General features: G+C 77.4%; 42 protein-coding genes (1 of these 42 only partly in view). 29 read left to right on the top strand and 13 right to left on the bottom strand.

Going from position 1 to position 43910, the window contains the following annotated elements:
- Positions 1-38 precede the first annotated feature (38 nt).
- Complete coding sequence (locus ACI79F_RS15905) at positions 39-971, bottom strand: DUF2382 domain-containing protein (protein ID WP_456547581.1); 933 nt, start codon at positions 969-971, stop codon at positions 39-41.
- 167 nt (positions 972-1138) lie between these two features.
- Between ACI79F_RS15905 and ACI79F_RS15900 the strand changes: the two genes are divergently transcribed.
- Positions 1139-2782, top strand: a complete 1644-nt coding sequence (locus tag ACI79F_RS15900) for a CYTH and CHAD domain-containing protein (protein WP_456547580.1) — start codon at positions 1139-1141, stop codon at positions 2780-2782.
- 96 nt (positions 2783-2878) lie between these two features.
- Entirely contained in the window at positions 2879-4159 is a 1281-nt protein-coding gene (locus tag ACI79F_RS15895; RefSeq protein ID WP_456547579.1) for a metallophosphoesterase, read from the top strand.
- Here the strand turns inward: ACI79F_RS15895 and ACI79F_RS15890 are convergent.
- Positions 4156-4746: a TetR/AcrR family transcriptional regulator gene (locus tag ACI79F_RS15890; RefSeq protein WP_456547578.1), complete on the bottom strand. Its 591-nt coding sequence runs from the start codon at positions 4744-4746 to the stop codon at positions 4156-4158. The genes ACI79F_RS15895 and ACI79F_RS15890 overlap by 4 nt on opposite strands.
- Positions 4747-4890: 144 nt before the next feature.
- Here ACI79F_RS15890 and ACI79F_RS15885 point away from each other — a divergent pair, with 144 nt between their 5' ends.
- From ACI79F_RS15885 to ACI79F_RS15875, 3 genes are all read left to right on the top strand, one after another.
- Positions 4891-5697, top strand: a complete 807-nt coding sequence (locus tag ACI79F_RS15885; protein WP_456547577.1) for a GntR family transcriptional regulator — start codon at positions 4891-4893, stop codon at positions 5695-5697.
- Positions 5694-6161, top strand: coding sequence for an SRPBCC family protein (locus ACI79F_RS15880; RefSeq protein ID WP_456547576.1), 468 nt, complete (start codon positions 5694-5696; stop codon positions 6159-6161). Before ACI79F_RS15885 ends, ACI79F_RS15880 begins: the two co-directional genes overlap by 4 nt.
- Positions 6162-6330: 169 nt before the next feature.
- Positions 6331-6612 carry a GlsB/YeaQ/YmgE family stress response membrane protein gene (locus ACI79F_RS15875; protein ID WP_456547575.1) on the top strand — a complete coding sequence of 94 codons (282 nt, stop codon included), beginning with the start codon at positions 6331-6333 and terminating at the stop codon, positions 6610-6612.
- A 21-nt stretch (positions 6613-6633) separates the two neighbouring features.
- Here ACI79F_RS15875 and ACI79F_RS15870 read toward each other — a convergent pair whose 3' ends face one another.
- Positions 6634-7284, bottom strand: coding sequence for an MBL fold metallo-hydrolase (locus ACI79F_RS15870; protein ID WP_456547574.1), 651 nt, complete (start codon positions 7282-7284; stop codon positions 6634-6636).
- 139 nt (positions 7285-7423) lie between these two features.
- Here ACI79F_RS15870 and ACI79F_RS15865 point away from each other — a divergent pair, with 139 nt between their 5' ends.
- The 3 genes from ACI79F_RS15865 to ACI79F_RS15855 all read left to right on the top strand — a co-directional run bounded on the left by ACI79F_RS15865 (position 7424) and on the right by ACI79F_RS15855 (position 9347).
- Entirely contained in the window at positions 7424-7654 is a 231-nt protein-coding gene (locus ACI79F_RS15865; protein ID WP_456547573.1) for a hypothetical protein, read from the top strand.
- 116 nt (positions 7655-7770) lie between these two features.
- The gene (locus ACI79F_RS15860; RefSeq protein WP_456547572.1) at positions 7771-8178 is read left to right on the top strand and encodes a YciI family protein; all 408 of its coding nucleotides are present in this window, start codon (positions 7771-7773) and stop codon (positions 8176-8178) included.
- Positions 8175-9347, top strand: a complete 1173-nt coding sequence (locus ACI79F_RS15855; protein WP_456547571.1) for an RNA polymerase sigma factor — start codon at positions 8175-8177, stop codon at positions 9345-9347. The genes ACI79F_RS15860 and ACI79F_RS15855 overlap by 4 nt, the downstream gene beginning before the upstream one ends.
- A 10-nt stretch (positions 9348-9357) precedes the next feature.
- On the opposite strand, the gene ACI79F_RS15850 is transcribed toward ACI79F_RS15855, so the two are convergent.
- Together ACI79F_RS15850 and ACI79F_RS15845 are read right to left on the bottom strand one after the other, a co-directional pair.
- Positions 9358-11934, bottom strand: a complete 2577-nt coding sequence (locus ACI79F_RS15850; RefSeq protein WP_456547570.1) for a LuxR C-terminal-related transcriptional regulator — start codon at positions 11932-11934, stop codon at positions 9358-9360.
- The gene (locus ACI79F_RS15845) at positions 11931-13856 is read right to left on the bottom strand and encodes an Hsp70 family protein (RefSeq protein WP_456547569.1); all 1926 of its coding nucleotides are present in this window, start codon (positions 13854-13856) and stop codon (positions 11931-11933) included. Before ACI79F_RS15845 ends, ACI79F_RS15850 begins: the two co-directional genes overlap by 4 nt.
- Positions 13857-14140: 284 nt before the next feature.
- Between ACI79F_RS15845 and ACI79F_RS15840 the strand changes: the two genes are divergently transcribed.
- The 3 genes from ACI79F_RS15840 (at position 14141) to ACI79F_RS15830 (ending at position 18986) form a co-directional block, all read left to right on the top strand.
- Positions 14141-15379: an IniB N-terminal domain-containing protein gene (locus ACI79F_RS15840; RefSeq protein WP_456547568.1), complete on the top strand. Its 1239-nt coding sequence runs from the start codon at positions 14141-14143 to the stop codon at positions 15377-15379.
- A 140-nt stretch (positions 15380-15519) separates the two neighbouring features.
- Positions 15520-17343, top strand: coding sequence for a dynamin family protein (locus tag ACI79F_RS15835; RefSeq protein ID WP_456547567.1), 1824 nt, complete (start codon positions 15520-15522; stop codon positions 17341-17343).
- Positions 17340-18986: a dynamin family protein gene (locus tag ACI79F_RS15830; protein WP_456547566.1), complete on the top strand. Its 1647-nt coding sequence runs from the start codon at positions 17340-17342 to the stop codon at positions 18984-18986. The genes ACI79F_RS15835 and ACI79F_RS15830 overlap by 4 nt, the downstream gene beginning before the upstream one ends.
- A gap of 603 nt (positions 18987-19589) precedes the next feature.
- On the opposite strand, the gene ACI79F_RS15825 is transcribed toward ACI79F_RS15830, so the two are convergent.
- The 3 genes from ACI79F_RS15825 to ACI79F_RS15815 form a co-directional block, all read right to left on the bottom strand.
- Positions 19590-20366: an enoyl-CoA hydratase-related protein gene (locus ACI79F_RS15825; RefSeq protein WP_456547565.1), complete on the bottom strand. Its 777-nt coding sequence runs from the start codon at positions 20364-20366 to the stop codon at positions 19590-19592.
- Between the two features lie 143 nt (positions 20367-20509).
- Complete coding sequence (locus ACI79F_RS15820) at positions 20510-21052, bottom strand: glutathione peroxidase (protein ID WP_456545493.1); 543 nt, start codon at positions 21050-21052, stop codon at positions 20510-20512.
- Complete coding sequence (locus ACI79F_RS15815) at positions 21049-21615, bottom strand: N-acetyltransferase family protein (RefSeq protein WP_456545492.1); 567 nt, start codon at positions 21613-21615, stop codon at positions 21049-21051. Before ACI79F_RS15815 ends, ACI79F_RS15820 begins: the two co-directional genes overlap by 4 nt.
- 114 nt (positions 21616-21729) lie before the next feature.
- Between ACI79F_RS15815 and ACI79F_RS15810 the strand changes: the two genes are divergently transcribed.
- The 9 genes from ACI79F_RS15810 (at position 21730) to ACI79F_RS15770 (ending at position 31122) form a co-directional block, all read left to right on the top strand.
- Positions 21730-22953: an inositol-3-phosphate synthase gene (locus tag ACI79F_RS15810; RefSeq protein ID WP_456545491.1), complete on the top strand. Its 1224-nt coding sequence runs from the start codon at positions 21730-21732 to the stop codon at positions 22951-22953.
- 8 nt (positions 22954-22961) lie between these two features.
- Positions 22962-23858 carry a hypothetical protein gene (locus ACI79F_RS15805; protein ID WP_456545490.1) on the top strand — a complete coding sequence of 299 codons (897 nt, stop codon included), beginning with the start codon at positions 22962-22964 and terminating at the stop codon, positions 23856-23858.
- The gene (locus ACI79F_RS15800) at positions 23855-24889 is read left to right on the top strand and encodes a methyltransferase domain-containing protein (protein ID WP_456545489.1); all 1035 of its coding nucleotides are present in this window, start codon (positions 23855-23857) and stop codon (positions 24887-24889) included. Before ACI79F_RS15805 ends, ACI79F_RS15800 begins: the two co-directional genes overlap by 4 nt.
- 76 nt (positions 24890-24965) lie before the next feature.
- Complete coding sequence (locus ACI79F_RS15795; protein WP_456545488.1) at positions 24966-26027, top strand: Gfo/Idh/MocA family protein; 1062 nt, start codon at positions 24966-24968, stop codon at positions 26025-26027.
- A complete protein-coding gene (locus ACI79F_RS15790) occupies positions 26024-26902 on the top strand; it encodes an MBL fold metallo-hydrolase (protein ID WP_456545487.1) in 879 nt (292 codons plus the stop codon). Before ACI79F_RS15795 ends, ACI79F_RS15790 begins: the two co-directional genes overlap by 4 nt.
- Before the next feature lie 8 nt (positions 26903-26910).
- Entirely contained in the window at positions 26911-28362 is a 1452-nt protein-coding gene (locus tag ACI79F_RS15785; RefSeq protein WP_456545486.1) for a YcaO-like family protein, read from the top strand.
- The gene (locus ACI79F_RS15780; protein WP_456545485.1) at positions 28359-29219 is read left to right on the top strand and encodes a sugar phosphate isomerase/epimerase family protein; all 861 of its coding nucleotides are present in this window, start codon (positions 28359-28361) and stop codon (positions 29217-29219) included. The genes ACI79F_RS15785 and ACI79F_RS15780 overlap by 4 nt, the downstream gene beginning before the upstream one ends.
- Complete coding sequence (locus ACI79F_RS15775) at positions 29216-30424, top strand: glycosyltransferase family 4 protein (RefSeq protein WP_456545484.1); 1209 nt, start codon at positions 29216-29218, stop codon at positions 30422-30424. The genes ACI79F_RS15780 and ACI79F_RS15775 overlap by 4 nt, the downstream gene beginning before the upstream one ends.
- Positions 30421-31122, top strand: coding sequence for a PIG-L family deacetylase (locus ACI79F_RS15770; protein WP_456545483.1), 702 nt, complete (start codon positions 30421-30423; stop codon positions 31120-31122). The genes ACI79F_RS15775 and ACI79F_RS15770 overlap by 4 nt, the downstream gene beginning before the upstream one ends.
- Before the next feature lie 104 nt (positions 31123-31226).
- Here ACI79F_RS15770 and ACI79F_RS15765 read toward each other — a convergent pair whose 3' ends face one another.
- Together ACI79F_RS15765 and ACI79F_RS15760 are read right to left on the bottom strand one after the other, a co-directional pair.
- Positions 31227-32021: an ABC transporter permease gene (locus tag ACI79F_RS15765; RefSeq protein ID WP_456545482.1), complete on the bottom strand. Its 795-nt coding sequence runs from the start codon at positions 32019-32021 to the stop codon at positions 31227-31229.
- Positions 32018-32986 carry an ATP-binding cassette domain-containing protein gene (locus ACI79F_RS15760; RefSeq protein WP_456545481.1) on the bottom strand — a complete coding sequence of 323 codons (969 nt, stop codon included), beginning with the start codon at positions 32984-32986 and terminating at the stop codon, positions 32018-32020. Before ACI79F_RS15760 ends, ACI79F_RS15765 begins: the two co-directional genes overlap by 4 nt.
- Positions 32987-33074: 88 nt before the next feature.
- Between ACI79F_RS15760 and ACI79F_RS15755 the strand changes: the two genes are divergently transcribed.
- The 5 genes from ACI79F_RS15755 (at position 33075) to ACI79F_RS15735 (ending at position 38260) form a co-directional block, all read left to right on the top strand.
- The gene (locus tag ACI79F_RS15755; protein ID WP_456545480.1) at positions 33075-33848 is read left to right on the top strand and encodes a TetR/AcrR family transcriptional regulator; all 774 of its coding nucleotides are present in this window, start codon (positions 33075-33077) and stop codon (positions 33846-33848) included.
- A 68-nt stretch (positions 33849-33916) separates the two neighbouring features.
- Positions 33917-35404 carry an AlkA N-terminal domain-containing protein gene (locus ACI79F_RS15750; protein WP_456545479.1) on the top strand — a complete coding sequence of 496 codons (1488 nt, stop codon included), beginning with the start codon at positions 33917-33919 and terminating at the stop codon, positions 35402-35404.
- The gene (locus tag ACI79F_RS15745; protein ID WP_456545478.1) at positions 35401-35952 is read left to right on the top strand and encodes a methylated-DNA--[protein]-cysteine S-methyltransferase; all 552 of its coding nucleotides are present in this window, start codon (positions 35401-35403) and stop codon (positions 35950-35952) included. Before ACI79F_RS15750 ends, ACI79F_RS15745 begins: the two co-directional genes overlap by 4 nt.
- Positions 35953-36095: 143 nt before the next feature.
- The gene (locus ACI79F_RS15740; protein ID WP_456545477.1) at positions 36096-37178 is read left to right on the top strand and encodes a DNA recombination protein RmuC; all 1083 of its coding nucleotides are present in this window, start codon (positions 36096-36098) and stop codon (positions 37176-37178) included.
- 527 nt (positions 37179-37705) lie between these two features.
- Positions 37706-38260 carry a DUF6542 domain-containing protein gene (locus ACI79F_RS15735; RefSeq protein ID WP_456545476.1) on the top strand — a complete coding sequence of 185 codons (555 nt, stop codon included), beginning with the start codon at positions 37706-37708 and terminating at the stop codon, positions 38258-38260.
- A 66-nt stretch (positions 38261-38326) separates the two neighbouring features.
- Here the strand turns inward: ACI79F_RS15735 and ACI79F_RS15730 are convergent, their stop codons facing one another.
- Positions 38327-39283 carry a 4-hydroxy-3-methylbut-2-enyl diphosphate reductase gene (locus ACI79F_RS15730; RefSeq protein WP_456545475.1) on the bottom strand — a complete coding sequence of 319 codons (957 nt, stop codon included), beginning with the start codon at positions 39281-39283 and terminating at the stop codon, positions 38327-38329.
- Between the two features lie 136 nt (positions 39284-39419).
- On the opposite strand from ACI79F_RS15730, the gene ACI79F_RS15725 reads away from it, so the two are divergent.
- Genes ACI79F_RS15725 through ACI79F_RS15715 form a run of 3 tightly spaced genes read left to right on the top strand, consistent with a single transcriptional unit; the run spans position 39420 to position 42063 of the window.
- Entirely contained in the window at positions 39420-40580 is a 1161-nt protein-coding gene (locus tag ACI79F_RS15725) for a lipid droplet-associated protein (protein WP_456545474.1), read from the top strand.
- 44 nt (positions 40581-40624) lie between these two features.
- Positions 40625-41845, top strand: a complete 1221-nt coding sequence (gene xseA / locus ACI79F_RS15720) for an exodeoxyribonuclease VII large subunit (protein ID WP_456545473.1) — start codon at positions 40625-40627, stop codon at positions 41843-41845.
- Positions 41842-42063 carry an exodeoxyribonuclease VII small subunit gene (locus ACI79F_RS15715; protein ID WP_456545472.1) on the top strand — a complete coding sequence of 74 codons (222 nt, stop codon included), beginning with the start codon at positions 41842-41844 and terminating at the stop codon, positions 42061-42063. Before xseA ends, ACI79F_RS15715 begins: the two co-directional genes overlap by 4 nt.
- Here the strand turns inward: ACI79F_RS15715 and ACI79F_RS15710 are convergent, their stop codons facing one another.
- Together ACI79F_RS15710 and ACI79F_RS15705 are read right to left on the bottom strand one after the other, a co-directional pair.
- Positions 42064-42324 carry a hypothetical protein gene (locus ACI79F_RS15710; RefSeq protein ID WP_456545471.1) on the bottom strand — a complete coding sequence of 87 codons (261 nt, stop codon included), beginning with the start codon at positions 42322-42324 and terminating at the stop codon, positions 42064-42066.
- A gap of 201 nt (positions 42325-42525) precedes the next feature.
- Complete coding sequence (locus ACI79F_RS15705) at positions 42526-43137, bottom strand: DUF4245 domain-containing protein (RefSeq protein ID WP_456545470.1); 612 nt, start codon at positions 43135-43137, stop codon at positions 42526-42528.
- A gap of 141 nt (positions 43138-43278) precedes the next feature.
- On the opposite strand from ACI79F_RS15705, the gene glpX reads away from it, so the two are divergent.
- A protein-coding gene (glpX, locus tag ACI79F_RS15700; RefSeq protein ID WP_456545469.1) for a class II fructose-bisphosphatase crosses the window boundary here: on the top strand, positions 43279-43910 show its 5' portion. Its footprint extends 433 nt past the window's final position; the window shows 632 of its 1065 coding nt (coding positions 1-632); it begins with the start codon at positions 43279-43281; its stop codon lies beyond the right edge, outside the window.

The raw sequence follows: 43910 nt of genomic DNA, 5'->3' as shown, positions 1-43910 counted from the left end.
GTGCGGGAGCGCAGGTCTCCTGCGCTCCCGCACTCCGGTCAGCTGCGGGCGGGGGAGCCGCTCTCGTCGACGACGATCCGCTCGCGCTGCACCCGCTCGGTGACCTGCTCGGTGCCGGTGACCGCCTCGGTGCGCAGCCGCACCCGCTCGACGGGCACGACCTCGACGGTGACGACCGGCCGCTCGGCGTGCAGCACGATCTCCTCGGGCAGGGCGCCGGACACCACGGGGATCGGCGTGGTGGGGGGGCTGCCCGCCTCGTGCGCGGGCGGCTCGAGCGTCTCGCCGGGGCCGGGGTCGGGCGCGTCGACCGGCACCTCCTCCAGCCGGAACTCCTCCCGCCGGATCGGGACGGTGATCTGCACCTCCTCGGTGACCACGTACTTGACCAGCCGCACCCGCGTGGCGGCCACCCGCTCGGTGCCGACCTCCAGCCGCTCCTCGCTGCGGATCATCGCGCCGTCGCCGGCGGAGCCGGTCGGGGACGCCGCGGCAGCCACGGGGACCGCCGGCCGGTCGGGAGCCGCGGCGGGCTGGGCGGGAGGCGGCGGGGGCGGCGGGGGAGCGGCGGCCACGACCGGCGTCTCCGCGGTGTCCGGCTCCGCCGCCGGCAGGGTCCCCGGGTCGGTGCGCGGCGCGGTGTCCGGGGTCGCCGGCAGCGCGGTGTCCAGGCCGTAGTGGCGGCGCAGCTCCGCCTCGTCGGAGGGGTCGAGGTGGTCCCCGGTCAGGTGCGGCGCGGACCGGACGGCGTCCTTGGTCACGTGCAGGCGCAGACCGCCGTCGACGTAGACGGCGTCCACCGCGGGCACGATCGAGTGGCGGGTGCCGAACAGCCCCGTGGTGACCGCCGCCCACGTCGGCGCGCCGGTGCGGTCGTCGACGAAGAAGTGCTCGACGGTGCCGATCTTGTCGCCGTCCGGGCCGTAGGCCGGGCTGCCGATGGCCGCCGAGACCTCGCGCTCGCTCAGCATGGGTGGGCTCCCCTCACGCGGACCGTCCCGCCGACGGTGCTCTGCGGGCAGCGTGCCCATCCACCGGTGCGGGCGAACATCGCGACGGGGACACCGTGGACCCGAGTGGCCTACCGTTTCCGGAGATCGGTGGTCAGCTCCGGCCGCCCCGGCGAGGAGGCAGCGCAGTGGACGGGCACGTCGAGATCGAACGCAAGCTCGAGCCGGGCCCGGGGTTCGGCCTCCCCGACCTCACCGCCGTCGACGGCGTCGCGGCCGTCGGCGAGCCGGTCGAGCACCACCTGTCGGCCACCTACTTCGACACCGCCGACCTGCGCCTGCTGCGGTCCCGGGTCACGCTGCGCCGCCGGACCGGGGGCACCGACGCGGGCTGGCACCTGAAGCTGCCCGCCGGCGGCGCCGCCCGCCGCGAGAACCACCACCCGCTCGGCCCGCGCCGCGCCGTGCCGCCCAAGGCGGTCCTCGAGCCGGTCCTCGGCCTGGTCCGCACCGCCCCGGTGACGGCCGTGGCCACCCTGGAGACGACGCGGGTGGTGACGACGGTCCTCGCCGACGACGGGCGGGTGCTCGCCGAGGTCGCCGACGACACGGTGCGGGGCACCGCCGCCGCGCCGAGCCCCGGCGAGCCGGCCACGGTGACCGCGTGGCGGGAGCTCGAGGTCGAGCTGGTGGACGGCGACGAGTCGCTGCTCGGTGCGCTCGTCGGCGCCCTCGTCGACGCCGGCGCGGTGCCGTCGGACTCGCCGTCCAAGCTGGCCCGGGTGCTCGCCGACCGGCTGCCCCCGGCCCCGGCCCCGACCCCGACCGCTGACGGGCAGCCGGAGGACGCGGCCGGCAAGGACGCGGCCGGCAAGGGGGCGGGCAAGAAGGGCCGGAAGGGCAGGAAGGGGAAGCGGAAGGGCGACGCCGACGAGGCCGCGCCGCAGACCGCCGCCGACGTCGTCCTCGGCGCCCTCCGCGGCCAGGTCGAGGCGCTGCAGGACGCCGACATGCTGGTGCGCACCGGCCACGAGGACGGCATCCACGACCTGCGGGTCGCCTGCCGTCGCCTGCGCAGCATCCTCGCCGCGTTCCGGCCGGTCCTCGAGCGCACCAGCACCGACCCGCTGCGCGAGGAGCTGCGGTGGGTGGGCACCGCCCTGTCCGCGGCCCGGGACGGCGAGGTCGCCCTGGCCCACCTGCGCGAGCTCGTCGCCGCCCAGCCGGTCGAGCAGGTGCGCGGCCCGGTCGTCGCGCGCCTGCAGACCGCCGCCGTGCAGGACGCCGACGCGGGCCGGCGCAAGGCCCTGCGCACCCTGGGCGACCGCCGCTACCTCGCGGTGCTCGACGCCCTCGACGGTCTGCTCGCCGAGCCCCCGCTGGCCGAGGCCGCGACCGAGCCGGCCGGGCCGGTCCTCGCCCGCGCCGTCCACCGCAGCGGCAAGCGGCTGGCCGAGCGGATCGAGGCGGCCCGCGCGGCCGGCGAGGAGGTGCCGCACGAGGACTCGCCGCTGCACGACGTGCGTAAGGCGGCCAAGCGGGTCCGCTACACCGCCGAGGTCGCCGTCCCCGTGCTCGGGGAGCCGGCCGCGGCGTTGGTGTCCTGCATGAAGGAGGTCCAGGAGCTCCTCGGCGCCGCGCAGGACACCGTGGCCACCCGTGAGCGGTGCCTGAAGCTGGGCGGGGCCGCCGGCGCGGCCGGCGAGCCGACCTGGACGTGGGGCCGGCTGTACGCGCTGGAGGAGGCCCGCGCGGCGGACTCCGCCGCCGCGTTCTGGCGGCTGGAGCCGGACCTGCGTCCGGCGGTGCGGGCCGTGGCGAAGAGCGCCTGAACCCCGACCCACCCGTACCGAGTCCCGAGCGAGCAGAAGGACCCCCGTGCCCCCCACCACTCACCGGCTCGTGGCGGGCCCCTGCACGGGGGCCTCGTGTCCCTGATCGGCCTCCTGGGGTTCGGCACGGTCGTGCTGCTGGCCTCGGCGCTCCTGCACACCTACCTCTGGTCCCGCGTCGTGCGGGCCACCACCCTGCCCGGCCGCACCCGCCGCCGGCTGACCCTGCTGGTCCTCGTGCTGGCCGTGCTCCCGGCCGCGGCGGTGCTGCTGCGCCGCACGCTGCCGCTCGACGCCGCCGCGCCGCTGGACTGGGTCGCCTACCTGTGGCTGGGCACCGCCTTCTACCTGTTCCTGGCGCTGCTCGTGCTCGAGCCGGTGCGCTGGGGCTCCTCCCTGGTCGCGCGGAGTGGGTCCCGGAGGGGGCCGCGACGGGTGGCCGTCGGTGCTCCGCCCGACGGGGAGGCGGCACCCGGACGCGGTGCGATCGCGGAGGACCGCGACGGGCAGAGCCCCGAGACCGCCGCCGACCCGTCCCGCCGGCTGTTCCTCGCCCGCGGGCTCGCGGTCACCGCCGGGGTGGCGGCGCTGGGCACCGCCGGCACCGGGGTCTACCTGGCCAACTCCGCGCCCGTCGTCCGCCGGGTCCCGATCACCCTGCCGCGGCTGGACCCGGCGCTGGACGGCCTGCGCATCGTCACCTTCTCCGACGGCCACCTGTCGGCCACCTACGGCGGGCGGCGGTTCGAGCGGCTGGTCGAGACGGTGAACGCCCAGCGGCCGGACGTCGTCGCCATCGTCGGCGACCTGGTCGACGGCGACGTCGACGAGCTGCGCGAGGAGGCCGCGCCGCTGGCCGACCTGGTCAGCGAGCAGGGCGTCTTCTTCGTCACCGGCAACCACGAGTACTTCGTCGACACCTCGGCGTGGCTGCGGCACCTGCCGACCCTGGGCGTCGACGTGCTGCGCAACGAGCGGGTGGCCCTCCGCCGGGGCGGCGCGAGCGTGGACCTGGCGGGCATCGACGACCGGACGGCGGCCTCCTCGGGGCTGCCCGGCCACGGCGCCGACCTCGACGCCGCGCTGGACGGCCGCGACGACGCCGTCCCGGTCGTGCTGATGGCCCACCAGCCGGTCCAGGTGGAGCAGGCGCGGGCGGCCGGCGTCGACCTGCAGCTGTCCGGGCACACGCACGGCGGCCAGCTGTGGCCGTTCGACTACGCGATCCGGCTGGACCAGCCGGCGGTCGAGGGCCTCTCCCAGCACGGCGACACCCAGCTGTACGTGACCTCCGGCGCCGGGTACTGGGGCCCGCCGATGCGCATCGGGGCGCGGCCCGAGGTGACCGTGGTGGAGCTGCGCGCCCCGTCGTCCTAGACGGGGCCGCCCAGGGAGCGCAGGGTGGTGAGCACCTCCTGCGCCACCTCCACCGGGGACCGCCGGCCACCCTCCTCGGCCCACCGCAGCAGGCTCACGGTGTAGGAGGAGAACAGCGCGAGGACGACCAGCTCGGTCGCCAGCCTGCGGTCCGGCGTCAGCACCGACGGCGGGAGCGACTCGAGCACGATCTCCGCGGTCGCGCGCTCGTACTCGGCCGCCCGCAGCCGCAGGTCGGGGGTGGCGACGACGACGCGCCACCGGTCGAGCATCTCCTGCAGGTCCTGTCCCTGCGGGGCGGCCAGCCAGGCGAGCATCCCCTCGCGGACGATCGCGAACACGGAGCCCTCACCCGGGGGCAGCGCGGCCAGGCTCGCCATCACCGCGGGCCGGTCCGGCAGCGGCAGGACCACGTGCTCCTTGTTGGGGAAGTGCGCGTAGAACGTCGGCACCGACACCCCGGCGGCGGTCGCGATCTCCCCGACGCTCACCTCGTCGTAGCCGCGCTCGAGGAACAGCCGCATGGCCACCTCGTAGATCCGCCGCTTGGTCTCGGCCCGGCGGCGGCTGCGTGGGTCCTGCGACACGGGGCAGAACCTGCCATGGCGATCCCATGATCGGGGGGTGGACGTGCCTCGCCGGTACCGATGCCGGCCCACGTCACACCCCTGGCGGGCAGACGTCCCAGACGACATGACGTCCGGACGTGTCCCTGACGTACCGTCGGGCCCGTGACCAGCGCCGTGTCGGGACCGAAGTACCTGTCGGTCCGGGAGCACCTGCGCCGCCGCGTGTCGGCGCTGCCCGAGCACACCCTGCTCCCCCCGGAGCCGGTGCTGTGCGCCGAGTACGGGGTCAGCCGGATCACCCTGCGGCGGGCCGTCGACGGGCTCGTCGCCGACGGGCACCTCGTCCGCGAGCAGGGGCGAGGCACCTTCGTCACCCGGCCGGCGATCCGGCACGAGTACCGCGAGAGCTTCGTGCACCGCATCGCCGGGTGGAGCTCCGTGATGGCCGAGCAGGGCGCGCAGGTCGGCACGACCGTGCTGACCCAGCGGGTCGTGCCCGTGCCGGTGGCCATCGCCGCGGAGCTCGACCTGGGGGTCGCCGCGGACGTCGTCGAGCTGGTGCGGCTGCGCAGCGTCGACGGCGCGCCCAACCACGTGGCGCACAGCTTCCTGCCCGCCGACCGCTTCCCGCGCGCGGCCGAGGCGGACCTGCACGACGGCTCCCTCTACGAGTTCCTGCGGCGGGAGTACGACGCCGACCTGGCGCACGCCCGCATCGTCGTCGACGTCGGCACCGCCACGCCGGAGGAGGCGGAGCTGCTGCGGATCGTCGCCGGCTCCCCGCTGCTCGTCGTCCGGACGACGGTGCGCGACAGCGGCGGGCACCCGCTGGTGCACAGCTGGTCGCGGCTGCGCCCGGACGTCAGCCGGGTGGAGTTCGAGGTGTCGGTGACCTCCCCCGCCGGGGTCCGGACACCCGGCGCGGACGGCCACGACGACCGGGGACGGGGAACGGGGGAGGCGCGGTGACGACGGCCAGCGGCAGCCGCGTGGTGCCGGAGGGACGGGACGTCGTGTGGCGGGCGCTGGCGGTCCTGGAGCCGCACTGCCCGGTCTGCGACGTCTCCTACGTCGTGGCCGGCGGCGGGCCGCCCGGCAAGGGCACCCGCTTCGTCTGCGTGCCCGGCGTGCTCGCGGAGGGCGAGCAGCCCCGCGCCGGCGCGCCGGAGGGGGAGATCGTGGAGTGGCGGCCCCGCCGGGCGGTGACCACGCGCCTCGAGCTGACCCCCGAGACGTGGACGACGCGCATCGAGCTCGACGACGCCGCGGACGGCGGCACCCGCGTCACGATCACCGTCGACCACGAGCCGCGGCGGAAGAACCGGCTGGTCGACCGCCTGCTGCGCAGCAGCGTGCAGCGCCTGGTGCAGTCCACGGTCGACGGCGAGCTGGCCAAGGTGCCCGAGCACGTCGCCCGCCTCTCCGCGAGGTGACCGGACCGTGACCGCCCGGTCGGGTGATGCCGTGCATCAGCGGGCCCGCCTGCGGGTATGGGGTCGTCACCAGGCGCCCGATCGGGGGTGAGGGCGCCTCCGGTGCACCGGCCTCGGGCACCCGGCGACCGCCGGGAGGGCCCAGCCGGTCGGACTGAAGGAGATCGCTGTGATTGGTCAGATCATCGGGCTCATCGTCGTGGGGCTCATCATCGGCGCCCTCGCCCGCCTGATCACCCCGGGCAAGCAGCACATGAGCATGTTCGCCACCCTCGCCCTCGGTGTCGTCGGCGCCATCATCGGTGGCCTGATCGGTGGCCTGTTCAACGACAGCACCAACCCGTTCGAGCTGAACGTGCTGGGCTTCGTGTTCGCGGTGATCGCCGCCGTCCTGCTCGTCGGGATCGCCGAGCGCATGTCGAGCGGTCGCCGCAGCCGCACGCTGCGCTGACGGACCCGGCCGCCGGGGGACTCAGAGCTCGACCGAGTCCCCCGGCGCCAGCCGGGCGTACGGCGTCGGGGTCCCGGGCCCCCGCTCGCCGAGCAGGCCACCCACCAGCCCCAGCCCGATGTCGTTGAGCAACCCGTCGTGGACGGCGAACGCCTGGTCGGCGCCGACCGCACGGACGTAGTCGATCACCTCCGCCACCTTCGACCAGGGCGCGTGCACCGGCAGCAGCAGGGTCGACACCGGCTCCTCGGGGACCGTCCAGGCGTCCCCCGGGTGGAAGACGGACCCGCCGGCAGCGCCCCCCACGAGGAACCCCACGTTCCCCACCCGCGGGATCTCCGGGTGGATCACCGCGTGCAGCTCCCCGTGCACCGTGACGTCGAACCCCGCGACGGTGACCGCGTCCCCGTCGCCCACCACGTGCACGCGGCTCCCCAGGCCCTCCAGCCGGCCGGCGACCGAGCCGTTCGTCCACACCTCCAGCGCCGGGTCGGCGTCCATCGCCGCCCGCAGCGGCTCCGGTGCGAAGTGGTCCACGTGCTCGTGCGTGATGAGCACCGCGCTGGCCCCGCGCAGGACGCCCGGGTCGGTGAACGCCCCCGGGTCCAGGACGAGCCGCCGGTCGCCGTCGCTCACCACGACGCACGCGTGGCCGTGCTTGGTCAGCTCCATGGCCGGATCTCCATGGCCGCATCCTGCCGCGCCGGACGGCGACCCGCCGGGAGGCCGGACCCGCCGACACCTCACCCCCTGGGGTGAGGCGCGGCCCGCTCCGCTGTGCCCGGCGCCCCGGGCGGCCGACCACTCCGTCATGACCGCCGCCGTCGCCCGCACCGCCACCACCTATGTCGCCGCCCGCAGCCGGGCGCACGGCCCCACCGCCGCCCTCTGGCACGCCGTCGAGGTGCACCGTCACCCCAGCGAGGTCGACGGCGCCTGCGAGCTCACCCTCTGCGGCTCGCTGGCCCGCGTCACCGTCGAGCCGGCCTGGCCGGTCGCCGAGCGGGACGTCTGCGTCTCCTGCGTCGTCCTCTCCCGGTAGCCCGTCCGGCCGCCGCCGGAGATCCTGCGGCGGCCGTGTCGAGAACCGGGGACCGGTTCCGTCTCCCGGGTGTCCGCGACCACGATGGGTCGCACCACACCGAGGGAGACACCCCGATGGCCAAGTACCTGCTGCTCAAGCACTACCGCGGCGCCCCGGCGGCGGTGAACGACGTGTCGATGGAGCACTGGACGCCGGAGGAGGTCACGGCGCACGTCCAGTACATGAACGACTTCGCGGCCAAGCTGCGGGAGCAGGGCGAGTTCGTCGGCGAGCAGGCGCTGGCGCCCACCGGCATGTGGGTCCGGTACGACGGCGAGGGCCGGCCGCCGGTCACCGACGGCCCCTTCGCCGAGACGAAGGACCTCATCGCCGGGTTCATGATCATCGACGTCGACACCCCCGAGCGGGCCGTCGAGCTCGCCGGCGAGCTGTCGGCCGCGCCGGGCAAGGGCGGCGAGCCGATCCACGAGTGGCTGGAGGTCCGGCCGCTCTACGGCGAGCCGCCCCTGATCACCGAGTGAGCACCCCGCTCGACAGCTCCCCGTTCGACGAGGCCCTCCTGCGGGGCCTCGTCCCGGGGGTGCTCGGCGTCCTCGTCCGCCGCGGCGCCGACTTCGCGGCGGCCGAGGACGCCGTCCAGGACGCGCTGCTCGAGGCGCTGCGCGTCTGGCCGGGCGACCCGCCGCGCGATCCGCGCGGCTGGCTGGTCACCGTGGCCTGGCGCCGGTTCCTGGACGCCACCCGGTCCGACGTCGCCCGCCGGCGCCGCGAGGACCGGGTCGAGGAGGAGCCGGCGCCCGGTCCCGTGCCCGGCAGCGACGACACGCTGCAGCTGTACTTCCTGTGCGCCCACCCCGCGCTCCCGCCGTCGTCGGCGGTGGCGCTCACCCTGCGCGCCGTCGGCGGGCTGACCACCCGGCAGATCGCCGCGGCCTACCTGGTGCCCGAGGCCACCATGGCCCAGCGCATCAGCCGGGCCAAGCGCACCGTCTCCGGCGTGCGGCTCGACCGGCCCGGCGACGTCGCCACCGTGCTGCGCGTGCTCTACCTGGTGTTCAACGAGGGCTACTCCGGCGACGTCGACCTCGCGGCCGAGGCGATCCGGCTGACCCGGCAGCTCGCGGCCGCGGTCGACCACCCCGAGGTCGCCGGGCTGCTCGCGCTCATGCTGCTGCACTCGGCCCGCCGCGCCGCCCGCACCGCGCCCGACGGCAGCCTGGTGCCGCTCGCCGAGCAGGACCGCGGTCGGTGGGACACCGCCGCGATCGCGGAGGGCGTGGCGGTGCTGCAGGCGGCGCTGGCCCGCGACCGGCTGGGCGAGTACCAGGCCCAGGCCGCCATCGCGGCGCTGCACGCCGACGCGCGCACGGCCGCCGAGACGGACTGGGTGCAGATCGTGGAGTGGTACGACGAGCTCGTGCGCCTGACCGGCAGTCCGGTCGCCCGCCTGAACCGCGCGGTGGCGGTCGGCGAGGCCGACGGACCCCGCGCCGGCCTGGCCGCGCTGGCGGACCTGGACGCGACGCTGCCCCGGTACACCGCGGTGGCGGCGCACCTGCACGAGCGCGACGGCGACCTGGCGACGGCGGCCCGGCTGTACGCCGAGGCGGCCCGGCAGGCCACCAGCGGCGCGGAGCGCGACCACCTGACGCGCCAGGCCGCCCGGCTGCACGCCGGCCGGGAGGGCTGAGCCGCCCGTCTCAGGCGCCCTCGGCGAGCTCCGCGCGCAACCGGGCCAGCAGGTCCGACCGGGTGCCGGCGCCCAGCCGCTGGCGCATCCGCGACACGTGGTGCTCCACCGTCTTGGCCGAGATGTAGAGCCGGCCGCCGATCTCCCGGTACGTCTGGCCGGCGACGACCAGCCGGGCCACCTCGCGCTCCCGGTCGCTGAGCGCGCCCGTGCCCGGGGCGGCCGGCGCCGCGGCGCCCCGCCCGGCGGGCTCGGCGTCGGTCCCCGCCGGCTCGCACAGCGCCCGGGCACACGCCAGCAGCGCCGACCGTCCCCGCGGGTCGGCCGTGCGGGCCGCGGCGTGGCCGGCCAGCCGCGAGCCGTCCCAGGCCAGCCCGACCCCGCTGAGCCGCTCGCCGGCGGCCACGACCTCGTCGACGTCGACGTCCCCGGCCAGGACGCTCAGCCACGTGCGCCCCGCACGGGCCAGCGTGGCCGCGTACGGGCTGGTGCGGGCCGCGGCGACCAGGGCGGCGGCGTGCGGCCGCAGCCCGGCCGGGTCGTCGGTGAGGATGGCCGCCTGCGCGCCGCTCCAGTGCAGCGACGTCGCCCACAGCTGCGGGTCGCCGAGCCGGGCCAGCAGCGCCCGCGCCTCCGCCAGGTGCGGCCGCAGCCGGTCGACCGCCTCCAGCCGGGCGGCCGCGACGACCAGCTCGCCGAGGGGCAGCAGCGTGAACAGGTCGACCGGGTGGCGGACGACGGACTCCAGCGCCGGCTCCCACGCGCGCAGCAGCGCGGGCGCGTCGCTCGCGCGGCGGGCGACGCCGACCTCCAGGCCGCGGAGGAACACCTCGTCGCGCGGCTCGACGACCGGGACGGCGGCCCGGGCCGCCTCGGCCAGCTCGCGGGCGTGGTCCAGCCGGCCGGCGAGCATCGCCGACCAGGCCAGCAGGATCCGGTGCCGGGGCCGGTGCGGCAGCCCGCCGAGGTCGGCCGTCACCGCCCGCTGCAGCACCGACTCGCCGACCGCCGGCTCGCCGCGGTGCAGGGCCACCAGCGCCGCGAGCGCGGCCGGGGTGTCGGGCAGCAGGGCCGTGCGCCCCATGGGCTCCAGCAGGGCGGCGGCGCGGGTCAGCGTGGACAGCGCGGCCGCGGCGTCGGTGCCCGCGCCCAGGGACTGATGGACGCCCTGGGCCATCAGCTCCTCGGCGACGGCGAGCGTGGTCGCGGCGCCGCCCTCGCGGGGCCGGCCGGCGCCGGCCAGCACGTCGGCGGCCTCCTGCGGGGCGCCGATCTCCAGCAGCGCCAGGGCGGCCGAGCCGGCCCGCTCGCTGCCGGCGAGCCGGTACAGGTCCGCGGCCCGGCCCACCAGCCCGCGCTGCACGAGCACGGTGGCGGTCACCGCCGCCGCCCGCGGGCGGTCGGGGGCGCCCGGGTCCACCAGCGCGGTGTCGGCCAGGCAGAGCGCCCGGTCCAGGTCGCCGGTGAGCACCGCCGCCTGGGCCCGCCGGGCGGCGGTGGCGGTGATCGAGGCGCCGCTGGACTGGGCCTCGCCGAGCAGCTCGTCGGCCAGCGCCGGGTCCGAGCCGAGCGCCGCGTCCCCGTGCCGCTCGAGCAGCGCCGCGGCCCGCGGGTCGCGGACCCCGGCCGCGGCCAGGCCCCGGGCCAGCTGCACCGGCTCCTCCCCGCGGTCGAGCAGCACGCCCAGCAGCCGCCGGCGGCTGCGCCGGGTGACGTCGGGCGGGGTGGTGGCCAGCAGCACCGCCGAGACGAGCGGCACGACCGAGCCGCCGCCGGTGAGCAGGCCGGTGGCGCGGCCGGCGGCCACCAGGTCACCGATCGACGACTCGGGCACGCCGAGGACGGGGGCCAGCACGTCGTCGTCCAGCGGGGCGCCGGCGGCGACGGCGTGCAGCAGGGCGCGGGTCCCCTCGTCCAGGCCCGCCAGGTCGGCGCGGATCCGGTCGACGACGTCCTCGGGCACCGCCAACCGGGGTGGCTGTCCCGGCGACAGGACGCCGGCGCCGCCCCGCCGCGGCCGGCCGCCCAGGGACCGCAGCAGCGGCCCGGCCAGCCCGGGGAGCCCGGCCGTCTGCTCGAGGACGACGTCCACCAGCGCGGACGACACCGCCTCCCCCAGGTGCTCCACCGCCCACTCGCGGACGGTCTCCCGGTCGACCGGGCCGAGCAGGACCAGCTCCCGGTCGCCGCCCAGGTCCTCCAGCAGGTCGCCCAGCGCGGGCGGCCGGGGCCAGGGCCGGAACGCCACCACCGCGCGGGTCCCGGGCTCGCGCACCAGCCGGCGCACCCGGTCGGCGGTCCGGTCGTCGAGCCGGTGCGCGTCGTCGACCAGGAGCAGGCAGCGGCCGCGGGGCGTCGGGACGGCCGCCGAGGCGGTGAGCACCGGGGTGCCGGCCCGGCGGGCGCCCGCGGCGAGCTCCTCCAGCAGGTGGGTCTTCCCGGTGCCGCCCGGGCCGCGCACGGTCAGGTGGCCCTCGCGGGCCGCCGGCGTCCCCAGGGCCCGCAGCCGCTCACGGGGGGCGCCGGCGGCCGGGTCGGCGAGGCTGACGGCCGCCCACGGCGCGGGGGCCCGGTCGTCCGGCGTCATGCCGTCTCCGTCGACACGGGGGTGCCGTCCCCCGCCCCGCCCGGCGCGGGGTCGCCGGCCGGGGGCTCCGGCGCCGGGTCGGGTGCGGGGTCGGGCGCGGGGTCCGTCGCCGGGGGCGGGCCGGTGGCCGGCGGGTCCGGGGTGACCGGCGGCGCGGACGTCTCCGGCGGGGTGGAGGTGCCCGGAGTCGCCGGGGGTGCCGGCGTGCTCGGCTCGGCCGACGGCGGCGGCGCGGCCGGTTCCGGGACGACGGCCGCGGGGGCCGCCACGGGACCCGCCGCGGGCGCCGCCGGGGTGCCGGCCGGTGCCGCGCCCGGCGCGTCGTCGTCCGCGCCGGCGGCGGTGGTGCCCGGGCGGGAGCCGCCGCGGGCGGTGGTGGCGGGGGTGCTGCGGCCGCCGGGCCGGCCGGCCGAGCCGGCCGCCGACGGGCGGCCCGCCGAGTCCGACCGCTCCGACACCGCAGCCGCCGGGGAGATCGGCCCCGCCGCGGCGCCGCCCGCTGCGGCGCCGCCCGGAGCGGCGGGCGCCGGCGGCTGCCCGGTCTCCGCCTCGCCGGTGCCCGGGTCGGCCTCGCCCTCGGCCGCGGCGTCGCCGCCCGCGGGCCGCGACGCGCCGTCCAGGACCGAGGACAGCGCGGGCGGGCCGGCGATCATCGCGACGAGGGCGGTGACGACGACGGCGCCGCGCCGCAGCCGCCGGCCCGTCGTCCCCGGGGCCCGGCCGGCCGCCGGCAGCGGCAGCGGGGGACGGCCCGCGGGCGCCGCCGTCCCCGGCCGCCGCGACCGGCGCGGGCCGGCCGCGGGCGCCGCCGCCTCGCCGGCGGGGGCGTCGTCCTCGGCGTCAGCGGCCACGGGCGCTCCGTCGGCGCCGGCCGCCGCCGTCCCGGGGACGTCGGCGGCGAGCGCCTCCGCGGCGAGCCGGGCGGCGCCGAGCGCGGGGCTGAGCTCCGGGCGGTCGGCGACGACGAGCGGGCGGCCGAAGGTGCCGGAGAGGGCCTCCACCACCCGGGGGACGCGGACGCCGCCCCCGGCGAGGACGACGGCGTCGAGGTCCCCGGGCGCCAGGCCCGCCGCCGCGACGGTGGCGGCGAGCGCCTCGGCCGACGCCTGCACGGGCCCGTCGAGCAGCTCGTCGAGTTCCTCCCGCGTCAGCCGCAGCTCCGTCCCGCCGACGTCCAGCCGGGTGGCGGTGTCGGCGGAGAGCTCCTCCTTGGCCCGGACGCAGCCGGCGCGCAGCCGCTGCGCGGCCCGGCGGTCGGGCACCGGGCCGTCGAGGGAGCGGCGGACGAGGGCCAGGACGAGGTCGTCGAGGTCGCGGCCGCCCCACGGCAGGGGGAGGGGAGGGGGGACCGGGGACTCGAGCTCCCCCTGGGGGCCCGGGGTCACCACGGCGGTGTCGAGGCTCGTCGCGCCGAGGTCGTAGACGGCGACCCGGGCGCCGGCCGGCAGGTCGCCGGCGGCCACGTGGTGGGCGACCGCGGCCACGGCGCCGGAGACGACCGAGAAGCGGGGGACGCCGGCGGCGTCGAGGGCGTCGGCCAGCGCGCGCCGCCGGTGCCCGCCCCAGCCGGGCGGGACGGTGAGGACCGTCCACGCCTCCGGTCCGCCGTGCACCTGCGCGGCCGCGTCCCGGACGTGGGCCACCAGCGCCGCCACGAGCTCCCCGGCCTGCTCGAGGCCGTCCCCGCAGGCCAGCGGGACGGGGCAGCCCAGCCGGGACAGGAGCCCCGTCGGCGCGCCCAGCTCCGGCAGCGCCGCCGTCCCCCCGGATCCCGGGGGCGGCTCGCCCGCCCCGGGCCCTCCGTCGTCGGTCAGCCGGAGCGGCTCGGCGGCCTGCACGCCGCCGTCCGCCACGACGCAGGTGGCGGCGGCGACCGTCCGGTCGCCGACGTCGATCCCCAACCCGTACCCGCCGTTGCGCACGAGGTCCCCCTGCCGTGTCCGACGCCCGCCTTGGCACGGCCCGAGCGCGGACGGAACGTAAGCAGGTCGGCTCGGGGCTGTCTGCCCCTGCGGCCCCGGAGGCCCCGTCAGGCCCCCAGGAAGGGGGCGACACCCCGCATCCCCTAACGCGCAGTCAGCGCCCACCCCCCAATCCAGGGAGGACGGAGGGGGACCCGAGCCCGATGCCCGGGCCGCCCGGGGGCCGGTGGACTGCTCCCGCCAGCCGGCCGACCGCGACCGGCGCAGTCCTCGGGAGTGCCAGCATGACCACGCTCGCCAGCGACATCCTCGACTTCATCCTCGGCCTGTTCGACGACCCGGAGAAGGCCCAGGCCTTCGCCGACGACCCGGAGGCCGAGCTCGCGGCCGCGGGCCTGCCCGGGGTCGCGCCGGCCGAGGTGCACGACCTGATGCCGATGGTCGCCGGCTACGCGCCGGGCGGCTGGCACGGCCGGCCGCACCACGACGACGACCACGGGCACGGCCACGGGGGCAAGCCGGACCACTGCGACGACGACGACGACTACAAGCCGGTCGGCAGGCCCGACCACCACGACGACCACGGGTACGGGCACGGCGGAAAGCCGGACCACTGCGACGACGACGACGACTACAAGCCGGTCGCGAAGCCCGACCACCACGACGACAAGCCCGACCACCACGACCACGGCCACGGGCACGGGCACCACGGTCACCACGGTCCGGTCGCGGGCGCGGAGACCACCGTCATCGCCCACGTGCAGAACATCCAGAACAACATCACCTACGTGAACGTCGAGATCGACGCCTCGCACAGCATCTGGGTCGGCGGCGACGCGCAGGCCATCTTCGGCGACGTGGGCAAGGGCGCCGTCGTCGTGGACGAGGGCGTCTACGTCGGTGACGACAACGAGGGCGCGATCGCCACCGGCGGCGGCATCGCGGTCGACGGCGACATCAAGGACAACAACGTGGCCGTGGGCAACGCCGGCGACGTCGCCCAGGACTCGGTGGTCGTCGAGGACGTCAACCTGGCGCTCGGCGACCAGACCGTGGTCGAGGGCGACGGGAACACGGTCGGCAACACCACCACCACGACCACCAACACGACCACCAACACGACGACCACCACGAACACGACCAACACCACGACGATCAGCGACAGCGGCAACGTCGGCAGCTACAACGGCGGCGACGTGGCCCTGGGCGGCGACGACGCGCAGGTCGGCGACTCCGTGGACGTCGACGTGGACATCGAGGACAGCGCCATCGCCCTCGGCGGGGACGCCAACTCCGGCCACCAGGTGAACTCGCAGAACGACCTCTCGGTCGGCGACGTCACCTACGCCCCGGACTACTCCGAGGACAACGACACGATCAAGGTGGACGACGTGCAGGTCGCCATCGACAACGACCACAGCATCATCGGCGGCGACGACGCCGAGCTCGAGGTCGAGGACCCCTTCGTCGTGGTGATCGAGGACCAGCCCCACCACGCCGCCGTCGAGCCCGCGGCCGGCTGACCACCTCCCCCCGGGAGCGGCGGCGACCCGCCGCTCCCGGGTGTCCCGGACCCGGGTCCGGCCGTCGTGCCGGGCCCGGGTCCCGGCCTGTCCGCGGGACGGGGGATCGGTGATAGGACGGAACCGGACGGGAGGTGACCGTGGTCACGTCGACGGAGCTGATCGACCGCGCCCTGGCGGTGGCCGCGGCGTGCGACCGCCCCGACCTGCAGCGCAGGCTGGGGCTGGTGCGCGAGCGGGTGGCCGCCCCGACGGTGCGGGTGCTGGTGGTGGGCGAGGCGAAGAAGGGCAAGAGCTCGCTGGTCAACGCGCTGGTGGGGGCGCCGGTGTGCGCCGTGGCCGACGACGTCGCCACGGTCGTGCCGGTCGTCGTCCGCGGCGGGACCGAGCCGCGGGCCGAGCTCGTGGTGACGGCGTCCCCGCCGGCCGGGGGCGCGGCGGACGAGGACCGGGTCGAGCGGGTGCCGGTGCCGATCCACACCCTCGCCGCCCGGGTCGGCGCCGGCGCGGCGGAGGTGGAGGGGCTGCTGCGCGCCGAGGTGGAGCTGCCCCGGCAACTGCTGGCGGGCGGCCTGGAGGTCGTCGACACCCCCGGGGTCGGCGGGGTCGGCGCGGCGCAGTCGCTGCTGACCGTGGACCTGCTGCCCAGTGCCGACGCCGTCGTGGTCGTCTCCGACGCCAGCCAGGAGTTCACGGCCCCGGAGATGGACTTCCTCCAGCGCGCGGCGGCCCTGTGCCCGACCGTCGTCTGCGTGCTCACCAAGACCGACGTCGCGCCGGCCTGGCGGACCGTCCTGGAGCTGGACCGCGCCCACCTGGCGGGGCGGGACGTGGACGCGCCGGTCTTCGCCGTCTCCTCGACGCTGGCGGCGCTGGCGTTGACCACCCGCGACGCCGAGCTGCACGAGGAGTCCGGACTCGGCCCGCTCGTCGAGCACCTGCGCCGCGAGGTGGTCGACCGGGCGGGCGACCTGGCGGCGCGCTCGCTGCGGCACGACCTCACCTCCGTGACCGAGCAGCTGCGGCTCGCCGTCCGGGCCGAGCTGACCGCGATCGAGGACCCGGCCGGCCGGGACGACCTGCTGCGCGAGCTGGAGGAGGCCCGGCAGGCCGTCGACGACCTGCGGAAGCGCTCCGCACGGTGGCAGCAGGTGCTCAACGACGGCGTCACCGACCTGATGGCCGACATCGACTACGACCTGCGCGACCGCACCCGCGTGGTGACCCGCGAGGCCGAGGAGGCGATCGACGCCCAGGACCCGGGCCCGGCCTGGCCGCGGATCGCCGGCTGGCTGGACGAGCGCGTCGGGTCGGCGGTCGCCGACAGCTTCGTGTGGGCCGAACAGCGCTCGCAGTGGCTGGCCGAGCGGGTGGTCGAGCAGTTCGCCCGCGACGGCGGGGCGGCCCTGCCCGAGCTGTCGGTGGGCTCGAGCACCGAGGCGCTGGACATGGTGGTCGAGGTCGCGGCGGTCGACAGCGGGGACATGACCCTGCGCGAGCGCATGCTCGTCGGCCTGCGCGGCTCCTACACCGGCGTCCTCATGACGGGCCTGGTGACCAGCCTGGTCGGCCTGGCGATCATCAACCCGCTGTCGCTCGCCGCCGGCGTGCTCATGGGCCGCCGCGCGTACAAGGACGACCAGGCCCAGCGGGTGGCCCGCCGGCAGAGCGAGGCCCGCGCCGTGGTGCGCCGGCACATCGACGAGGTGGTGTTCCAGGTCGGCAAGCAGCTCAAGGACCGGCTCCGGCTCGTCCAGCGCACGCTGCGCGACCTGGTCTCCGACACCGTCGACGAGATGTCCCAGTCGCTGGCCGACGCCGTCCGCGCCGCGCAGCAGTCGGCGAAGGACGCGGCCGGCGAGCGGGACGCCCGCGCCCGGGTGCTGCGGGTGCGGCTGGCCGAGCTGGACCGGCTGGCCGCCGACGTGCGCCGGTCGCTGGGCGAGCCGGTGCCGGCCCGGTGACCGCCCCGACCGACCGGCGTGCCGTGCCCGGGACGACGGACGCCCGCGAGCTCCTCGACGCGGCGCTGGAGGTCTGCGCGGGCGACCCGGATGCGGTCGCGCGGCTGCGGCCCCTGCGGGACCGGCTCGACGGGCCGCTGCGGGTCGCCGTCGTGGGCCGGGTCAAGGCGGGGAAGTCCACGCTGCTCAACGCGCTGGTCGGCCAGCGGATCGCCCCCACCGACGCCGGCGAGTGCACCCGGGTGGTCACGCTCTACCGGCACGGCGCGGTGCCGCGGGTGGTGCTGCACCGGCGGGACGGCGGGCAGCGGCCGCTGCCGGTCCGCCGGGTGGACGGCGGCCTGCAGCTGGACCTGGGCGGCACCGACCCCGACGACGTCGCCTGCCTGGTCGTCGACTGGCCGTCGGCCGCGCTGCTGCCGGCCACGCTGGTCGACACCCCGGGCACCGCGTCGCTGTCGGAGGCCACCAGCGCCCGCACCGACGAGTACCTGGGGGCGGCCGGGCCCGGCGCCGACGCGGTGGTCTTCCTGACCCGCTCCCCGCAGCCGGAGGACCTCGCGGTGCTCCGCGGGCTGCAGGAGGCCGGCGGCGCCGCGGGCGTCACGACGGTCACGGTGCTCTCCCGGGCCGACGAGATCGGCGCGGGCCGCCTGGACGCGCTGGAGTCGGCGGCCGCGGTGGCCCGCCGGCTGGCCGCGGACCCCGCCGTCCGGGCCGTCAGCCCCCTGGTGCTGCCGGTCTCCGGCCTGCTCGCGCTGGCCGGCCGGACGCTGCGGCACGGGGACTTCGTCGCCCTGCGCAGCCTGGCCGCGGCCGATCCGGCCGCCGTCACCGCGATGCTGCTCACCGCCGACCGGTTCTGCCGGCCCGAGGTCGCCGTCGACGTCTCCCGCGACGTCCGGGTGTCGCTCGTCGAGCGGCTCGGGGTGTTCGGCATCCGGCTGGCGGTGATGCTGGTCCGGGCCGGGATCCCCGACGCGGGCACGCTCGCCGACGAGCTGGTCCGGCGCAGCGGGCTGGCCGAGCTGCAGCGGCTGCTGACCGCCCGCTTCGGCGAGCGCGGCGGCGTGCTGCGGACGGCGGCGGCGCTGCGGGCCGTGGAGGACGTGCTCGGCCGCGCGCCGGCGGAGGGGGCGGCCCGGCTGCGGGCGGAGGCGGAGCGGATCCGGCTGGCCACGCCCGAGCTGGCCGAGCTGGAGGTGCTGGCCCGCAGCGGCCCGGACGGACCGTTCCCGCCCGGCCTCCGCGCGGACGCCGAACGGCTGCTCGGCGGGGAGGGCACGACCCCGGCCGCGCGGCTCGGCCTCCCGGCCACCGCCTCCGACGGCGAGCGCACCGCCGCCGCGCGGGCGGCCCTGGCGCGCTGGCGGGAGGCGGCCGACGACCCGCTCGCCGACCGGGCCGCGGCGGATGCGGCGGGCGTGGTGGTGCGCAGCTGCGAGGCGCTGCTCGCCGGGCTCCTCGACCCGGCCGGGTCAGCCGGCCGCGTCGGGGGTGCGGCGGAACCAGGCGCGCGCGGAGCGGCCGAGGAGCAGGAGCGGCGCGAGGAGGACGAGGCCGCCCTGGACGAGGAACGCGACCCGGTCGAGGTCGGCGCCCCCGGCCACCATGTCCTGGGTGATGTCCACCGCGAGCAGTAGCAGCAGGGCGGTCGGCAGCAGCGCCCACCGCGCCCAGCCGGCGCGGCGCAGGATCAGGCCCACCCAGAGCAGCGAGACCAGGACGAGCAGCCCGGTGCTGCCCAGCACGAGCGCGATCGTCGCGCGGACGCCGTCGGCGATCACGTCGGCGGCGGCGGTGGGGTCCGCGTCGGTGGCGCTCGCCGTCAGCTTCGCCTGCAGCGCGTCGGAGTCGCGCAGCGCGGCCGCGGTCCCGACCGCCCCGGCGGCGCAGCCGGCCCACCACAGCCAGGCGGCCAGCCCGACGGTGCGCGGGCGGGCCGGGGCCGGGTCGGCCGGCACGGGCGGCGTCGGCCCGCCGGCCACCTCCGGCCGCACGGGGGGCGGCCGGTCGGCCGCGGCGCCGGCGAGCGTGCGCGGGCGGGGCAGGGGCTGCTCGCCGGTGGGGACCGGCGCCCCGGACGGGCGCGCGCGGGCGACGGCCGGGTCGGGCACGGGCTGCTCCTCCTCGTCGAGGGCGACGTCGGAGCAGCCTCGCAACCCGGAGGGCCCGCGGGCGGCCGGGCCCCGCGTGACCGGCTGCGGCCCCCCGTGTCGGGACGGCGCGCAGCCCGGCCGATGCGGTCAGTGACCGGTGAACAGCGCCGGCCGCTTGGCGAGGAACGCCTCGACCGCCTCGCGGTGGTCGGCGCTGGTGCCCAGCGGCGTCTGCAGCTCCGCCTCCAGGGCCAGGGTCTCCTCCAGCGAGTCGGTCGCCGCCGTCGCCAGCACCGTCTTGACCGCGCGGTAGGCCGCGGTCGGCCCGGCGGCCAGCCGGACGGCGAGCGCGCGAGCCTCCTCGGCGACCTGCTCCGCGGGGACGACACGGTGCACCAGGCCCCACTGCTCGGCGGTCTCGGCCGGGAACGGCTCGGGCAGGAGCAGCAGCTGCGCGGCCCTCGACCCGCCGACGCAGTGCACCAGCCGCGAGGCCAGCGCCGAGTCGCTGGACAGCCCGATGCCGGTGAACGCCGTCGTGAACTTCGAGCCGGCCGCGGCGACCCGCAGGTCCCCGGCAAGCGCGAGGCCGAGACCGGCGCCGGCGCACGCGCCGTTGATGCCGACCACGACCGGCACCCGCAGCGCGGACAGGGCCAGGACGAGCGGGTTGTACTCGTCGGCGACGATCGACAGCGACGTCTCGGCGTCGCCGCGCAGCGACTCCACGTGCTCGGCGAGGTCCTGGCCCACGCAGAACGCCCGGCCGGTGCCGGTCAGCAGCACGGCGCGGACCGACTCGTCGGCGGCCACCTCGGTGACGACGGCGAGCAGATCCTTACGCAGCGCCGAGGTGAGCCCCGGCCGCAGCAGCGTGATGGTCGCGACGCCGTCCGCGTCCTCCCGGGCCACCGTGTCGGCCATCCGTCGTCCTCCCGCGCGTCGTCCCGGCCGCGACCGCCGCGGACCCGGGCGACACCCTGCCACCCGCCGTCCTCCCCTCCCGCAGCGCGTCCTCCCTCACGGTGTGCGGTGAGGGAGGACGCGCTGCGGTGAGGGAGGACGACTCAGGCGGCGAGCGCCGTCTCGATGTCGGCGCGGATCTGCTCGGGGGTCACGCTGGGCTCGTAGCGGCGGACGACCTCGCCGTCCCGGCCGACGAGGAACTTGGTGAAGTTCCACTTCACCTCGTCGGTGCCGATCGCGTCGGGCTTGATCCGGGCGATGTGCTCGTACAGGCCCGGCGCGGACTCCGCGGTGAAGTCGCCGGGGTCGGCGGCCCGCAGGTAGGACCACAGCGGGTGCGCGTCGGGGCCGTTGACGTCGACCTTGGCGAACACCGGGAAGGTGACGCCGTACTGCGTCGAGCAGAACTCCTGGATCTCCTCGTTCGTCCCCGGCTCCTGGCCCATGAACTGGTTGGACGGGAAGCCGAGCACCTCCAGGCCCTTGTCGGCGTAGTCCTCGTACAGCTTCTGCAGGCCCTCGTACTGCGGCGTCAGCCCGCACTTGCTCGCGGTGTTGACGAGCAGCAGCACCTTCCCCGCGTAGTCGCTCAGGCGCGTCTCGGTGCCGTCGGCGGCGGCGACGGTGAAGTCGTGGGTCTTCATGCGAGGTCCTCTCGGGGCACGGGCAGGTTGCTGCCGCAAGCCTTACCAGAACGCGGGGTATTCCCGCCCGGGCGTGGCGGGAGCGCCTTCTCCATCCGCGCCCGGCTCAGCTCCTCCCCGTCGAGGTCCACGGTCTCGACCTCGACCTGCCGGTACCCGTACCGCGCGAAGACCGGCGCGGCCCCCCACGACGCGTGCGTCACCAGGGCCGGCAGCCCGTGCGCGCGGGCGACGTCCTCGACCCCGGCGAGCAGCGCCCGCGCCACCCCGCGCCCGCCGGCCGCCGGCGCCACGAACAGCTGGTCGACCTCGCCGGGCACCAGCCCGTCGACGGCCTCGACGGCGACGGAGGCGAACCCCGCGGGCTCCGCCCCGATCTCCGCGACCAGGACCACGGTCGTCTCGATGTACCGCGCGTGGGCCTCCTCGGTCCGCCGCCGCTGCCACACCGCCCGCTGCGCCGGGGTGTAGTGCCCGGCCGCCGACACCTCGATGGCGGCCCGGCTGATCGCCGCCAGCACCGCGGCGTCCTCCCGCCTCGCGGGGCGGACGACCACGTTCATGCGCCCAGTCTGGCGGGATCGGCCCGGCGCCTCGCCGTCACCCAGCGGGCGGTGGCGAGCTGTGCAACGCTCGGTTGTGCACCACCTTCTACGGCACAACTCGGAGGTTCACCGTTGACTGCTGGAGAGCGTCGGGTCGGGGTCGCCGTCGTCGGCCTGGGAGGAGCGGTCGCCACGACCGCGGTGGCGGGGCTGGAGCTGCTCCGCCAGGGGGCCACGGACCCGGCGGGGCTCCCGCTGGCCGGCCTCGACCTGGGCGGCGTGCCCGTCGGCGAGGCGACCGGGATGGCCGACTACGCCGACCTCGTCCTCGCCGGCTGGGACCTGGACGGGTCGGACCTGTACAAGGCCGCCGAGCAGCACGCCGTCCTCGACGCCCGGCAGCTCGCGCAGGTGGAGCCCGCGCTGTCCCGGATCACGCCCTGGCCGGCGGCCGGCGACGCCGACTTCTGCCGCAACGTCAGCGGCGGCAACGTGCTGCTCGCCGAGACCCGCCGCGCGCAGACCGACGCCGTCCGCGCCGACCTGGCCCGGTTCCGCGCCGAGCGGGCGCTCGACGGCCTGGTGCTGGTCAACCTCGCCTCCACCGAGCGGTGGCCGGACCCCGCCGCGCCCGCGCTCCAGACGGCCGAGGGGTTCGAGGCCGGGCTGGACGCCGACGACCGCTCGATCACCCCCGCGATGGTCTACGCCTACGCCGCGATCAGCGAGGGCGCCGGCTACGTGAACTTCACGCCGTCGCTGGCCGCCGACGTCCCTGCCCTGGTGCAGCTCGCCGAGCGGCGCGGGGTCCCGCTGGCCGGCAAGGACGGCAAGACCGGCCAGACGATGATGAAGACGGTGCTCGCACCGGCCTTCCGCAGCCGCGCGTTGGTCGTCGAGGGCTGGTACTCGACGAACATCCTGGGCAACCGCGACGGCCTGGCGCTCGACGACCCCGACTCGCTCAACAGCAAGCTGCAGACCAAGGGCAGCGTGCTGGACTCGATCCTCGGCTACCCGGTCGAGGACCACGTGGTGCGCATCGACTACTACCGGCCGCGCGGCGACCAGAAGGAGGCCTGGGACGCGATCGACCTGGTCGGCTTCCTCGGCCAGCGGATGCAGGTGAAGGTCGACTTCCAGTGCCGCGACTCGATCCTCGCCGCGCCGCTGGCCATCGAGCTCGCCCGCCTGACCGACCTGGCGCAGCAGCGCGGGGAGGGCGGCGTGCAGCAGCAGCTCGGCTGGTTCTTCAAGGCGCCGATGACGCCCGGCGGCGGCACCCCCGAGCACGCCCTGCACCGGCAGGAGCAGGTGCTGCTCGACTGGCTCGGCGCCGGCGCGACCTCCCGGTGACGGTGGCGGTGGGGCCGCTCCGCGCGCTGGCGCCGCTGCGGCCGCTGCTGGCCGAGATCGGCGACGCGAAGCGGGTGCGGGTCGCGTCCGCGCCCGGGTCGCTGGCCGAGCAGGCGTTCGCCCGCGCCTGGGGCCGGCTGACCGCCGGCGAGGACGCCGCCACGGTGGCCCTGTCGGAGACCGCCGCGGCGGTGGCCCGCGCCCGGCTGGCCGGCATCGACGGCGCGGTGCTCGGGGCCGCCGGGCTGGACGACGCGGAGGCGCGGGCGGTGCTGCGCCGGTCCTTCGACGAGGTCGCCGGTCCCCTGGACGGCGTCCTGCGCGAGCGGCTGCGCGAGGCGCTGCCCACCGCGCTGCCCGCGGTCGACGGCCCGCCGCTCGCCGCCGCGCTCAACCGCCAGCCCCGCGCCGGTGCCACCGCACCCGGCCGCGCCCGCGTGATGGTGGAGCCGCCGGAGAGCCACGGCGACCACTGCCTGACCGTCGCCGTCTACGGGGTGCTGGTCGCCCCGGTCGTGGGCGCCGACCCGGTCGTGCCGTTCCTCGTCGGCCTGGCCCACCACCTGCACAACGTCGTCCTGCCCGACGCGGGGTTCGCCGGGGAGGTGCTGCTCGGCGGGGCGCTGCCCCGGGTGCTGGAGACGCTGGAGGCCGCGCAGCTCGACACGCTCCCGGCCTCGCTGGCCGGGCGGCTGCGCGGCGTGCTGGCGCTGCGGGACGACGCCGCCGCCCCGGAGTCGCAGGCCTTCCACGCCGCCGACGTCCTGGACCGGGTGCTGCAGGTGCACCACCACGCCTGCGCCGGGGCGTTCACCGCCGAGCAGGCGCTGGACGACCTGGAGCTGGTGCACGCCGGGCCGGTGCAGTCCTTCCACCTCGAGGTGCTGGCGGCGGCCGGGCTGTGAGCAGGGCTGGGAACGGCGTGGTGCTCGACGTCCCCGTCGTCGACGGCATCCCGTTCGTCCGCGCCGGCCGCGACGACCTGCGCGCCGAGGTCGCCGGGCTGCTCGCGCACGGCGAGGTCGACCGCGCCCGGGTGGCGCTGCTCGCCGACGCCGACGACTGGTGGACCGAGCCGCCCCCGCCGGCCGAGCAGCTGGCCCGGGTGCCGGCCGCCGCCACGCTGCGCGGGGCGATGACGCTGCTCGGGATGGGCCGGGTGGCCGACTACTTCGCCCACCGCTGGTCCGACCCGACCCACCTGGCGGGCCTTGCCCTGCTCCAGGCGCACTGGCCGGGCGGCCGGCCGGTGGTCGACGTCGCCTGCGGCGTCGGGGCGCACCTGCGGGAGCTGGCGCGGCGCGGCTGCACCGACCTGCTCGGCGTCGACGTCGTCTGGGCCAAGCTCTGGCTGGCGCGGCGCTTCGTCTGCCCGTCGGCGCGCTACGTCTGCGCCGACCTCACCGCCGCCCCCGACCTGGCCGTGCACGCGCCGGCGTTCGTGATGTGCCACGACGCCTTCTACTTCCTGCGCGACAAGCCAGCGGCGGCCGCGGCGATGCGGACGCTGGCCGGGCCGGGCGGCACCGTCGTCGTCGGGCACGCGCACGTCGCCGACCCGCACGGGGAGCCGCTGACGCCGGAGGGCTACGCGGAGGTGCTCGGCGCCGGCCTGCTCTACGACGACGCCGAGCTCACCGCCGCCCTGCTCGCCGGCCGCCCGCCGCGGCCGGCCGCGGCCGCGGACCTGCGCGGCAGCGAGGCGATCGCGCTGGTCGGCGGCGACCCGCTCGGGCCGGGACCCGACCTCGGCGAGCCGCTCGGCCCGCTCAGCCCCAACCCGCTCTACCGGGACGGCGTGCTGACCTGGCCGAGCGCGCGCTACGCCGCCGAGTACGGGCCCCGGTCGGCGTACCTGCCGCCGCGCTGGCCCGACGCGCTCCCCGCCGACGCTGCCCGCCGCCGGCTGCTCGTCGACCTCCCGGAGGCCTGGTGACCCCGCGAGATCTGCACAGTCGTCGCCATCAGGGGCTGATGGCGACGACTGTGCAGATCTCGTCGAGGGGAACGGCGTGAGCGTCGGGTGGGGCGTCGCCGGGTGCGGGTGGGTGGCCCGCGACCACGCGCTGCCGGCGCTGCACGCCACCCCGGGCGCCCGGGTCGTCGCCCTGCACGACCGCGACCGCGCCGCCCTGGCCCGCGTCTCCGGCGACGCCCCGGCCACCGCGGACCTCGACGCCTTCCTCGCCACCCCGGGCCTCGACGCCGTCTACGTCGCGGTGCCCAACGCCGCCCACCGCGCGGTGGTCGAGGCCGCCGCCGCGGCGGGCACGGCGATCCTGTGCGAGAAGCCGCTGGCCGCCGACGTCGCCGACGCCGAGGCGCTGGTCGCCGCCGCCGACCGCGCCGGCGTGCTGCTGGGCACCGCGTTCGACCAACGCTGGCACCCCGCGCACGCGCGGCTGCGCGAGCTGATCCCCGAGCTCGGCACGGTCACCGCCGTCCGGATCGTGTACTGCTGCTGGCTGCCCGCCGACTGGACGCCGGACGGCCGACCGCACGACAACTGGCGGGTCGACCCCGCCCGGGCCGGCGGCGGCGCCGCGATCGACCTGGCGCCGCACGGCCTCGACCTGGCCGGGGTGCTGCTCGGCGAGGACGTCGCCGAGCTCACCGCCACGCTGCAGACCCGGGTGCACGGGTACGGGGTGGACGACGGCGCGCTGCTGTCCGGCCGCACCGCCGGCGGCGTGCTGGTCGACCTGCACGTCGACTACAACACCCCGGACGCGCTGCCCCGCCGCCGCCTCGAGGTGGTGGGGACCCGCGGCCTGGCTGTCGCCGTCGACACGATGGGCCAGACCGCCGGCGGCACGCTGACGCTGTACCGCCCCGAGCCGGTCGACGTCCCGTTCGGGGACCAGGCGCCCTTCGCCGCCCAGTTCGCCGCCTTCACCGCCGCCGTCGCCGGCACCGCCGCGTGGCCCCACCCGGCCGCCCGCGACCTGGCGCTGCACCGCCTGCTCGTCGACGCCCTCCGCACCGCACCCCCCTCCGCGGGCGCTCGTGCCCTGCCCACCACGGCGGGCAGGGCACGAGCGTCCGCCGACCACATCCCGGAGAGGACGCCGTGACCGCGACCAACCCCTACCGCGGCCTGCTGCCCGACCTGCCCGCCTACGCCTGCACCAACTGCGGGCACTGGCAGCGCTGGCCTGCGCCGGGGCCGCTGACCTGCCCGGTGTGCGCCGACGTCCGCAACGCGCTGCCGCAGCACGGCTTCGAGTTCGTGACCGAGAAGCAGGCCGACGAGCTGGTCACCGGGCACTGGCGGCCGGCCCCGGTCCCCGGCGTCACCGGGTTCGGCACCTCGCCGCGGTTCGGGCTGGACAGCGTCGGCTGGGTGATCGAGACCGACGTCGGCCTGGTCGGGTTCGAGTGCGCGCCCCACTACACCGCCGAGATGCTGGCCGAGCTGCGCCGGATGGCCGCGGAGCTGGGCGGGTTCGACGTGCTGGCCGCCAGCCACGTGCACGGCTACGGCGCGCTGTGGCAGCTGCAGCGGGAGCTGGAGCCGCGCGTGGTCAGCGTCGGCGTCCGGGACCTGGAGTGGACCAAGGCCTTCCGGGTCACCTGGCCCGCGGACGACGTCCTGGAGCTCGCCCCCGACCTGACGATGTACCGCACCGGCGGCCACTTCCCCGGGCACGCGGTGCTGCACGACCGCCGCCGCGACGTGCTCTTCTGCGGCGACTCCCTGAAGGTCGACCTCGCCGCCGACGGCACCCCGGTGGCCCTGAGCGCGCACAAGGCGTTCCACGCGCAGATCCCGCTCTCCCACGGCGAGCTGCGCGACTACCTCGGCGTGATCGGCGCCCTCGAGTTCGACACGGTCGCCACGCCGTTCGAGATGGTCCGCGGGGTCACCACCGACCACGTCGTCCACCTGGTGCAGCGGCTGCTGACCGCGCCGCCGGACGCCTCCCCCGTCGCGCTGGACGAGCTGTGACGGCGACCGTGACGAGGCCGTCGCAGCGCTACCGCGACTCCTTCCCCACCCCGGTCGAGGAGTTCGCGATCAGGGGCCTGGACTTCCTCGACGTCCCGCTGCACAGCGCCGTCCTGCCGACCACCCCGCAGCACCCCGGCGGCAGCGGCCTGGGCTACGGCGCCACCCGGGAGGAGGCCCGCACCGGCGCGCTCGGCGAGATGGCGGAGATGGCGCTGTCGGTGCGCGCGCACGAGTCCGCCCCCCGGGTCCAGGCCTCCTTCGCCGAGCTGGCCCGCCGGGAGGGCCGCGACCGGGTCGCCGACCCGCGCACCCTGTGCCTGGAGGCCGGCAGCGCCTACGCCGACGACCGGCCGCTGCAGTGGCTGCCCATGACGCGGCTGCGCGACGGCGAGCGGGTGCTGGTCCCCGCCGAGCTGGTCGCCTCCGCGCCGCAGGACCTGCCCGGCTCCGCGCCTCCCGGCGGCTGGCTGACCACGGTGGTCACCAACGGGCAGGGCGCGGCGTTCGACGCCGAGCGGGCGGTCACCCACGCGCTGCTGGAAGTGCTGCAGCGCGACGGCAACGCGACCGCGTTCCGCGCCATGGACCGCGGCATCGTGCTCGACCTGGCCGGCCTGCGCGACCCCGACGCCCTGGCGCTGATCGACCGGCTCTCCGCCGCCGGCGTCGAGGTGATGGTGAAGCTGGCGAGCACCGCCTTCGGCGTCGTCGACGTGTACGCGGTCGGCTGCTCCCGCGACGGCTCGGAGCCCGTCCCGGTCATGGCGACCGCGTGCGGGGAGGCCGCGCACCCCGACCGGGACACCGCCGTCCGCAAGGCCCTGCACGAGTTCGCCTCCGCCCGCAGCCGCAAGGCGTTCATGCACGGCCCGTACGAGGCGGTGCTGCCGGCGACGCCGCCGGGCTACCTCGACTCGTGGCGCGGCGGGCACCCGCCGGAGCGGCTGGTGGAGGAGAACCGGGCGCTGGAGGCGATGCTCGCCTGGACGCGCATGGGCACCGCCGCGCTCACCGACCTGCTCCGCGACACCGTGCTCGCGCACCGGCAGACCGCGCGGCTGGTCGACCTGCCGCGGTACGACGGGGACGACCTGCACGGACACGTGACCGGCGCGGTGCAGGACGCCGGCTTCGACGTGCTGGTCGAGCTCCAGCCCTCGGCCGGCGAGGCGGTGGCGGCGAAGGTGCTGGTGCCCGGGCTGGAGGTGGAGACGATGTCCTACGGGCGGATCGGCGAGCGTGGCGTGCGCCGGCTGCTCGACCGCGGCGAGCCGCTCGTGGCGGTGGGCGCCGACCCCGGCGGCTGGGCGCGGGTGCACCTGACCGCCGAGGCGGAGGAGCGGCTGGGCGGCCCCGCCTGGTTCGACCGCGCCGGCGCCGACCGGCGGGTGGGCGCGCTGTACCCGCTGTACCGGGAGCCGGGCCGGCACGTCGTCGCAGAGGTGCTCGCGCGATGAGTCTCCGGTACGCGTACAACACCAACGGCCTGACGTCGCACCGGCTCTCCGACGCGCTGCCCTTCCTCGCCGACTGCGGCTACGCGGGGGTGGCGCTGACCCTGGACGTCGTCCACCTGGACCCGTTCGCGCCGGACGCGTTCACCCAGGCCGAGCGTGTGCGGGCCCGGTGCGACGAGCTGGGGCTGGGGGTGGTGGTGGAGACCGGCGCCCGCTATCTGCTCGACCCGCGGGCCAAGCACGAGCCGACGCTGGTGACCGCGTCGGCCGAGGGGCGGGAACGCCGGCTGGCCTACCTCGAGCTGGCCTGCGACCTGGCCGAGGTGCTGGGCGCCGAGGCGGTCAGCTTCTGGGCCGGGGTGCCGCGGCCGGGCGTCGACCGGGGCGAGGCGTGGGGCTGGGTGGTGGACGGCGCCCGGGCGCTGGTCGACAGCTCGGGCGGCCGCGGCTTCGCCCTCGCCGTCGAGCCGGAGCCCGGGATGCTCGTCGAGGACTGCGACGACTGGGCGAGGCTCGCCGCCGAGGTCCCCGGCATCGCGCTGGCGCTGGACACCGGCCACTGCGTCGTCTCCGGCGCGTACGAGCCGCAGGAGGCGGTGGCCGCCTTCGCGCCGCACCTGGGCACCGTGGCCGTGGAGGGGATGCGCCGCGGCCTGCACGACCACCTGCCGCTGGACGAGGGGGACGTCGACCTGCCGGCCGTGCTGCGGGCGCTGCGGGAGGCCGCCTACGACCGGCTGGTCACCCTCGAGCTCTCCCGCGACGGGCACCGCGCGCACGAGATGGTGCCGCGGGCGATGGCGACGCTGCGCGCGGCCGAGGCGGCCGGGCCGGTCCCGGAGAGGGCGCCGGTGTGAGGATCTGCTTCGTCAGCCGCCGCTACTGGCCGGCGGTCAGCGGGATGAGCGTCTACGCGGAGAACCTGCTGCGCGAGCTGGTCGCCCTGGGCCACGAGGTGACGCTGGTCAGCCAGTACCGGGACGACGAGGCCGGCACCCGCGTGTACGGCGGCGGCCCGCCTCCGCCCGGGCGGGTGCCGACCGGCGTCGAGGTGGTGGCGCTGCCCAGCCGCGGCGAGACCGTCGTCCCGGCCGACTGGGAGGGCGACGTCGCCGAGATCGTGCGCACCGTCGTCGGCCTGCACGAGCAGCGGCCGTTCGACGTGCTGCACGCCCAGTACGGCTACCCGCCGGGCCTGGCGGTGCTCGAGGCCTCGCGGCGCACCGGGCTGCCCAGCGTGGTGAGCATCCAGGGCGGCGACGGGCACTGGGTCGGCACCTGCTGCACCACCCACGCCGAGGCGATGCGCACCGTCGTCGACCGGTCGGGCGCGGTGCTGATCGGCAGCGACAGCTTCCGCGACGAGGTGGTCGGCAACCTGGGCAGCGACCCGGCGCGCTTCCGGATCGTCCCCGGTGCCACGGACACCCGCCGGTTCACCCCGGCCGAGCGGCCGCTCGGTGCGCTGCAGGACCCGCCGGTGCTGCTGTTCCACGGCCGGGTCGACCGCCGCAAGGGCGTGCTGGACCTGCTGGAGGCGCTGCCCGACGGCGTCCGGCTCGTCGTCTCCGGCATCGGCCCGGACCTCGACGAGGCGCGGGCGCGCGCCGACGGGCGGACGACGTTCCTGGGCTACGTGCCCCCCGACGAGGCCCCGGCGGTCTACCGGACGGCGGACGTCTTCGTCAGCCCGACCTACAGCGAGGGCTTCAGCAACACCCTGCTCGAGGCGATGGCCAGCGGGCTGCCCACCGTGAGCACCGACAGCGTGGGCGTCGTCGACTGCCTGCGGCACGAGGAGAACGGGCTGCTGCACACCCCGGGCGACGTCGCCGGGCTGCGGGCGGCGCTCGACCGGGTGCTGACCGACGCGGGGCTGCGGGAACGCCTCGCGGCGACCGCGCTGGAGGAGGTACGCCGGCTGTACTCCTGGCCGGTGCTCGCCCGCTCGATCGACGCGGTCTACGCGGAGCTGGCCGGCACCGCGCCGGACACCGGCTGGTCGATGCCGGCGTCGGTCGACCTCTCCTGCCGGTTCCGGTCGGCGGCCCATCTGCTGTGAGGGTCCTGGCCGTCAGCCCGCACCTGGACGACGCCGCGTTCTCCGCCGGCGGCACGCTGGCGGCGCTGGCCGCCGCCGGGCACGAGGTCACGGTGCTCACCTGCTTCACCGCGACCGTGCCCGACCCGGCCGGCTTCGCGCTGGCCTGCCAGCTGGACAAGGGGCTGCCCGCCGAGGCCGACTACATGGCGCTGCGCCGCGCCGAGGACGCCGCCGCGATGGCCGCCCTCGGCGCGACGCCGGTGCACCTGCCGCTGCCCGAGGCGCCGCACCGCGGCTACGCGAGCGCGCCGGACCTGTTCGCCGGGGTGCACGCCGGCGACGACGTCTGGCGCGCCGTCGTCTCCGCGCTGGAGCCGTGGGACGCCGACCTGTGGCTGGCGCCGCAGGCCCTCGGCGGGCACGTCGACCACCTGCAGGTGCTCCGCGCGGTGGCGGCGCTGGACCGGCCGACGCTGTGGTGGCGGGACAGCCCGTACGTGCTGCGCGAGCCCGCCGCCGTCCCGGGCCCGGGCCTGCCCGGGGGGCTGGCCGAGCTGCGGCTGCCGCAGGACCTCGACCGGCGCGGCGACGCCTGCGCGCACTACGTCACCCAGCTCGGCTTCCAGTTCGGCGGCGCCGAGGCGATGCGCGCCGCCCTGGCCGGCCTGCCGGAGGTCCTGCTCGCGAGCGACCGGGCCCGGGCGCTGGTGGTCTGACGCCCACTCCTGCGGTGTTCCCCGCGCTGTTGCGGTGCTGCAGCACCGCGAGACCGCGAGGAACACCGCAGGAGCCGGCGGGAGGCCGGGGCGTCCGGGCCGGCTCAGCGCGCGAGGCCCTGCCAGCGGCGGACGGCGAGCGCGGCGAACCCGGCCGTGAGGACGACCGGCCAGGCGACGGCGAGCGCGGTCGCGTGCTCGGTGGCCCAGCCGCCGTCGGCGGCGGGGACGCCGGTCAGCTCCCGGACGGCGGTCACGGTCGCCGCCACCGGGTTCCACTCGGCGACCGTCCCCAGCCAGCCGGGCATGGAGGCGACCGGCGTGAACACGTTGGAGAGGAACGCGAACGGCCACACCAGGATCTGCACCGCGGTGACCACCGAGGGGTCGCGGGCCAGCAGCCCCAGCCAGATGCCGACCCACAGGAACCCGACCCGCAGCAGCAGGAGCAGGCCGGAGGCGACGAGCAGCCCGCTGCCGGCATCCGGCCGCCAGCCCATGACCAGCCCGGCCAGCGCGACGAGCGCCAGGCCCAGCACCGACGAGGCGAGGTCGGCCAGGCAGCGGCCGGAGACGACCGCCGACGGCGCCATCGGCAGCGCCCGGAAGCGGTCGGTGACCCCGCGCCGGGTGTCGGTGACGACGGCGGTCATCGTCCCCTCGAGTCCGAAGAGCATGACGAGGGCGAGCATCCCGGGCACGGCCCAGTCGAGGTAGTCGCCGCCCGGGACGGCGATGCCCCCGCCCAGCAGGTAGACGAAGGTGACCATCATCAGCACCGGGAACAGCAGACCGACCAGCAGGCCGGCGGGCTGCCGGCGCCAGTGGGCGACGTCCCGCCCGGCGACGGTGAGCGCGTCGGTCACCGCCCAGCGCAACGAGCTCTCCGTGCCGCTCACGCCGGCACCTCCTCGGGCGCGCGGTCGCGGCCGGTGATCCGCAGGTAGGCCTCGTCGAGCGTGGTCGGCCGCAGCACCAGGTCGGCGACGCCGATCCCCGCCTCGTCGAGCGCGCGGACCACCTCCCCGACGACACCGGCCCGGCGGGCCACCGGCACGGTGACGCGGGCGCCGTCCCCGCCGTCCCCGTCCCCGCCACCGCTGTGACCACCCGGCCCCGCCGCCACCCGCGCGGCCAGCTCCGCCGCCTGGCCCGCCCGGGCCGGGTCGGTCACGACGAGCTCCAGCCGGTCCCCGCCGATCGCCGCGGTCAGCTCCCGCGGGGTGCCGCGGGCGGCGACCCGGCCGCCGTCCAGCACGCACACCTGGTCGGCCAGCAGCTCCGCCTCCTCCAGGTACTGGGTGGTGAGCAGGACCGTCGTCCCGCGGGCGACCAGGTCGCGCACCGCGTCCCACACGTCGCGGCGCCCGGCCGGGTCCAGGCCCGTGGTGGGCTCGTCGAGGAACAGGACCTCCGGGGCGAGCACCAGGCCGGCGGCGATGTCGAGCCGCCGGCGCATCCCGCCGGAGAACTGGCCGACCGGCCGCTCGTCGACGTCGGCCAGCCCCACCTGCGCCAGGAGCTCGCCGGCGCGGCGCCGCGCGGCCGCCCGGTCCAGGTGGTGCAGCCGACCGAACAGCACGAGGTTCTCGCGGGCGCCGAGCACCTCGTCCACGGTGGGCTGCTGGCCGACCGTGCCGATCCGGCGGCGCACCTCCCGCGGCCGCGCCACGACGTCGAAGCCGGCCACCTCGGCCGAGCCGCCGTCGGGCCGCAGCAGGGTGGTCAGGATCCGCACCGCCGTCGTCTTCCCCGCCCCGTTCGGGCCGAGCAGGGCGCACACCGACCCCGGGACCACGTCGAGGTCCACCCCGTCCAGGACGGCCCGCCCGCCGTAGCGCCGCACCAGACCCCGGACCCGCACCGCTGCCTCCACCGCACTACCTCCGTACGCCGTACGACATTCCCGCGGACCGCCAACGTACGCTGTACGGAGAAGGTTCCGCAAGGCGATGGGAGAGGCTGTCGGGGTGGCCACCGAGTCGACCGGAGGCGGGGACCCCGCCCGCACCATGGCGCTGCTGTGGCGGGACCGCGCCGAACCGGCCCGCCGCCCGGGACCGCGGGCCGGGATCGACGTCGACCGGATCGTCGCCGCCGCGGTCGAGCTGGCCGACCGGGAGGGCCTGGCCGCGGTCACCATGCGCCGGCTCGGCACCGAGCTCGGGGTCGGCGCGATGACCCTGTACACCCACGTGCCGGGCAAGAACGAGCTGGTCGACCTCATGTACGACGCCGTCCTCGCCGAGGTCTACCCGGCCCCGCCGGCCGGGGACTGGCGCGCGCGGCTGACCGCCGTCGCCCGCGAGAACTGGGACCTGTTCGTGCGCCACCCCTGGGCGGCCACCGTCGGCACCGGCCGCCCGATCCTCGGCCCCAACCTCATGCGCAAGTACGACCTGGAGCTCGCCGCGGTCGACGGGCTGGACCTGTCCGAGGTCGACATGGAGCTGGTGATCACGCTGGTCGGGGCGCTCGTCCGCGGCAGCGTGGCCGGCCTGCACGAGCTGGCCGCCGCGCAGTCCAGCAGCGGCCTGACCGACGAGCAGTGGTGGGCGGCCACCGAGCCGCACGTCGACCGCGTCTTCGACCCCGAGCGCTTCCCCACCGCCGCGCGGGTCGGCCCGGTCGCCGGACCGGAGCTGGGCGCCGGCGACCCGGCGCGGTCGTTCGAGTTCGGCCTCGCCCGGCTGCTCGACGGGATCGCGGTGCTGATCGGCCGCTGATCCGCGGCTCCACGGCGGCGTCCGAATCCCGCCAGTGGACGTCGCCCGCGGCTGGCACGCTGGACGCCGTGACCGCCTCCCTCGACCACGAGCGCTGCTACCGCGCGGTCGCCAGCCGGGACGCCCGCTTCGACGGGTGGTTCTTCACCGCGGTCCGGACGACGGGCATCTACTGCCGCCCGTCCTGCCCCGCGCGCACCCCCCTGTCGGCCAACGTCTCCTTCTTCGCCACCGCCGCCGGCGCCCAGTCCGCCGGCTACCGCGCCTGCCGCCGGTGCCGCCCCGACGCGGTGCCGGGCTCGCCGGAGTGGGACGTGCGCGCCGACGTCGTCGCCCGCGCCATGCGGCTGATCGCCGACGGGGAGGTCGAGCGCTCCGGCGTCCCGGGGCTGGCCGCCCGGCTGGGCTACTCGGAGCGGCAGCTGCACCGGCACCTGGTCGGCGAGCTGGGGGTCGGCGCGCTGGCGCTGGCCCGGGCGCAGCGGGCGCAGACCGCCCGGGTGCTGCTGGAGACCACGGCCCTGCCGGTCGCCGACGTCGCCTTCGCCGCGGGCTTCGCCAGCATCCGGCAGTTCAACGACACGATCCGCGAGGTCTTCGCCGCCACGCCCGGCGAGCTGCGCCGCCGCCGTCCCGGCGCCGAGGCCGGCGCGCCCGGCGAGCTGACCGTGCGGCTGGCCGCCCGCCCGCCGTTCGCGGCCGCCGAGGTGCTGCTGTTCCTCGGCGCGCACGCCGTCCCCGGCCTCGAGGAGTGGGACGGGACGACGTTCTCCCGCGTCCTGGACCTCCCCCACGGGCCGGCCGTGGTGCACCTGTCCCCCTCCGGCGACGCCGCCGTCACCGCGCGGCTGCGGCTGGCGCAGCTGCGCGACCTCGGCGCCGCCGTCGCCCGCTGCCGCCGGCTGCTCGACCTCGACGCCGACCCGGCCGCCGTGGACGCCGTCCTGGGCGCCGACCCCGCGCTGGCGGCGCTGGTCGCCGCGGCCCCCGGCCGGCGGGTCCCCACCTCCCCCGACGCCCCCGAGCTCGCCGTCCGCGCGGTGCTCGGCCAGCAGGTGTCGGTGGCCGGCGCGCGCACCCTCACCGCCCGGCTGCTGCCCCTGGCCGGCGCGCCCCTGCCCGAGCCGGTCGGCACGCTCAGCCACGCCTTCCCCCGCCCGGAGGCGCTCGCCGAGGCCGACCTCTCCGCGGTCGGTCTCACCGGCGCCCGCCGGCGGACCGTGACCGCGCTGGCCGCCGCGCTGGCCCGCGGGGACGTCGTCCTCGACCCCGGCGCCGACCGCGCGGAGGCGGCCCGGTCGCTGCTCGCCGTCCCCGGGATCGGCCCGTGGACGGCGGCGCTGGTCGGCCTGCGCGGCCTCGCCGACCCCGACGTCTGGCTGCCCGGCGACCTCGCGCTGCGCCGCTCGCTGGCCGCGCTCGGCAGCTCCGACGCCGACGCCGCCACCCGCTGGCGGCCGTGGCGCTCCTACGCGGTGCTGCACCTGTGGGCGCTGGCCGTCCCGTCCCTGTTCACCCGCCCCCTGCCCGTCGCCCCCGATCGGAGCGCCTCGTGACCGCCTCATCGCCCCGTGCCCGCTTCGCCACCGTCCCCACCCCGCCCGGGCCGTTCACCGTCGTCGTCACCGAGGGCGCGGACGGCGCCGACGTCGTCCTGGCCGGCGGCTGGACCGACGACGTCGGCGACCTGCTGCCGGTGGTGCACCGCGCACTGCGCCCCGAGTCGGTGGCGCTCGACCCGTCCCTGCCCGTGCTCGACGTCGTCGAGGCCTTCCACGCCGGCGACGTCGGCGTGATCGACGGGGTGCCCGTGCGGCAGCGGTCCGGGCCGTTCCTGACCGAGGCGTGGGAGGTGCTGCGCACGGTGCCCGCCGGCCGGCCCGACACCTACGCCGCCTTCGCCGCCCGCTGCGGCCGGCCGACCGCCATCCGGGCCGCCGCCAACGCCTGCGCCCGCAACGCCGCCGCACTGTTCGTGCCCTGCCACCGGGTGCTCGGCTCCGACGGCGGCATGGGCGGCTTCCGCTGGGGCACCGACGTCAAGCGCTGGCTGCTCGCCCACGAGGCCGCGCACGCGACCCAGCCGGCCGCCGTCCCGGCCTGACCCTCCGGTCGGCCCTGTCCCCCGATGCATAGGAGGCGATACCCACGTCCTCGGCCGCGGGACGTGGGTAGTGCTTCCCATGCCTCACACGTCCCGGGCGGGTCGGAGCGGATCTGTCGGTGGGGTGTTGCACCCTGCCGGACGTGGACGCCGCCTCCCTCCTGCTCGGCCTGCTGATCGGCGCGCTGCTGGCCACCGCGGTCACCCTCGGGGTCGTCGCCCTGCTGGCCCGCCGCCGGCCGGCCGACGCCGGGCTGGAGCCGGTGCACGAGTCGCTGGACCACCTGCACCGGCTGCTGGCCGGCATCGAGCGCGACCGGGCGATGGCGCACGGGGAGCTGCGCGAGCAGATGGGCACGGTCGGGCAGACCTCGGCGCTGCTGCGCCAGGAGACCGCCGCGCTGGTCACCGCGCTGCGGACGCCGCACGTGCGCGGGCGCTGGGGCGAGGTGCAGCTGCGCCGCGTGGTCGAGGTGGCAGGCCTGCTCGAGCACTGCGACTTCGTCGAGCAGCCGTCGGCGACGAACGACGCCGGCGCCGGCGTCCGGCCCGACCTGGTGGTCACCCTCGCCGACGGCCGCCAGGTGGTCGTCGACGCCAAGGTGCCGTTCACCGGCTACATCGAGGCCGTGCAGGCCACCGACCAGGCGGTGCGCGCCGAGCGGGTCGCCGCCCACGCCCGCCAGCTCCGCGCGCACGTCGACGCCCTGGCCGCCCGCCGCTACCCCACCGCCTTCCGCCCGGCCGCGCCGTTCACGGTGCTCTTCGTCCCCTCCGACGGCTTCCTCACCACCGCGCTGGAGGCCGAGCCCGGCCTGCTGGAGTACGGCTTCGGGCGGGACGTCGTCGTGGCCACGCCGAGCACGCTGCTGGCCCTGCTGCGCACGGTCGCCTACTCCTGGCGGCAGGAGCGGCTCGCCCGCGACGCCGACCAGGTGCTGGAGGTCGGCCGCCGGCTGCACGCCCGGCTGACGACGCTGTCCGGGCACCTGACCCGGCTGGGGTCGGCGCTGGGCACGGCGATGGCCCGCTACAACGACACGGTCGGCTCCTACGAGCGCTCGGTGCTCACCGCCGCCCGCCGGTTCGACGAGCTGGGCGTCGCCGAGTCAGAGCTGCCGACCGTGGCCCCGATCGAGGCCACGGTCCGGGCGCTGCGCCCGCCGGTGCCGCCGGAGCCGGGCCTGCCGGAGCTGCCCGGCAGCCGCGACGGCACCGCGGGCTGATCCGCCACCCGGACCGTCCCGCCCGGCGCGCCCGTCACACCTGGTCACAGGCTCCTCGCCTCTCACCGAGAGTGGTCAGCGGAGCGTGGTCACTTGGGCACAAGTTGCCCGCGCGCGTCGGGCCTCGCCTTCCACCGGACTCCCGCGCGGCTCGCTACCGTTTGATCGACGAAGGGAGCCGCTCCTCGGGCTCCCCGCGAACGGGACGGAGGTGCGCCATGGCCTCGGTGAGTGCTGCCGACACCTGGCGGGAGACCGGAGCTCGCTCCGATCGGTCCGCCGGTGGCCCGGGCGCCCCCCGCGGCGGTCGCCCCGGCCCGGGCGACCGGCCCCGGCCGCCGCTGCCCCCGCTCCCCCCGCTGCCCTCGCACGGCCGCTCCGGCGCGCCCGGCCAGCGGCCGGTGCCGCCCGCCCAGCGGCCGGTCCCGCCCGCGCAGCGCCCCGTCCCCCCGGCCCCGCGGCCGGCGGCCCAGGGCCGTCCCGCCCAGCGCCCGGTCCCCGCGGACCGCCCGCTGCCCCCGCGCGAGGTGGCCGACCGCGGCCGGGCCACCCCCGGCTACCCGCGCTCCTCGGCCGGCCTGTCCCCGGACGCCGGCCGCCGGCGCCCCCGCCCGGAGCACGACGACGCCCTGGTCGACGAGGACCGCCGCGGCCGCGCGGCGAGCCGCGCCGTCTCGCCGGCGGTCGCCGAGCGGGGCAGCCGGCTGCGCGGCAGCATCGCCGTCCTCGGCGTCCTGGTCGTGACGCTGGCCGCCGGCTACGTCGACGCGATCGGCACCACCGGCCTGGGCATGGTCACGCTGATCGGCCTCGTGGCCGGCACCGCGGTCGGCACGCTGCTGGTGCGCCGCCGCGACCTGGCCACGATGGTCGTCGCCCCGCCCCTGGTCCTGATGGCCGCGGTCGCCGTCTTCGTGCTCACCGCCCCCGGCTTCGACGTCCCCGACGGCGGCAGCTTCGTCAAGGTCGCCGGCACCGCGATCGCCACCAAGCTCGTCCTCGGCGGCGGCTTCCCGATCATGGCCGCCGCGACCGGCACCGCGCTGGTCCTCGCGCTGATCCGCTGGGCCGCCCGGCGCTGACCCACGCCCCGACCGATCCGAAGGGCCCCTCCCGGCGATCCGGGAGGGCCCTTCGGCGTCCGGGGCCTACTCGGCGGTGCGCCTCTGGCGCAGCTCGTGCGGCAGGGCGAACACCAGCCGCTCCTCCGCCGCCTTGACCGTCTCCACGTCGCCGTAGCCGCGCTCGGCCAGCCAGTCCAGCACCTCGTCGACCAGCACCTCGGGCACCGAGGCGCCGCTGGTCACCCCGACCGTGCCGACGCCGGCCAGCCAGGCCTCGTCGATCTCGGCGGCGTAGTCGACCAGGTGCGCGTCCCGGGCGCCGGCCTCCAGCGCCACCTCGACCAGCCGCACGGAGTTCGACGAGTTGGTCGAGCCCACCACGACGACCAGGTCGCAGCCCGGCGCCATCTGCTTCACGGCCTGCTGGCGGTTCTGGGTGGCGTAGCAGATGTCGTCGCTGGGCGGGGACTGCAGCGTGGGGAACCGCTCGCGCAGCGCGTCGACGGTGGCCAGCGTCTCGTCGACCGACAGGGTCGTCTGCGACAGCCACACGACCTTCTCCGGGTCGCGGACCTGCACGTTGGCCACGTCGTCGGCGCCGTCCACCAGCTGGATGTGGGCGGGGGCCTCGCCGGAGGTGCCCTCGACCTCCTCGTGCCCGCGGTGGCCGATGAGCAGGATGTCGAAGTCGTCCTTGGCGAACCGCTTGGCCTCGGAGTGGACCTTGGTCACCAGCGGGCAGGTGGCGTCGATGGTGCGCAGCGAGCGCTGTGCGGCCTCCTCGTGCACCGCCGGGGAGACGCCGTGCGCGCTGAAGACGACGACCGAGCCCTCGGGCACCTCGTCGGTCTCGTCGACGAAGACGGCGCCGCGCCGCTCGAGCGTCGCGACCACGTGCTTGTTGTGGACGATCTGCTTGCGGACGTACACCGGGGCGCCGTGGATCTCCAGGGCCCGCTCCACGGCCACCACCGCCCGGTCCACGCCGGCGCAGTAGCCCCGCGGGTCGGCGAGCAGGACGCGTCCGCGGTGTTCGGCCATGGGCCCCATGGTAGGTGGGCTCCGGGCACCGCCCCGGCCGGCGACGGCCGGGCGTGAGGGAGGTCATGCCCCCGACCGGGTGCTTCCACGGGGGGTGAGGCTGCCGGACGTCGGCCGCTGCGGCACGCTTGGGGCCATGTCGCGTGAGATCCCCCAGCCCATCCGCGCCTACGTCGGGCTCGCCGCCACCGTCCTCGACGAGGCCCGCAAGCTGCCGCAGGCGCTGCCCGGGCTGCCGGTGCGCGTCGTCGGGCTGGCGATGCAGACCGCCCTCAAGGTGCAGCAGAGCTGGGCCGGACTGGTCGCGCGCGGCGACGAGGTGCTCACCGGGCTGCGCGGCGAGGACGAGCCGGGCCTGGCCACCTTCGACGACGACGTCGAGGTCGACGTCCCGGCGGGGCCGTCGGCGCGGGCCTCGGCGTTCGACCGCGCGGCCGCCGAGGTGCCCGACCACGACGACGACCTGGCGGTGGAGGACACCGCCGCCGCGCTCGACGAGACCGACGCGGTCGTCGGCCTGGTGGACGACGAGGTCTCCGGGCTGGCCGCCGTGGAGGACCCGGCCGAGGTCGCCGAGGCGCTGCAGGACATCACCGACCAGGTGGCCGCCGCCGAGGTGGAGTTCACCCCCACCGACGCCGAGGCGGTGCTCACCGCCGAGGACGCCCTCGAGTCCGCGCTGCTGGAGACCGACGCGGCCGACGGCACCCCCGCCGCGGAGGACACCACCGGCGCGGAGACGACCGAGGTCGACGTGCTCAGCCCCGAGGGCGAGGTGGAGACCGTCGAGGCCACCGTCACCGACGAGGCGATCGCCGCTCCGGAGACCCTCGCCGACCTGGCGCCCGCCGAGCCCGGCCCGGCCCCGGTCACCGAGGCCGACGCGGCGACCGCCGTCGACGAGGGCGGCACCCCGGTCGCCGCGGCGACCGGCGTGCGAACCGACGTCGGCGCGGCCGACACCGCCGACGAGTCGGCCGCCATCGCCGAGGGCGCGGCCGTCGACGCGGTCGGCGAGGTGACCGGCGCTGCGCCCACCGACGACCCCGAGGGCGGCAGCGAGCTGTCCGGTTCGCAGGCCGCCGGGTCGGCGCCGATCGCCGGCTACGACAGCTGGACCGTCGCCCAGCTGCGCGGCCGGATGCGCGGTTACCAGCTGGCCACCGTCTCCGACCTGCTGGCCTACGAGGAGTCCACGCGCAACCGGCAGCCGTTCGTCAGCATGCTGCGCAACCGGCTGGAGAAGCTGGAGCGGCAGGCCGTCGAGGCCAGCCCGCTGGCGCCCCGCGGCCTGTAAGGGGACCGGCGGGACCGTCGGCGGCACATGGCAGTCTCGGGGGCATGACCAGCCCGTCGTCCCCCGAGGCGCCGTGGCCGGTCCGGACCGTCGCGCGCAAGGTCGCCGAGTGGATCGGCCGGCTCGGCGAGGTCTGGGTCGAGGGGCAGGTCGCCCAGCTCTCCCGCCGCGGCGCGGCCACGGTGTTCCTCACCCTGCGCGACCCGGCGGCGGACCTGTCGGTGCCGGTGACCTGCGCCCGGGACGTCGCCGACCGGCCGGGCCTGGAGCTCGCCGAGGGCGCCCGGGTCATCGTGCGGGCCCGGCCGGACTACTACATCGCCCGCGGCTCGTTCTCCCTGCGCGCCACGGAGATCCGCGCCGTCGGGCTCGGCGAGCTGCTCGCCCGCATCGAGCGGATCCGCCGGCTGCTCACCGCCGAGGGGCTGTTCGACGCCGCCCGCAAGCGGCCGCTGCCGTTCGCGCCGGCCGTCGTCGGCCTGGTCACCGGCAAGGACAGCGCGGCCGAGCGGGACGTGCTGGTCACCGCGCGGCGCCGCTGGCCGGCCGTCCGGTTCGCCGTCCAGCACAGCCTGGTGCAGGGGCCGATGGCCGCCGCCTCGGTGATCGAGGGCCTGCAGCGGCTCGACCGCGACCCCGCGGTGGAGGTCATCGTGATCGCCCGCGGCGGCGGGTCGGTGGAGGACCTGCTGCCGTTCTCCGACGAGGGCCTGGTCCGCGCGATCGCCGCCTGCCGCACGCCCGTGGTCACCGCCGTCGGCCACGAGACCGACACGACCCTGGTCGACCACGCCGCCGACGTCCGGGCCGCCACCCCCACCGACGCCGCGCACCGCGTCGTCCCCGAGATCGGCGAGCAGCGCCGCCTGGTCGAGACGCTGCGCGCCCGGGCCCGGCACGTCCTGGCCGGCCGGCTCGAGCAGCAGGAGCGCTGGCTGGAGGGCGTGCGCAGCCGCCCGGTGCTCGCCGCGCCGGAGCGGATGCTGCACGGCCGGGCCGACGACGTCGCGGCGCTGCGCGGCCGGGCGCTGCGCACCCTCACCCACCGGGTGGAGAGCGCCGAGCGCGACCTGGAGCACGCCCGCGCCCGGGTCGCCGCGCTCTCCCCCGCCGCCACGCTGGAACGGGGCTACGCGGTGGTGCAGCGGGCCGACGGCGCGCTGGTCCGCGACCCCGCCGAGGTGGCCGACGACGAGCGGCTGACCGTGCGGGTGGCCGGGGGCCGGCTGCCGGTCCGGGTCGCCAGGGAGGATGGGCAGCCGTGAGCCAGCCCGCGGAGAGCAGCGAACCGACCACCACCTACGAGCAGGCCCGGGAGGAGCTCGCCGACGTGGTGCGGCGGCTGGAGGCCGGCGGGCTCACCCTCGAGGAGTCCCTCGCCCTCTGGGAGCGCGGCGAGCAGCTCGCCGAGCTGTGCCAGCACTGGCTGGACCGGGCCCGCGAGCGGCTCGCCGCCGCCACCCCCGCCGAGCCGCAGCAGTAGTCAGGCCGCGGCGCCGGCGGCCGGGTCCAGGCCCGCCGTGACCAGTGCCGCCGGGACCAGTGCCGCCGGGTCCAGTGCCGTCGGATCCAGTGCGGCCGGGTCCAGGGCGGCCAGCAGCTGGGCGGCGCGCTCGCGCAGCAGGCCCGACGCCGCCGGGTCGAGCGCACCGGGCCCGTCGCGCAGGCACCGCTCGAGCAGCGCGAGGACGTCGGACCCCAGGGGCGCCGGTGCCGGCGTCCGGGCGGGGATGCGGGTGACCATGCCGCACGGGCACGAGCCGCCGCTCTGGGGCGCGCGGTGGTCACCGCCGCGGCACCTGCCGGGAGCACTCACGCCGAACTCCTTCCGCCGGGGCCCGCGCGTCCTGCACGGGCCGGGCGCAGAGAGTCCCGCCGGCCCCACGCGTCACACGGCGCGGCGCACCGGAGCGTCACCAAGTCGTGACGTGGACCACACCCGAGGTCAGTCGCCGACCGGCCCGACCGCCGCGGCGACCGCCTCCAGCTCCGCGTCGGGGGCCGAGCCGGTGACCAGCACCGTGACGCCGTCGGCCTCCCGGGACAGCACCGTCTCCCCGCGGGACGAGGTCGACCGCGCCCACTCCCGGCCGCCGAGCTGCACGATCCCCCGCTCCTCGGCGCCGTCGAGGACGTCCCCGACCTGCGCGGCCTCCGGGTCGTCGCTGGTGAGGAAGCCCGCGTACTCGTCGGAGGGCGTCACGTAGTCGATGCCGAGGGTCACCGGGCTGCCGGGGCCGCCGGTCACGTCGGTGTCGGTGGCCCGGTACCCGTCCGGCAGGTCGGCGGGCGCCTCGAGCGGGTAGCCGGCGTACTCGGCCGCGCGCAGGATGCTGGCCTGCGGGTCGATCGGCCGGACCGGGTCGTCGGAGTCCTGGCGGAGGAACGCCAGCCACCCCACGATCGCCAGGCAGATGACCACGAGCGGGGCCAGCGACCGCAGCATGTTGGCCGCGCTCATGCGGTTGGCCCGCTCCACCGCCGACACCGGGGGCGGCAGCTCCTCCTCGGGGACGGCCGGCGGCTGCTGCTGGCCCGACGGGCCGATCGCGGTCATACCCCTAGGATCGCAGCACAGCTCCCGAGCCCTGTCGTTCCGGATCGTGCTGAGCCGTCGCATGGTCGTTCGGCCCCGTCCAGGGCACCGCCCCGAGCTCGCGAGGGGTGGGGAGGACGGGGTCCTTACCCAGGAGGTCACGTGTCCCTGCCGCTCCCCGATGGTCAGCCGAGCCGGACCGGCCGCGCGAGCACGTTCCTCGCCAACCGTCCCGCACCGGACCGGAACCTGGCGCTGGAGCTGGTGCGCGTGACCGAGGCGGGGGCGATGGCCGCCGGGCGCTGGGTCGGCCGCGGCGACAAGAACGGCGGGGACGGCGCGGCGGTGGACGCGATGCGCGCGCTGATCGGCACGGTGAGCATGCGCGGCGTCGTCGTCATCGGCGAGGGCGAGAAGGACGAGGCGCCCATGCTCTACAACGGCGAGCAGGTGGGCGACGGCTACGGCCCGGAGACCGACGTCGCGGTCGACCCGGTGGACGGGACGACGCTGATGGCCAAGGGCATGCCCAACGCCATCTCCGTGATGGCCGTTGCCGACCGCGGCGCCATGTACGACCCGTCGGCCGTCTTCTACATGGAGAAGATCGCCGTCGGCCCGGCCGCCGCGGACGCCGTCGACATCACCGCGCCGGTGGCCGAGAACATCCGCCGGGTGGCCAAGGCCAAGCACTGCTCGACCGCCGACGTGACGGTGTGCATCCTCGACCGGCCGCGGCACGAGCAGCTCGTGCAGGAGGTCCGCGAGGCCGGCGCCCGGATCAAGTTCATCAG

The organism is Blastococcus sp. SYSU D00868 (genome assembly GCF_054050575.1).
Note: the sequence above shows the minus strand (reverse complement) of the source record. Positions and strands in the feature narration are given on the sequence as shown.

Coding starts and splice junctions, on each gene's coding strand:
- ACI79F_RS15780 (WP_456545485.1), top strand. CDS start 28,359: ATGAGTCTCCGGTACGCGTACAACACCAACGGCCTGACGTCGCACCGG.
- ACI79F_RS15870 (WP_456547574.1), bottom strand. CDS start 7,284: ATGGAGCTGACCAAGCACGGCCACGCGTGCGTCGTGGTGAGCGACGGC.
- ACI79F_RS15850 (WP_456547570.1), bottom strand. CDS start 11,934: ATGACGCCGGACGACCGGGCCCCCGCGCCGTGGGCGGCCGTCAGCCTC.
- xseA (WP_456545473.1), top strand. CDS start 40,625: ATGACCAGCCCGTCGTCCCCCGAGGCGCCGTGGCCGGTCCGGACCGTC.
- ACI79F_RS15825 (WP_456547565.1), bottom strand. CDS start 20,366: ATGGCCGACACGGTGGCCCGGGAGGACGCGGACGGCGTCGCGACCATC.
- ACI79F_RS15725 (WP_456545474.1), top strand. CDS start 39,420: ATGTCGCGTGAGATCCCCCAGCCCATCCGCGCCTACGTCGGGCTCGCC.
- ACI79F_RS15710 (WP_456545471.1), bottom strand. CDS start 42,324: ATGGTCACCCGCATCCCCGCCCGGACGCCGGCACCGGCGCCCCTGGGG.
- ACI79F_RS15815 (WP_456545492.1), bottom strand. CDS start 21,615: ATGAACGTGGTCGTCCGCCCCGCGAGGCGGGAGGACGCCGCGGTGCTG.
- ACI79F_RS15860 (WP_456547572.1), top strand. CDS start 7,771: ATGGCCAAGTACCTGCTGCTCAAGCACTACCGCGGCGCCCCGGCGGCG.
- ACI79F_RS15840 (WP_456547568.1), top strand. CDS start 14,141: ATGACCACGCTCGCCAGCGACATCCTCGACTTCATCCTCGGCCTGTTC.
- ACI79F_RS15905 (WP_456547581.1), bottom strand. CDS start 971: ATGCTGAGCGAGCGCGAGGTCTCGGCGGCCATCGGCAGCCCGGCCTAC.
- ACI79F_RS15705 (WP_456545470.1), bottom strand. CDS start 43,137: ATGACCGCGATCGGCCCGTCGGGCCAGCAGCAGCCGCCGGCCGTCCCC.
- ACI79F_RS15820 (WP_456545493.1), bottom strand. CDS start 21,052: ATGAAGACCCACGACTTCACCGTCGCCGCCGCCGACGGCACCGAGACG.
- ACI79F_RS15865 (WP_456547573.1), top strand. CDS start 7,424: ATGACCGCCGCCGTCGCCCGCACCGCCACCACCTATGTCGCCGCCCGC.
- ACI79F_RS15730 (WP_456545475.1), bottom strand. CDS start 39,283: ATGGCCGAACACCGCGGACGCGTCCTGCTCGCCGACCCGCGGGGCTAC.
- ACI79F_RS15755 (WP_456545480.1), top strand. CDS start 33,075: ATGGGAGAGGCTGTCGGGGTGGCCACCGAGTCGACCGGAGGCGGGGAC.